This window comes from Pseudorhodobacter antarcticus (assembly GCF_900110135.1).
In the GTDB taxonomy this organism is placed as follows: domain Bacteria; phylum Pseudomonadota; class Alphaproteobacteria; order Rhodobacterales; family Rhodobacteraceae; genus Pseudorhodobacter; species Pseudorhodobacter antarcticus.
Genome location: NZ_FOCO01000021.1, coordinates 1 through 56,845 on the forward strand (window position 1 = coordinate 1; position 56,845 = coordinate 56,845).

General features: G+C 58.9%; 56 protein-coding genes (1 of these 56 cut by a window edge). 32 read left to right on the forward strand and 24 right to left on the reverse strand.

Annotation, left to right across the window (positions count from 1 at the left end):
* Positions 1-268: transposase (locus BMY36_RS11395; RefSeq protein WP_175469292.1), on the reverse strand; the 268-nt coding region annotated here is incomplete at its 3' end.
* Positions 269-472: 204 nt separating this feature from the next.
* On the opposite strand from BMY36_RS11395, the gene BMY36_RS19225 reads away from it, so the two are divergent.
* From BMY36_RS19225 to BMY36_RS11415, 3 genes are all read left to right on the forward strand, one after another.
* The gene (locus BMY36_RS19225) at positions 473-1,951 is read left to right on the forward strand and encodes a flagellar hook-length control protein FliK (protein ID WP_175469293.1); all 1,479 of its coding nucleotides are present in this window, start codon (positions 473-475) and stop codon (positions 1,949-1,951) included.
* A 4-nt stretch (positions 1,952-1,955) separates the two neighbouring features.
* The gene (locus BMY36_RS11410; protein ID WP_139194023.1) at positions 1,956-2,633 is read left to right on the forward strand and encodes a flagellar hook capping FlgD N-terminal domain-containing protein; all 678 of its coding nucleotides are present in this window, start codon (positions 1,956-1,958) and stop codon (positions 2,631-2,633) included.
* 150 nt (positions 2,634-2,783) lie between these two features.
* Positions 2,784-3,524 (forward strand): phosphotransferase, encoded by a 741-nt coding sequence (locus BMY36_RS11415; RefSeq protein ID WP_074818748.1) that lies wholly within the window; start codon positions 2,784-2,786, stop codon positions 3,522-3,524.
* Here the strand turns inward: BMY36_RS11415 and ubiB are convergent.
* Positions 3,507-5,036, reverse strand: coding sequence for a 2-polyprenylphenol 6-hydroxylase (gene ubiB / locus BMY36_RS11420; RefSeq protein WP_050521540.1), 1,530 nt, complete (start codon positions 5,034-5,036; stop codon positions 3,507-3,509). The genes BMY36_RS11415 and ubiB overlap by 18 nt on opposite strands.
* Positions 5,037-5,789 carry a bifunctional demethylmenaquinone methyltransferase/2-methoxy-6-polyprenyl-1,4-benzoquinol methylase UbiE gene (gene ubiE, locus BMY36_RS11425; protein WP_050521539.1) on the reverse strand — a complete coding sequence of 251 codons (753 nt, stop codon included), beginning with the start codon at positions 5,787-5,789 and terminating at the stop codon, positions 5,037-5,039.
* Positions 5,790-5,887: 98 nt separating this feature from the next.
* Between ubiE and mutM the strand changes: the two genes are divergently transcribed.
* The 9 genes from mutM to gyrB all read left to right on the forward strand — a co-directional run bounded on the left by mutM (position 5,888) and on the right by gyrB (position 15,876).
* Positions 5,888-6,739 (forward strand): bifunctional DNA-formamidopyrimidine glycosylase/DNA-(apurinic or apyrimidinic site) lyase, encoded by an 852-nt coding sequence (gene mutM, locus BMY36_RS11430; protein WP_050521538.1) that lies wholly within the window; start codon positions 5,888-5,890, stop codon positions 6,737-6,739.
* A gap of 62 nt (positions 6,740-6,801) precedes the next feature.
* Entirely contained in the window at positions 6,802-7,578 is a 777-nt protein-coding gene (locus BMY36_RS11435; protein ID WP_050521537.1) for an enoyl-CoA hydratase, read from the forward strand.
* A 163-nt stretch (positions 7,579-7,741) separates the two neighbouring features.
* The gene (gene rpsT, locus BMY36_RS11440; RefSeq protein WP_050521536.1) at positions 7,742-8,017 is read left to right on the forward strand and encodes a 30S ribosomal protein S20; all 276 of its coding nucleotides are present in this window, start codon (positions 7,742-7,744) and stop codon (positions 8,015-8,017) included.
* 523 nt (positions 8,018-8,540) lie between these two features.
* Positions 8,541-9,884, forward strand: a complete 1,344-nt coding sequence (gene dnaA / locus BMY36_RS11445; protein WP_050521535.1) for a chromosomal replication initiator protein DnaA — start codon at positions 8,541-8,543, stop codon at positions 9,882-9,884.
* A gap of 124 nt (positions 9,885-10,008) precedes the next feature.
* On the forward strand, positions 10,009-11,127 hold the full coding sequence (gene dnaN / locus BMY36_RS11450; protein WP_050521534.1) for a DNA polymerase III subunit beta: 1,119 nt from the start codon (positions 10,009-10,011) through the stop codon (positions 11,125-11,127).
* A 73-nt stretch (positions 11,128-11,200) separates the two neighbouring features.
* A complete protein-coding gene (gene recF, locus BMY36_RS11455; protein ID WP_050521533.1) occupies positions 11,201-12,292 on the forward strand; it encodes a DNA replication/repair protein RecF in 1,092 nt (363 codons plus the stop codon).
* Positions 12,289-12,714, forward strand: a complete 426-nt coding sequence (locus tag BMY36_RS11460; protein WP_050521532.1) for a VOC family protein — start codon at positions 12,289-12,291, stop codon at positions 12,712-12,714. The genes recF and BMY36_RS11460 overlap by 4 nt, the downstream gene beginning before the upstream one ends.
* 55 nt (positions 12,715-12,769) lie before the next feature.
* Complete coding sequence (locus BMY36_RS11465) at positions 12,770-13,330, forward strand: LysE family translocator (protein WP_331458168.1); 561 nt, start codon at positions 12,770-12,772, stop codon at positions 13,328-13,330.
* Positions 13,331-13,422: 92 nt separating this feature from the next.
* Entirely contained in the window at positions 13,423-15,876 is a 2,454-nt protein-coding gene (gene gyrB, locus BMY36_RS11470; protein WP_050521531.1) for a DNA topoisomerase (ATP-hydrolyzing) subunit B, read from the forward strand.
* 52 nt (positions 15,877-15,928) lie between these two features.
* On the opposite strand, the gene efp is transcribed toward gyrB, so the two are convergent.
* Positions 15,929-16,495, reverse strand: coding sequence for an elongation factor P (gene efp / locus BMY36_RS11475; protein ID WP_050521530.1), 567 nt, complete (start codon positions 16,493-16,495; stop codon positions 15,929-15,931).
* 103 nt (positions 16,496-16,598) lie between these two features.
* Between efp and epmA the strand changes: the two genes are divergently transcribed.
* Genes epmA through BMY36_RS11495 form a run of 4 tightly spaced genes read left to right on the forward strand, consistent with a single transcriptional unit; the run spans position 16,599 to position 19,017 of the window.
* Positions 16,599-17,645: an EF-P lysine aminoacylase EpmA gene (gene epmA, locus BMY36_RS11480; protein WP_050521529.1), complete on the forward strand. Its 1,047-nt coding sequence runs from the start codon at positions 16,599-16,601 to the stop codon at positions 17,643-17,645.
* A gap of 60 nt (positions 17,646-17,705) precedes the next feature.
* On the forward strand, positions 17,706-18,329 hold the full coding sequence (gene pgsA, locus BMY36_RS11485; RefSeq protein WP_050521528.1) for a CDP-diacylglycerol--glycerol-3-phosphate 3-phosphatidyltransferase: 624 nt from the start codon (positions 17,706-17,708) through the stop codon (positions 18,327-18,329).
* Positions 18,326-18,574 (forward strand): molybdopterin converting factor subunit 1, encoded by a 249-nt coding sequence (gene moaD, locus BMY36_RS11490; RefSeq protein WP_139194024.1) that lies wholly within the window; start codon positions 18,326-18,328, stop codon positions 18,572-18,574. Before pgsA ends, moaD begins: the two co-directional genes overlap by 4 nt.
* Positions 18,574-19,017 (forward strand): molybdenum cofactor biosynthesis protein MoaE, encoded by a 444-nt coding sequence (locus tag BMY36_RS11495; RefSeq protein WP_050521527.1) that lies wholly within the window; start codon positions 18,574-18,576, stop codon positions 19,015-19,017. Before moaD ends, BMY36_RS11495 begins: the two co-directional genes overlap by 1 nt.
* Here BMY36_RS11495 and BMY36_RS11500 read toward each other — a convergent pair whose 3' ends face one another.
* From BMY36_RS11500 to BMY36_RS11535, 8 genes are all read right to left on the reverse strand, one after another.
* Positions 19,018-19,359: a DUF2794 domain-containing protein gene (locus tag BMY36_RS11500; RefSeq protein ID WP_050521526.1), complete on the reverse strand. Its 342-nt coding sequence runs from the start codon at positions 19,357-19,359 to the stop codon at positions 19,018-19,020.
* Between the two features lie 36 nt (positions 19,360-19,395).
* Positions 19,396-20,025, reverse strand: a complete 630-nt coding sequence (locus tag BMY36_RS11505; protein WP_050521525.1) for an ABC transporter ATP-binding protein — start codon at positions 20,023-20,025, stop codon at positions 19,396-19,398.
* The gene (locus BMY36_RS11510) at positions 20,022-21,725 is read right to left on the reverse strand and encodes an ABC transporter permease (protein ID WP_050521524.1); all 1,704 of its coding nucleotides are present in this window, start codon (positions 21,723-21,725) and stop codon (positions 20,022-20,024) included. The genes BMY36_RS11505 and BMY36_RS11510 overlap by 4 nt, the downstream gene beginning before the upstream one ends.
* Complete coding sequence (locus BMY36_RS11515) at positions 21,722-22,906, reverse strand: ABC transporter substrate-binding protein (RefSeq protein ID WP_050521523.1); 1,185 nt, start codon at positions 22,904-22,906, stop codon at positions 21,722-21,724. Before BMY36_RS11515 ends, BMY36_RS11510 begins: the two co-directional genes overlap by 4 nt.
* 19 nt (positions 22,907-22,925) lie before the next feature.
* Entirely contained in the window at positions 22,926-23,534 is a 609-nt protein-coding gene (locus BMY36_RS11520; protein WP_050521522.1) for a CDP-alcohol phosphatidyltransferase family protein, read from the reverse strand.
* Between the two features lie 105 nt (positions 23,535-23,639).
* Positions 23,640-24,773 carry a CaiB/BaiF CoA transferase family protein gene (locus BMY36_RS11525; RefSeq protein WP_050521521.1) on the reverse strand — a complete coding sequence of 378 codons (1,134 nt, stop codon included), beginning with the start codon at positions 24,771-24,773 and terminating at the stop codon, positions 23,640-23,642.
* 3 nt (positions 24,774-24,776) lie between these two features.
* Positions 24,777-25,397 (reverse strand): DsbA family protein, encoded by a 621-nt coding sequence (locus tag BMY36_RS11530; protein WP_050521520.1) that lies wholly within the window; start codon positions 25,395-25,397, stop codon positions 24,777-24,779.
* Positions 25,394-25,936 carry a DUF721 domain-containing protein gene (locus BMY36_RS11535; protein ID WP_050521519.1) on the reverse strand — a complete coding sequence of 181 codons (543 nt, stop codon included), beginning with the start codon at positions 25,934-25,936 and terminating at the stop codon, positions 25,394-25,396. The genes BMY36_RS11530 and BMY36_RS11535 overlap by 4 nt, the downstream gene beginning before the upstream one ends.
* 58 nt (positions 25,937-25,994) lie before the next feature.
* Between BMY36_RS11535 and mutY the strand changes: the two genes are divergently transcribed.
* Together mutY and BMY36_RS11545 are read left to right on the forward strand one after the other, a co-directional pair.
* Positions 25,995-27,041 carry an A/G-specific adenine glycosylase gene (gene mutY / locus BMY36_RS11540; RefSeq protein ID WP_231579808.1) on the forward strand — a complete coding sequence of 349 codons (1,047 nt, stop codon included), beginning with the start codon at positions 25,995-25,997 and terminating at the stop codon, positions 27,039-27,041.
* A 47-nt stretch (positions 27,042-27,088) separates the two neighbouring features.
* Positions 27,089-28,228, forward strand: a complete 1,140-nt coding sequence (locus tag BMY36_RS11545) for an alkane 1-monooxygenase (protein ID WP_050521548.1) — start codon at positions 27,089-27,091, stop codon at positions 28,226-28,228.
* A gap of 83 nt (positions 28,229-28,311) precedes the next feature.
* Here BMY36_RS11545 and BMY36_RS11550 read toward each other — a convergent pair whose 3' ends face one another.
* Both BMY36_RS11550 and BMY36_RS11555 read right to left on the reverse strand, forming a co-directional pair.
* Entirely contained in the window at positions 28,312-29,430 is a 1,119-nt protein-coding gene (locus BMY36_RS11550) for a site-specific DNA-methyltransferase (RefSeq protein ID WP_050521518.1), read from the reverse strand.
* A gap of 87 nt (positions 29,431-29,517) precedes the next feature.
* Complete coding sequence (locus BMY36_RS11555) at positions 29,518-30,153, reverse strand: ribonuclease HII (protein WP_050521547.1); 636 nt, start codon at positions 30,151-30,153, stop codon at positions 29,518-29,520.
* A gap of 163 nt (positions 30,154-30,316) precedes the next feature.
* Here BMY36_RS11555 and BMY36_RS11560 point away from each other — a divergent pair, with 163 nt between their 5' ends.
* From BMY36_RS11560 to BMY36_RS11575, 4 genes are all read left to right on the forward strand, one after another.
* A complete protein-coding gene (locus tag BMY36_RS11560) occupies positions 30,317-30,601 on the forward strand; it encodes a hypothetical protein (RefSeq protein ID WP_050521517.1) in 285 nt (94 codons plus the stop codon).
* A complete protein-coding gene (locus tag BMY36_RS11565; RefSeq protein WP_050521516.1) occupies positions 30,573-31,277 on the forward strand; it encodes a winged helix-turn-helix domain-containing protein in 705 nt (234 codons plus the stop codon). The genes BMY36_RS11560 and BMY36_RS11565 overlap by 29 nt, the downstream gene beginning before the upstream one ends.
* A gap of 170 nt (positions 31,278-31,447) precedes the next feature.
* Positions 31,448-32,542 carry a carboxynorspermidine decarboxylase gene (locus BMY36_RS11570; protein ID WP_050521546.1) on the forward strand — a complete coding sequence of 365 codons (1,095 nt, stop codon included), beginning with the start codon at positions 31,448-31,450 and terminating at the stop codon, positions 32,540-32,542.
* Positions 32,543-32,554: 12 nt separating this feature from the next.
* On the forward strand, positions 32,555-33,793 hold the full coding sequence (locus BMY36_RS11575; RefSeq protein WP_050521515.1) for a saccharopine dehydrogenase family protein: 1,239 nt from the start codon (positions 32,555-32,557) through the stop codon (positions 33,791-33,793).
* Here BMY36_RS11575 and BMY36_RS11580 read toward each other — a convergent pair.
* From BMY36_RS11580 to BMY36_RS11595, 4 genes are all read right to left on the reverse strand, one after another.
* On the reverse strand, positions 33,788-36,976 hold the full coding sequence (locus BMY36_RS11580; RefSeq protein ID WP_050521514.1) for a 4Fe-4S dicluster domain-containing protein: 3,189 nt from the start codon (positions 36,974-36,976) through the stop codon (positions 33,788-33,790). The genes BMY36_RS11575 and BMY36_RS11580 overlap by 6 nt on opposite strands.
* A 114-nt stretch (positions 36,977-37,090) precedes the next feature.
* The gene (locus tag BMY36_RS11585; RefSeq protein ID WP_050521513.1) at positions 37,091-38,137 is read right to left on the reverse strand and encodes a substrate-binding domain-containing protein; all 1,047 of its coding nucleotides are present in this window, start codon (positions 38,135-38,137) and stop codon (positions 37,091-37,093) included.
* A gap of 21 nt (positions 38,138-38,158) precedes the next feature.
* Entirely contained in the window at positions 38,159-39,178 is a 1,020-nt protein-coding gene (locus BMY36_RS11590) for an ABC transporter permease (RefSeq protein WP_050521512.1), read from the reverse strand.
* Positions 39,179-39,185: 7 nt separating this feature from the next.
* Positions 39,186-40,679 (reverse strand): sugar ABC transporter ATP-binding protein, encoded by a 1,494-nt coding sequence (locus BMY36_RS11595; RefSeq protein ID WP_050521511.1) that lies wholly within the window; start codon positions 40,677-40,679, stop codon positions 39,186-39,188.
* A 108-nt stretch (positions 40,680-40,787) separates the two neighbouring features.
* Here BMY36_RS11595 and BMY36_RS11600 point away from each other — a divergent pair, with 108 nt between their 5' ends.
* Positions 40,788-41,795, forward strand: coding sequence for a LacI family DNA-binding transcriptional regulator (locus BMY36_RS11600; protein ID WP_082224992.1), 1,008 nt, complete (start codon positions 40,788-40,790; stop codon positions 41,793-41,795).
* Here the strand turns inward: BMY36_RS11600 and BMY36_RS11605 are convergent.
* Together BMY36_RS11605 and BMY36_RS11610 are read right to left on the reverse strand one after the other, a co-directional pair.
* Positions 41,792-42,580, reverse strand: coding sequence for an exodeoxyribonuclease III (locus tag BMY36_RS11605; protein WP_050521509.1), 789 nt, complete (start codon positions 42,578-42,580; stop codon positions 41,792-41,794). The two genes, BMY36_RS11600 and BMY36_RS11605, sit on opposite strands and share 4 nt — an antisense overlap.
* 223 nt (positions 42,581-42,803) lie before the next feature.
* Positions 42,804-43,490, reverse strand: a complete 687-nt coding sequence (locus tag BMY36_RS11610; protein ID WP_050521508.1) for a response regulator transcription factor — start codon at positions 43,488-43,490, stop codon at positions 42,804-42,806.
* A 155-nt stretch (positions 43,491-43,645) separates the two neighbouring features.
* Here BMY36_RS11610 and ribA point away from each other — a divergent pair, with 155 nt between their 5' ends.
* Positions 43,646-44,719 carry a GTP cyclohydrolase II gene (gene ribA, locus BMY36_RS11615; protein WP_050521545.1) on the forward strand — a complete coding sequence of 358 codons (1,074 nt, stop codon included), beginning with the start codon at positions 43,646-43,648 and terminating at the stop codon, positions 44,717-44,719.
* On the forward strand, positions 44,716-45,216 hold the full coding sequence (locus BMY36_RS11620) for a L,D-transpeptidase family protein (protein WP_050521507.1): 501 nt from the start codon (positions 44,716-44,718) through the stop codon (positions 45,214-45,216). The genes ribA and BMY36_RS11620 overlap by 4 nt, the downstream gene beginning before the upstream one ends.
* On the opposite strand, the gene BMY36_RS11625 is transcribed toward BMY36_RS11620, so the two are convergent.
* The 4 genes from BMY36_RS11625 to BMY36_RS11640 all read right to left on the reverse strand — a co-directional run bounded on the left by BMY36_RS11625 (position 45,213) and on the right by BMY36_RS11640 (position 48,261).
* A complete protein-coding gene (locus BMY36_RS11625; protein ID WP_050521506.1) occupies positions 45,213-45,854 on the reverse strand; it encodes a DUF3108 domain-containing protein in 642 nt (213 codons plus the stop codon). The two genes, BMY36_RS11620 and BMY36_RS11625, sit on opposite strands and share 4 nt — an antisense overlap.
* Positions 45,847-46,500 carry a YggS family pyridoxal phosphate-dependent enzyme gene (locus BMY36_RS11630; protein WP_050521505.1) on the reverse strand — a complete coding sequence of 218 codons (654 nt, stop codon included), beginning with the start codon at positions 46,498-46,500 and terminating at the stop codon, positions 45,847-45,849. Before BMY36_RS11630 ends, BMY36_RS11625 begins: the two co-directional genes overlap by 8 nt.
* Before the next feature lie 141 nt (positions 46,501-46,641).
* Positions 46,642-46,929 (reverse strand): porin, encoded by a 288-nt coding sequence (locus BMY36_RS11635; RefSeq protein ID WP_050521504.1) that lies wholly within the window; start codon positions 46,927-46,929, stop codon positions 46,642-46,644.
* A gap of 210 nt (positions 46,930-47,139) precedes the next feature.
* The gene (locus tag BMY36_RS11640; RefSeq protein ID WP_050521503.1) at positions 47,140-48,261 is read right to left on the reverse strand and encodes a porin; all 1,122 of its coding nucleotides are present in this window, start codon (positions 48,259-48,261) and stop codon (positions 47,140-47,142) included.
* 444 nt (positions 48,262-48,705) lie between these two features.
* On the opposite strand from BMY36_RS11640, the gene BMY36_RS11645 reads away from it, so the two are divergent.
* From BMY36_RS11645 to BMY36_RS11675, 7 genes are all read left to right on the forward strand, one after another.
* Positions 48,706-49,227, forward strand: a complete 522-nt coding sequence (locus BMY36_RS11645) for a DUF3576 domain-containing protein (RefSeq protein ID WP_050521502.1) — start codon at positions 48,706-48,708, stop codon at positions 49,225-49,227.
* A 145-nt stretch (positions 49,228-49,372) separates the two neighbouring features.
* Complete coding sequence (gene leuS / locus BMY36_RS11650) at positions 49,373-51,925, forward strand: leucine--tRNA ligase (protein ID WP_050521501.1); 2,553 nt, start codon at positions 49,373-49,375, stop codon at positions 51,923-51,925.
* Complete coding sequence (gene lptE, locus BMY36_RS11655; RefSeq protein ID WP_050521500.1) at positions 51,912-52,394, forward strand: LPS assembly lipoprotein LptE; 483 nt, start codon at positions 51,912-51,914, stop codon at positions 52,392-52,394. The genes leuS and lptE overlap by 14 nt, the downstream gene beginning before the upstream one ends.
* Positions 52,391-53,404 carry a DNA polymerase III subunit delta gene (gene holA, locus BMY36_RS11660; RefSeq protein ID WP_050521499.1) on the forward strand — a complete coding sequence of 338 codons (1,014 nt, stop codon included), beginning with the start codon at positions 52,391-52,393 and terminating at the stop codon, positions 53,402-53,404. Before lptE ends, holA begins: the two co-directional genes overlap by 4 nt.
* Positions 53,401-54,564: an HPP family protein gene (locus tag BMY36_RS11665; RefSeq protein ID WP_050521498.1), complete on the forward strand. Its 1,164-nt coding sequence runs from the start codon at positions 53,401-53,403 to the stop codon at positions 54,562-54,564. Before holA ends, BMY36_RS11665 begins: the two co-directional genes overlap by 4 nt.
* 63 nt (positions 54,565-54,627) lie before the next feature.
* The gene (locus tag BMY36_RS11670; RefSeq protein WP_050521497.1) at positions 54,628-55,980 is read left to right on the forward strand and encodes a mechanosensitive ion channel family protein; all 1,353 of its coding nucleotides are present in this window, start codon (positions 54,628-54,630) and stop codon (positions 55,978-55,980) included.
* On the forward strand, positions 55,977-56,845 hold the 5' portion of the coding sequence (locus BMY36_RS11675) for a TIGR03862 family flavoprotein (RefSeq protein ID WP_050521496.1). It continues 277 nt past the right edge of the window; only the first 869 of its 1,146 coding nucleotides appear in the window; the start codon lies at positions 55,977-55,979; its stop codon lies beyond the right edge, outside the window. Before BMY36_RS11670 ends, BMY36_RS11675 begins: the two co-directional genes overlap by 4 nt.

Consider the following 56,845-nt stretch of genomic DNA (forward strand, 5'->3'; position numbering starts at 1 on the left):
CCGCCCAATCCAAGTCGATCAGGTGCAGGAGGCTCTCGACAAACCCCGTCGTCTGCCGCAGCGCCATGCCGAACAGTACTTTCATCGTCAGACATGTCTGGATCGCAGCGTCACTGTAGTCGGGCTGTCGGCCACGTTTTCCGGTCGGCGCAGCCTCCCAGGTCATGGTGGGATCGAACCAAATCGTCAGCGAGCCACGACGCTTGAGCGCTTCGTTATAGGCGGACCAGTTCCTGGTCTTGTAGGCGAGGGGTGTCGGTTTACTCATACCACACAGCTACCATGCTGGATTCACAAGATGAATCCCTCATGGGATTTGTGCAACAGAGCCACGCAGCCCGACGGTCATAGCAGCCCAGTTGTGCCAATTGACGCTCCTCCGAAAGCAGCGACCGTATGGGATCTTCGCACTACACAAACAGCTAATCTTTCCGGGCCAACCACAATGGACCCCGTCTCTCAAGACGCCTTGATGGATAATGATTTTTGGATGGCAGGATCCATTTCGGCGCAAACCCCTCAAGGGGTCCTAAACGAAAACACCATGGCCACAACCGCAGCAGCCATAGTTTCTAATCAAGCAATCAATGCCACATCTGACCCCATGCGCGCGCCCGACCTGCAAACAAACCGTGAGGCGCATTCCCCTACGAGGAAAGATCTTTCGCAGCAAAGCATTGAAATACAAAGCGCAATCAGTCGGTCGGATGATGGTCCAACCGTCGCTGTTCAAATTGGTGACAATCCAAAAGCAACTGACGTTAAGGTTATCGCCTCACAAAGCGTCGCCTTCAACAATACCCAAGCAATTCAGCACAGCACCAATGCGGGTTTTGGTCCCCACACGATGCCAATTATCATTGCAGGCCTCGACCCCATTTTGATCGCCGTGCAACATTCCGAAACTGGTGTGCTGGCAGATCAGAAATCCGCCCAAAACAAATTCGCATTGGGCATACATGCTGACGCAAAAATGACCATGCGACCAGACTTTCAATCGATTGACTCATCTCAGCCAATTAATCCAACAGCACCACGCCTACAGGCGGCGGCTAGACATTGGGGGAGCGAACTCTCACCCCCACCTGCAGCTGTCAAAGTTGACTTGCCCCTCTCGACAGAATCGCTTCCTGATGGCGCCATCCCGTTGCAGTTGCCGCAGGCCACAGCACCAAATCAAATTGAGATAAAAACAGCTTCTGCAAACGTGCAATCATCTGCCCCCCCATTGGCACAAATTATTTTTGACATCAAAACGACGACACACGTTGGAAAATCAAACTCCGGGCGCAGCGATTACACTTCAATATTGCAAAAAGAACCTCCACTGTTCCCCCACGTTTCTCACATACAAACAAATGGACTGGCCGCATTAGCCGCCACTACGCCGCCCCAACAGGGCATCGCGGGGGCAATGCGTCCGTTGGGGGATTTGGCAAAACATATCCAGCCAGACCTCACATCATTTGATGAAAATCGCCCGATAACCTGGCTTCAATCTGCCGCAACATCTAATCCAACGCTCGCCCCGCCCGCAGGGTCGCAAAGCACGCCTCTTCCGCTGTTAGCACTCGCAACCCAACTAAAGGACCATGTTAAGTTGGGCAAACCAGGCTTGGTAGAGCTTTCCCTCACGCCCCAGGAGCTAGGCCAAATCAAACTCCTCTTAACACCAGACGGCGATAAAATTCGGATTGTGATCCATGCAGAACGTCCTGAAACGATGGATTTGATGCGCCGAAACGCCGAAAGTTTCATAACCGATCTGCGCCAATCCGGCTTCAGCAACCCCTCCCTCAGTTTTGCAAATTGGGGTGACGCCCCAAAAGGGGATCAGCGTCAACAAAATACAGAAAACAGCCAGTCCCAAAGCGCACCCTTTGCTGCGCCCAAATCGATTACGCCCCAGAACATCGTGCCACCACGCAATGGGTTAGACCTGCGGGTGTAACCCATTGCTATTCTCAGAAAGAACAAACATGCAAATAACGACATCGCCTTTTGTCCCTGCTCCCGCGACACAGACCACCGCCCCCAGCAAGATATCTTCAGACTTTGACACATTCCTCAAAATGCTGACGGCCCAAATTCAGAATCAAGATCCCATGAACCCAATTGATTCTGCCGATTACGCGGTCCAGTTGGCTACATTTTCCAGCGTTGAACAGCAGACTTTGACGAATCAAAAGCTCGATGCGCTTGCCGGTCTTATGAATGTTCAAGGCATGGCGCAGTTGGCCTCTTGGGTTGGACAAGAGGCGCGCAGCGCGGCCCCAGTGTTCATGGAAGGCAACGCCGTCACGCTTTCCCCCACCCCTCAAATGGGCGCAGACCGCGCGGTCTTGGTGGTCCAAGACGCCAATGGAAACACCGTCGCGCGTGAGGATATTCCCCAAAATCGCGCGCCCTACTCTTGGACTGGCACCGATATCACGGGAACCCCCCTGCCAAAGGGCACCTACACATTAAGCTTGGAAAGCTACAATCAAGGGCTGCGAATCGGGACAAGCGCCGTCGAAAGCTACGGCCGTATTCACGAAATTCAGACAAGACCAACGGGCCCACGCTTGATTCTCGCTGGTGGCGTATCGCTGTCCGCCGATCAGATCACTGCCCTGCGCAGCCCGATTTGAGGCGGCGCCCCCTTGCCCCAACACCGTTGCGCGATATAGCGTTACGTCGACATGATGACCTTAAATTACACGACTTCCCCCCCACCAAAGGCCTTGATGAACGAGGTCAGCGATATAATGCCCATCACAAAAGACGCATGGCAGCCGTTGATGGGGGGGCGTGTGAACTGCCTGTGGAAAGTAGGGCAAATTGTAGTCAAACAGTATGCCAAAAATGGCAATAGCCCCTTGTTTCCAAATGATCCTAAAGCCGAGGTAACGGCGTTGGCTCTGCTTGCACGCTCCGGCCTTTCCCCCACTCTCTTGGCCCACGGACAAGATTGGATTGCTTACAAACATTTACCCGGCCACACTTGGCAAGCGGACCCGGCAACCGTTGCGACCGCACTGAAAACATTGCACGCTATTGATCCGCTTGCCATGCCGCTGCGCGTTGCCCCGAATGGCAGCGTGCCTCTTTTGGCGCAGGCAATCGCGATTGCCAATTTGTGTTCGGGACCCCTTCCACCGCCACCACCAGACCTGTCCATTCCAGAAACGTCGGCCCGGTTGATCCATGGTGACGCGGTTCCCGGCAATATGATCCATCACAATGGCAAGATCACGTTGATTGATTGGCAATGCCCCGCCCTTGGCGACCCGACGGAAGATATTGCAACTTTCCTGTCGCCCGCGATGCAATGGCTATATCGTGGCTCCGCGCTGACCATTCAGGAAATCAGCGTTTTTCGGTCAAACATGCCCGCCAAAACAATGGCGAGGTACGATCTTTTGGCCCCGCTTTACCATTGGCGTATGGCTGCGCATTGCCTTTGGAAATCAGAACAAGGTGCTACAGATTATGCTATGGCGCTTCAGATGGAACTGGCTGCGCTACAGGCTTTGCCCTAAAAATACTCCCGATAGCGCAAGCGCGGCACCCAAAATAACCCAAACCATCGGAACCCAAAATTTCGGCTTGAGGGATACGGGCTGAGGTTGCGATTGGCGGACCAACTGCGCCTCAACCAGCCGTGGCAATTTGGGTCCGAACCGCGCCAAAACCAGAACTGTTTTCTGCAAATCCCGCAGCAATGCCTTTGGCCCCACGTTATCCTTGATATAACTTTCGACCACAGGCCGCGCATCCAGCCAAATGTTGATCTGCGGGTTCAGACCGCGCGCCACCCCTTCCACCACAACCATCGTGCGCTGCAAAAGGATCAGTTCAGTCCGTGTTTCCATCCCGAAACGTTCAGTAACTTCAAACAAATAGGCCAACAGTCGCGCCATTGAAATCCGTGTGGCATCCATCCCAAAAATCGGTTCACCCACCACGCGCAGCGCGCGCGCAAATTCATCAATATCACGGTCGGCAGGCACATAGCCCGCTTCAAAATGCACCTCCGCCACGCGTCGATAATCGCGGCGAATAAAACCGAACAAAATCTCGGCATAGACACGTCGGGTGTATTCGTCCAGCCGCCCCATAATCCCGAAATCAAAGGCGATAATATCGCCATTCGCCGCAACCTTCAGGTTGCCTTGATGCATATCTGCATGGAAATATCCGTCGCGCAGTGCATGCTGCAAAAATAGTTGCAGCACGCGCGTTGCAAGCTTATTTCGGTCCAGCCCAGCCGCATCAATCGCGACATTGTCCGACATGCTCATGCCCTCAGCCCAGTCCATCGTCAGAACTGTGCGCCCGGAAAAATTCCAAATCGGCTTTGGCACCTGAAAACCGGCGTCGTCAGCGGTATTGGCCGCAAACTCCCCCGCTGCTGCGGATTCCAGCCGCAGGTCCAATTCGCCCTGCACCACGCCGTCAAAATGCGTGACAACATCCATCGGCCGCAGCCGCCGCGCAGCGGGTGACAGAAATTCTATCACCCCAGCCGCAAAATAAAACGCGTCTATATCTTTGCGAAACGCCTTTTCAATGCCCGGCCGCAGCACTTTCACTGCAACGTCAGCCCCGGTGTCTGCCAAGGTCGCACGATGCACTTGCGCGATGGATGCCGCCGCAACAGGGTCTGAAAATGCCGAAAAAACCTGATCAACTGGCATCGCCAATTCGGCGGCAATCATGTCCTTCGCTACTTGGACCGGAAAGGGCGGCAGCTTGTCCTGCAGATATTTTAGCTGCAAGGCCAGTTCATCCCCCACAACATCGGGGCGCGTGCTCAGGATTTGGCCAAACTTGATATAGGCCGGGCCCAGCGCCGTCAGCGCACGGGTCGCGGGCGGCAGCGCCGGATCACCGCGCAGCCCCAACCATTTGAACGGCCAGCCCAGCACCCGCGCAACAAACCGCAAGCGCGGCGGGGCGTCAAACGCCTCCAACACCACACCAATCGCGCCTGTGCGTTCAAACGTGGCCAGCGTGCGCACCAGCCTAATGATGTTATGCGGGCCGCGCACCTACAGCTTCCACCCGGAATGAAGGGCGGCCACACCCATGGTCAGATTGCGATATTTCACTTGGTCAAAACCCGCCTCCCGGATCATGGCCGCAAACATTTCTTGATCCGGAAACTTGCGTATACTTTCGACAAGGTACTGATAGCTGTCTCGATCATTCGCTATCACTTGCCCCATCACCGGGATTACGTTGAACGAATACAGATCATACGCCTTTTGCATCGCAGCATTCGGCAGCTGGCTGAACTCCAGCACCATCAACCGCCCACCGTGCCGCAGCACGCGGTACGCCTCAGCCAGCGCATCGGCCACTCGCGTCACGTTTCTGATGCCAAAGGATATCGTGTATATGTCAAAACTGTTATCGGCAAAGGGCAGCGCCATCGCATCGCCAACCACCCATTCCAGCGCATCCGCCATGCTGCCCGCTTCGGCGCGTTGGCTACCCTCTACCAACATGCTTTCGGTCATATCGCACACGGTGGCCTGCGCGCCCGGCGCGCGTTTCAAAAACCGAAACGCCACATCCCCGGTCCCGCCCGCCACATCCAAAAGCTTTTGCCCCGGACGCGGCGCCAGCCAATCCATCATCGCATCTTTCCAAATGCGGTGGATACCGAATGACATTGCATCATTCATCACATCATATTTACTGGCCACCCGCGTAAACACGCCATGCACCATGCCGGCCTTTTCGACCTCATCGACGGTTTGAAAGCCGAAATGCGTGGTTTTCTGATCAGTCTCGGTCATGGCTTTGCTCACTGCACTCTTGCGATTGGTCGCTCACCTCTCTTTATAGGGGGATGGCGCGGCGCTGCAATGCGCCCATCTGTCCGAAAGGCGATACAATGCCCGAACTGCCCGAAGTTGAAACTGTCCGCCGTGGGCTGGAACCTGCAATGACAGGCCAAACCATCACACATGCGGCGGTGAACCGCCCAGATTTGCGCTGGCCCTTTCCGCCGCGCATGGCAGAACGCCTTACGGGTGCTAAAGTGATCGCGCTGCGGCGGCGGTCCAAATACATTCTTGCCGATCTTTCGACAGGGGAATCGCTGCTGATGCATCTTGGCATGTCTGGCCGCATCCTGATTTCTGGCGTCTTGCAGGGTGATTTTCACCACGACCACCCCGCCCCGGCGAAACACGATCATGTTGTGCTGACCATGGGCAATGGTGCGCGGATAACCTTTAACGATGCCCGCCGATTTGGCGCGATGGACCTTTTGGACACGGGGTTGGGTGACGCCCATCCGCTGCTGGCCAGCATCGGGCCAGAACCCTTTGGCAACGGCTTTAACGAGTCCTACCTAACCCAACGCCTGAAAAACCGCGCCACCCCCATCAAATCGGCATTGTTGGACCAGCAAACCGTCGCAGGTCTTGGAAATATCTATGTTTGCGAAGTGCTTTACCGCGCGGGCCTGCATCCGGCACGCAAAGTCGGCGATTTGCCCGCCACCATTGTCGCGGGCCTTGTGCCCCTGATACGCGATGTGCTGGCCGAGGCGATTGAGGCAGGCGGTTCCTCCCTGCGCGATTACCGTCAGGCCGATGGCGAGCTGGGCTATTTCCAGCACCGCTTTCGCGTTTATGGTCGTGAAGGTGAACCCTGCACCACACCAGAATGCACCGCCGACATTCAGCGCATCGTGCAATCTGGCCGCTCCTCTTTCTTCTGCCCGCAGTGTCAGAGATGACTTGAACCTGCCCGCCGCCCTGTTACAGACTCCCTCGCAAGACAAATCCAAAGGAACCTCAGATGGCCTATGAAACACTGATCGTTGAGATCGAGGATTATATCGCCCTGATCAAGCTGAACCGCCCCGAGGCGCTGAATGCTCTGAATTCCAAAATGCTTGGCGAATTGGCGACTGTTTTGCAGGCCGCCGATGCCAATGACAAAGTTCGCTGCATCGTCATCACCGGGTCAGAAAAGGCATTTGCCGCGGGCGCAGACATCAAGGAAATGGCCGAACAAAGTTTTGTGGATGCCTACACCGCCAACCTTTTTGGCGGTATTTCCGATGCGATTTTGGAAATTCGCAAACCCATCATTGCCGCCGTATCCGGCTATGCGTTGGGTGGCGGCTGCGAACTCGCCATGGCTTGCGATTTCATCATCGCCGCTGATACTGCAAAATTTGGCCAGCCTGAAATCAACCTTGGTGTGATCGCTGGCTTTGGTGGCAGCCAGCGCCTCACCCGCTTTGTTGGCAAATCAAAATCAATGGATATGCACCTGACAGGGCGCAACATGGACGCAGCCGAGGCGGAACGCTGCGGCCTTGTGTCCCGCGTTGTGCCCGCAAAATCCTTGATCGAGGAGGCGATGAAAGCCGCAACCAAGATCACTGAAAAATCCCTCATCACCGCAATGGCCGCAAAAGAAGCGGTAAATCGCAGCTATGAAACGACCCTGCGCGAAGGTTTGTTGTTTGAACGCCGCTTGTTCCACTCGATGTTTGCCACCGAGGATCAAAAAGAGGGCATGGCCGCTTTCTTGGAAAAACGCACCCCGCAGTTTCGCGACCGCTGACAAATAGCCCTTCCCAACCTGTGATTCTTGCCTTATACGCCGCGATTGAAATGCGCGTGGGCCCGCTTAAGGCAAGAATCATTTTCGCTGATATGGGCGGAAGTCTTGGGTCTATTGTGTTTACCGAAACAAAACTGATCCAGACGAATAGGAATTCTGTCCCATGGCCAATACATCCCAATCCAAAAAACGCGCCCGCCAAGCTGACGCCCGCTATGACGTTAACAAAGCTCGCCGTTCGCGCATCCGCACCTACCTGCGCAAAGTTGAAGAGGCGATTGCGTCTGGCGACCAGACAGCCGCAGCTGCAGCCCTGCGCGCCGCACAGCCAGAATTGGCCCGTGGCGTGACCAAAGGCGTTCTGCACAAGAACACAGTGTCGCGCAAAATCTCGCGCCTCGCATCGCGCGTGAATGGTTTGGCCGCACCTGTCGTCTGACCTGTTCCCAACAGGTCATGATCGGTCCATATTTAGCCAACCAGATGAATACACATAGAAAAAGGCGCACTCTTGGTGCGCCTTTTTTCGTTTTAAGACGGCAGAAAACGCCCATGCGTGGCCAATTTGCACAGGCCACCAGATTCGCTTTGATCAAATACATGTCAACAGAGAAGATCGGTTGCTCTGCCCCCAATCGGGTTGCTACGTTCCCTAAGCGATTCACGTCGTCCTGGGGGACAAGATGTAAGCGCGTTCTGAAAGGATAAGGCAGGTTTGCCCCGCGGCTTTTTGCGGTGCTTTATTTTTTTCGGTACGGGTGCATTTGGATACACGGTCTGCCTGTTTGCGGGTCTGTGTTTTCAGGTGTTTCCCGCTACAGCGTTGCTGTGGCGGGCTTGTATTTTTTGTCGTTGGGCACATCCCGCTTTTGCGCGGTTGTGTCTAAGCCTGTCGTCGCGTGTTGCATCACATTCGTTTCGTCCACCCGGGCGAAATGTAAAGCCGATAGACAGGTAGTTGTATGACGAATGAAGGCTGGGCTGAAATCCGGGAAACCTTGCGCGCACGGGTGGGCAAGGACAATTACATCACTTGGATCGAACCGCTGAAATTGTCCGCCCTGTCTGGGGGCGTTGCGAACTTTTCCGTCCCAACCACGTTTTTTGGGGATTGGGTAAAACGCAATTTTGCCGACCAAATTCTACACCAATTGCACCGCTCGGGCGCAGAGGTGGACCGCGTCGAATTTGCCCTTGAACGAAACCCAAACCCAGCGCCCAAACCCACTGAACCTGCGCGCAAACGCGCTACAGACGAAAAAGAAGTGCCGGGCGCGCCCTTGGATACCCGCTTTACCTTTGACAGCTTTGTGGTGGGCAAGCCAAACGAGCTGGCGCATGCCGCTGCACGCCGCGTGGCCGAAGGGGGGCCTGTCACCTTTAACCCGCTGTTTTTATACGGCGGCGTTGGCCTTGGCAAAACCCACCTGATGCATGCGATTGCCCATGAATTGCAGCAGCGCCAACCAGAATTGCGCGTGCTGTACCTGTCAGCCGAACAATTCATGTACCGGTTTGTGCAAGCCCTGCGCGAACGGCAAGTCATGGATTTCAAAGAGCTTTTCCGTTCTGTCGATGTGCTGATGGTTGATGACGTGCAATTCATCGCCGGAAAAGACAGCACACAAGAAGAGTTTTTCCACACGTTCAATGCACTGGTCGATCAAAACAAACAGATCGTCATTTCTGCCGACCGCGCCCCCGGCGAAATCAAAGGCCTAGAGGAGCGTATCAAATCGCGCCTGCAATGTGGTTTGGTCGTTGATCTGCACCCGACCGATTACGAACTGCGCCTTGGCATCTTGCAACAAAAAGCCGAATTTTATCACACCCAGTACCGTGATCTGGTGATCGCGCCGGGCGTGCTGGAATTTTTGGCCCACCGCATTTCCACGAACGTCCGCGTTCTCGAAGGGGCGCTAACCCGCCTTTTCGCCTTTGCCAGCCTTGTGGGCCGCGAAATCACGCTGGACCTGACCCAAGATTGCTTGGCCGACATCCTGCGCGCATCAGATCGCAAAATCACTATTGAGGAAATTCAGCGCAAAGTGGCGGAACATTTCAACATCCGCCTGTCCGATATGATTGGCCCGAAACGCGTGCGTACCATCGCGCGCCCCCGCCAAATCGCGATGTATTTGTCCAAACAGTTGACCAGCCGCAGCTTGCCAGACATTGGCCGCCGTTTTGGCGGGCGCGATCACACGACCATCATGCACGGCGTGCGCAAGATCGAAGAGTTGATGACCGCAGACAGCCAATTATCAGATGATCTGCAAATGCTTAAACGCCTGCTGCAGGGGTAATTCGAAAATAGGGGGCATCACGCCTTTGCCCTTGTGAAAGCCCGAAAAACAGCTAAATTTGACCTCCCTATGGCGTAAGTTGTGGGGGCATGCAGCCAGCACCAAGACGACAAAGGGACGGAACATGAAGATCAGCATCGAACGCGGCACGCTTTTGAAAGCGGTCAGTCAGGCCCAGTCTGTGGTTGAGCGGCGCAATACCATTCCAATCCTTGCCAATGTGCTGATCGAGGCGGAAGGCGACAGCGTCTCCTTCCGCGCCACCGATCTTGATATCGAAGTGGTGGACCGTGCCCCCGCCGTGGTGGAACGCCCGGGTGCAACCACCGTTTCCGCCGTTATGCTGCATGAAATCGTGCGTAAATTGCCGGATGGTGCGCTGGTGAACCTGTCCGAAGATGCCGCCTCTGGCCGTCTGACGGTGACAGCGGGTCGGTCAAATTTCAACCTTGCAACATTGCCCAAGGAAGATTTTCCGGTCATGGCAAGCTCAGAATATTCCTGCAACTTCTCGGCCAAGGCCCCTTTGCTGCGCCGGTTGTTTGACAAGGCCAAATTTGCCATTTCGACCGAAGAAACGCGCTATTATCTGAACGGCGTTTATATGCATGTTGCAACCGGGGATGATGGCCCGGCCCTGCGCTGCGTGGCAACCGATGGGCACCGCTTGGCCCGCATTGACGCCCCATTGCCCGATGGTGCAAGTGAGATGCCAGGCGTGATTGTGCCCCGCAAAACGGTGAATGAATTGCGCAAACTGCTGGATGACGATGACGCGATGATCGCGGTATCCGTTTCGGAAACCAAGGTGCGTTTTGCAACATCGGTAATTTCGCTGACCTCCAAAGTGATTGATGGTACTTTTCCGGACTATACCCGGGTGATTCCAACCGGAAACACAAAACGGCTGGAGGTGGACGCCTCTGAATTTGCCAAGGCAGTTGACCGTGTGGCAACCGTTTCATCCGAACGCTCGCGTGCTGTGAAGTTGTCACTGGATGAAGATCGTCTGGTCTTGTCCGTAAACGCGCCCGATTCCGGGGCTGCCGAGGAAGAATTGGCCGTAGCCTATTCTGACGAGCGGTTGGAAATTGGTTTCAATGCGAAATATCTGCTGGAGATCGCCAGCCAAGTGGACCGTGAAAACGCGGTGTTCATGTTCAACTCCTCCGGTGATCCGACCTTGATGCGTGAGGGGAACGACACCTCTGCCATTTATGTCGTCATGCCGATGCGCGTTTAATCAGCGCCACACTTTACACCAAAGTCGGGGGGCCGGCCCCCCCGAGGTATTTTTACCAAGATGAAAGGCAAGCATGTCCGGTTTGTCGATCATTGATCTTTCCCTTTCGCATTTCCGCAGTCACCGCGCAGCCAGAATTGGGTTTGATGGGCGTCCTGTTGCGCTGATTGGCCCAAACGGGGCGGGAAAAACCAACATTCTTGAAGCGATTTCCCTGTTGTCACCCGGTCGCGGCTTGCGGCGTGCCGGAGCGGAGGAGTTGTCACGCAAGCCCGAAGCCTTGGGTTGGAAGATCACTGCGTGTTTGCACGGGACAAACGCCGACCATGAGGTGGAAACGGGGGCCGAAGCTGGGCAGACGCGCAGTGTGCGAATTGATGGCAAGGCCGCGACGCAGGTGTCGCTGGCCCGCATCACCCGGGTGTTATGGTTGGTGCCCGCGATGGACCGTTTATGGATCGAAGCGGCGGAAGGGCGGCGGCGTTTTTTGGACCGCATGACCCTTAGCTTTGCGCCCGACCACGCTGAAGCGGTTTTGACCTATGAAAAAGCCATGCGCGACCGCAATCGCCTGCTGAAAGATCAGGTGCAAGACGCGCATTGGTATCGTGCCTTGGAAGCGCGGATGGTTGATGCCGCAACACAGATTGAAGGCAATCGCGCGGCCACGCTGCGCCGTCTGTCCACTGCGCAGAATGATGCAGATACCGCCTTTCCCAGTGCCGCCCTGACACTCGTCAATCCAGAACCGACGGATGATCTGGCATCTGCGCTGGTCGAAGGGCGTCGGCGGGATATGGCTGCGGGGCGAACCTTGGTTGGGCCGCACCGTGCCGATCTGTCGGGCATTTATGCCGACAAAGGTGTCGCTGCCGATCAATGTTCGACAGGCGAACAAAAAGCGCTGCTAGTCAGCCTGATCCTGGCAAATGCCCGCGCTTTGGCCCAAGATTTGGGGGCCGCCCCCATCTTGTTGCTGGATGAGGTGGCGGCCCATCTTGACGCCCCGCGCCGCGCCGCACTTTATGACGAAATCTGCGCATTGGGGGCGCAGGCCATCATGACAGGAACCGAAAGTCAATTGTTTGACACCCTTGGTTCGCGGGCGCAGGTCTTTGCACTGACAGAAACTGCCAACCAGTCCCAGATTAAGGAAATCCAATGACCCCTCAGCGCATCACCCTTATCACCCTTGGTGTCGCGGATCTGGGCCTGTCGCGTGCCTTTTATGCCCGTTTAGGCTGGCAAGAACACAGTGAAAGCAGCGAAGCGGTGGCATTTTTCCAGATGCACGGCGCGGCGTTGGGCCTGTTTCCTGTAGCAGAATTGGCAAAGGATCAAGGGCGCGCCGGGGCAGCCCTTGGCACAGGTGCGATCACAATGGCCCAAAACTTTGCGACCGATGCTGATGTGGATGCAGCCTTTGCGGCCGCGATCGCAGCCGGGGCAACGGCAATCAAATCCCCAGAAAAGGTGTTTTGGGGTGGGTATTCCGGCTATTGGGCGGACCTTGATGGCCATGTTTGGGAGGTGGCAATGAACCCGTTTTGGTCGCTGTCTGATGATGGCAGCCTTACTCTGCCATGACCGTTAGCCTCCACGAACTTCTTCTTTATGCCGGGGGCATGCGCTGTTGTGGCTGGTGCCCGGCCCGGTTTGGGTGGCCCTGACCGCGCGTGCGTTGTCGGGCGGGTTTGCTGCAGCATGGCCCTTGGCGATTGGGGTGGCCCTGGGCGATCTGATCTGGCCATTGGCGGCGATCTTTGGGCTGTCGTGGGTCGTATCGGTTTATGGCGGGTTTATGGACGCGCTGGCATGGGCGGCGGTGGGTGTGTTTGTCGTAATGGGCGTGGCCTTAATCCGCAAACCCGCCCCTCCCCTTGGCACCGACAGCCGCATGACTCGCCCCGGCATGTGGGCAGGGTTTGCCGCGGGGGTCGCCGCCGTGATGGGCAACCCCAAAGCAATTTTGTTTTATATGAGCGTGCTACCCGGCTTTTTCGACCTTACCCGCCTCACTGCCACCGACATTGCCGCCATCCTTGCGATTTCTGCTATCGTGCCGGCTGTGGGGAACATAAGCCTTGCGCTGTTTTTGGACCGCGCGCGCCGCCTCCTCGCCTCCCCCCGCCGCCTGCGCCGTTTGAACATAACTTCCGGCGTTTTATTGATCTGCGTCGGGCTGGTGATCGCCCTGACCTGACGCTGCCAACAAACCGCTAAATCTTGTGTGTTGCGCGTGACATTCCCCCCTGAAACGCCTATAAAAAAGGTCAGAATTCAAGGAAAGTCCGTATGACTGAAGAAGCCAACAAGCCCGCAGAATATGGCGCGGATTCCATCAAAGTTCTCAAAGGGTTAGAGGCGGTTCGCAAACGTCCTGGCATGTATATTGGCGATACCGATGATGGGTCGGGCCTGCACCATATGGTGTATGAAGTCGTCGACAACGGCATCGACGAAGCGCTGGCAGGTCACGCCACCGCGGTCACCGTCAAAATCCACGCCGACAGCTCCGTTTCTGTGCGCGACAACGGTCGGGGCATCCCAGTGGATATCCACAAGGAAGAGGGCGTTTCAGCCGCCGAAGTCATCATGACCCAGTTGCATGCGGGCGGTAAATTCAACAACACCGACGATTCCGGCAACGCCTACAAAGTGTCAGGCGGTCTGCACGGCGTTGGTGTGTCCGTGGTCAACGCCCTGTCGGATTGGCTGGAACTGCGCGTCTGGCGCAATGACAAAGAATACTTTGCCCGGTTTGAAAACGGCGATTGCGTGGAACATGTGCGCGAGGTTGGCCCTGCCCCCGGCGAACGTGGCACCGAAGTGCGCTTTATGGCCTCTGCCAAAACCAACCGTGCCGATGGTACGTTTTCCGACCTTGATTACAGCTTCAAAACGCTGGAAAACCGTCTGCGCGAACTGGCTTTCCTAAATTCTGGCGCGCGGATCATCTTGATTGATGAACGCCCCGCCGAACCCTTGCACACCGAATTGTTCTATGAAGGCGGGGTGCGCGAATATGTCAAGTATCTTGACCGCTCCAAAACCTCGATCATGCCGGACCCGATCTATATTATCGGCGAAAAGGGCGGCATCGTGGTCGAAGTGGCGATGTGGTGGAACGACAGCTACTTTGAAAACGTCCTGCCTTTCACCAACAACATCCCCCAGCGCGATGGGGGCACCCATTTGGCTGGCCTGCGCGGCGCACTGACCCGTACCATCAACAATTATGCGCAATCCACCGGGATCGCGAAAAAGGAAAAGATTGATTTTACAGGCGATGATGCGCGTGAAGGGCTAACCTGCGTGTTGTCCGTCAAGGTGCCCGATCCGAAATTTTCCAGCCAAACCAAAGACAAGCTGGTCAGTTCCGAAGTGCGCGCCGCGGTTGAAGGCATGGTGAACGAAAAGCTGTCCGAATGGTTTGAAGAAAACCCCAGCATCGCAAAAATCATCGTAGGCAAGATCATTGAGGCTGCTTTTGCCCGCGAAGCCGCCCGAAAAGCCCGCGATCTGACCCGCCGCAAATCACCTTTGGACATTTCCAATTTGCCCGGCAAACTTGCCGATTGCCAAGAAAAAGACGCCTCCAAGGCGGAGCTGTTTCTGGTCGAGGGGGATTCGGCTGGTGGCTCCGCCAAACAGGGCCGCAGCCGCCAAAACCAAGCCGTTTTGCCGCTGAAAGGTAAAATTCTGAACGTTGAACGCGCACGGTTTGACCGGATGCTGGGGTCCCAGGAAATCGGCACCCTGATCACCGCCATGGGCACCGGAATTGGCCGCGATGAATTTAATCTGAAAAAACTGCGCTACCATAAAATCGTCATCATGACCGACGCGGACGTGGATGGCGCGCACATACGCACGCTTCTGCTCACCTTCTTTTTCCGCCAAATGCCTGATTTGATTGAGGCGGGGCACCTTTATATCGCCCAGCCCCCCCTCTACAAAGTCGCACGCGGCAAGTCTGAGGTGTATCTAAAAGACCAGATGGGCCTAGAGGATTATCTGATCGAACAGGGCGTTGACGGGGCCGTGCTGCGCATGTCCTCGGGCGAAGATATCGCAGGCAGCGACCTGACCCGCGTGATCGAAGGCGCGCGTCAGTTTCGCCGAATTTTGGACGCCTTCCCAACGCATTATCCGCGCAACATCCTTGAACAGGCCGCCCTTGCGGGTGCCTTTGATGCGGGCCGCGCCGATGCCAACCTGCAATCGGTGGCCGATAATGTTGCCAAACGTCTGGATGCCATCGCCACAGAATATGAGCGCGGCTGGACCGGGCGCATCACCCAAGATCACGGCATCCGCCTAGCCCGCGTCCTGCGCGGCGTCGAGGAAATCCGCACCCTCGATGGTGCTGTCCTGCGCTCGGGTGAGGCACGGCGCCTCTCCCAAGTCTCTGCCCCGCACCGCGATGTCTACAACGGCAACGACGCCAATCTGGTGCGCAAAGATCGCAACACCCTGATCAACGGCCCAATTGACCTGCTGAAAGCCATTCTCGCCGAAGGTGAAAAAGGCTTGTCCTTGCAACGTTACAAGGGCTTGGGCGAAATGAACCCCGAACAGCTGTGGGAAACGACCCTCGACCCCGAGGCGCGCACATTGCTGCAAGTGAAGGTAGAGGATTTGGCCGAGGCTGACGACATTTTCACCAAGCTGATGGGCGATGTTGTGGAACCCCGCCGCGAATTTATCCAGCAAAACGCCCTCAGCGTGGAACACCTCGACTTCTAAAACACAAAAGGCCCCGCAAATCAGCGGGGCCTTTTTTTACATACAACAGATCTTAATCCTTGGCGCGTTCCACATAGGAATTGTCCTCGGTGTTGATCACAATCCGTGTGCCAACCCCGATATGCGGCGGCACCATCACGCGTACTTTTTCATCGCAGGTCGCGGGCTTATAGGATGATGACGCGGTTTGTCCCTTCACCACAGGCTCCGTCTCCGTCACTTCAACGGTCAAACGCTGCGGCAGTTCAATCGCGATGCAAACGCCGTTAAACGTTTTCAACGACACTTCCAGCCCGTCTTTCAAAAACACCGCTGTGTCACCAATCACGTCATCTTGCACCGACAATTGGTCAAAGCTCACAGGCTCCATGAAATGGTAACCTTCGCTGTCCGCATACAGAAAGTTATACTTGCGCTCATCCACATGCGCGCGCTCCACCTGCTCGGTCGTGCGCCAGCGTTCGGACACTTTCACACCGTCCAAAATCCCGCGCATGTTCACCGATGTCGTCGGCGTACCCTTCCCGGGATGAAAGTTTTCTGCAGTCAAAACGACATACAGCTTGTCGTTCATCTCAACGACATTACCCTTGCGCAGCGAGGAGGCGATGACTTTCACGCGAATTTCCTTGTAACTGTGGCACCATACGCCTAATGCGCGGACCGATTGCGCTAGGCATTAGCGTATCTTGGCCGAAATCTCCAGATCAAAGGCGCGAAACATGACAAATCCGGTGAACTGGTGGCACCCCACCGCACATGAAGGCCGCCGCCCCGCCCTTTTGGCCCGAAACCGCATCCAAGCGGCCCTGCGCACATGGCTTGCGGCCAACGATTTCATCGAGGTAGACCCAAGCGCTTTGGCCATAAGTCCGGGAAATGAGGCGCATCTGCATGCGTTCCAAACCACCGCAATTGGCAATGATGGTGCGCCCCACGCAATGTTTCTGCACACCTCCCCCGAATTTGCGATGAAAAAACTGCTGGCCGCGGGCGAGGCCCGCATCCACGCGTTCGCCCATGTCTGGCGCAACCGAGAACGCGGCCCTTTGCACAGCCCGGAATTTACCATGTTGGAATGGTACCGCGTGGGTGACGATTACAGCGTGCTGATGGATGATTGCGCCACCTTCCTACAACTCGCGCTGACTGCGGCAGGCAGCGCCCAGCTTCGCTATAAATCCTACACTTGCGACCCCTCCCTGCCCTACGACCGCCTGTCGGTCGCCGATGCCTTTCAGCGCCACGCTAACATCGACCTTCTCTGCACAATCGCACCAAACGGCGACACCGATGCGCCTGCCCTTGCCGCCCAAATGAGTGCACAAAACATCCGCCACGCGCCCGATGATACATGGTCCGACATGCTGTCGCGCATCCTGTCCGAACGGGTCGAACCCCATCTTGGCCACGGCCGCCTCACCATGCTGGACCGCTACCCGGTCCCCGAGGCGGCGCTCGCCCGCCCCTGCCCCGCTGATCCCCGCTGCGCCGAACGGTTTGAGGTGTATGCCTGCGGCGTCGAACTCGCCAACGGCTTTGGCGAACTCACCAACGCGCCCGAACAACGCCGCAGGTTCACTGCGGAAATGGACGAAAAACAGCGCGTCTACGGCCACCGCTATCCGCTGGATGAAGATTTCTTAACCGCCCTGCCCCATATGCCCCACGCTTCCGGCATCGCAATGGGGTTCGACCGCGTCGTGATGCTCGCCACTGCTGCACCCTCTATCGACCATGTGATCTGGGCCCCTGTTCCAAACCCATAAGCCGCCCACGCACGGAAATGCCCCTTCCCCCCGCGCGCGCGCTGCGCTACCAATCAGGGTATGAAGTGGACGTTGCCAAACATTCTTACCGTCCTACGCCTGCTCGCCGCCCCCGGTGTTGCGGTGATGTTTCTTTATTTCCAGCGCCCATACGCCGATTGGTTCGCGCTCACGCTGTTTGTGCTGGCCGCGATCACCGATTTCTTTGACGGTTACCTTGCCCGCCTTTGGAAACAGGAAAGCAAATTCGGCGCGATGCTGGACCCAATCGCAGACAAGGCGATGGTGGTCATCGCGATCATGGTCATCACCGGATATTCCGGGATGAACCCGTGGCTTATCCTGCCCGCCACCGTGATTTTGTTCCGTGAGGTGTTCGTCTCCGGCCTGCGCGAATTTCTGGGGGCCAAGGCAGGCTTGCTCACCGTCACAAAACTCGCGAAATGGAAAACCACCGCGCAAATGGTCGCAATCGCGGTCCTGTTTCTCGGCACCGGCCTTGCCTATCTTGAAGATGGCCGCCCCCCCCGCGCGGGCGAAGGCGAATTGCGCACCATCCTGTCCCCCGCCGCAATGGCAACCCACGCCGGCATGGCACTGATCTGGATTGCAGCGCTGCTAACAGCCGTCACCGGATGGGATTATTTTCGAAAAGCATTGCCGCATCTGAAAGACGATAAATGATTGATATCCTTTACTTCGCATGGGTCCGCGAACGTATCGGCCTGCCGCGCGAACGTCTGGAAACCAACGCCGCAACCGTGGCCGATCTTATCGCCGAACTCAGCGCACACGAAGATCGCTACGCCGCCGCATTCGCCGATCTTTCCGCCCTGCGCGTGGCCGTTGACCAAGAGTTATCCGATTTCAACGCCCCCCTCACCGGCGTGCGCGAAATCGCAATTTTCCCCCCCATGACGGGCGGCTGATGCGTATCATCGTGCAACCTGACCCGTTTGACATGGGGGCAGAGGCGACAGCCTTTACCGCCACCGCAAAAGGCGCAGGTGCCATTGTCACCTTTACGGGAATCACCCGCGACAACGCGGCGGGCGACCTTCAAGCAATGGAAATTGAACATTACCCCGGTATGACCGAACGCGCGCTAAATGACATGGCGCATCAGGCCATGACGCGTTGGCAGTTGATAGACTGCCTTGTGATCCACCGCCACGGCCGCCTTTTGCCCAACGATCCCATCATGATGGTCGCCACCGCAGCGCGCCACCGCGCCGATGCCTTTGCCGCCGCTGAATTTCTAATGGACTACCTAAAATCCCGCGCACCGTTTTGGAAACGCGAAATCACCGCCAGTGGCACCGATTGGGTTGCCCCGCGGGATGAGGATGAGGCCGCGCTAAAGCGTTGGTAATCAGTCCACCGAATGGATTTGCTTGCGTTCCAAAACCCGCAACACCATCGCCAAATCTTGGCCGCGCCGCATCACATGCCCGTCCATCCCCACAACAGCATACATCCCTTGCCGATTGCGCAGTTTCGGGCGCTTTTCAATCCGGTACAGTGGATGTTCCGCCGTGCGCCGAAACACTGAAAAAATCGCCACTTCGCGCAGCGTTGAAATGCCGTAATCGCGCCATTCACCGCTGGCCACCATCCGGCCATACAGCGATAAAATCACCCCCAACTCGCGTCGGTCAAAACTGACCTGCTCGGGGATATTGGCGTGAAACTGGATTGGCGGCTCTGCACTCATGCGGACCAGCTTACCCACCAACCCGCGCAGCGCAAGTCAAAGCTGTACCACCACACCGCCCGCTGCCTCGGCGTCACTGGCATCATGCGTGACCATCAATGCCGGAATCGCCCGCGCGCGCAAATGATCAAACACAAAGGCCCGAATTTCCGCCCGCAGCTCTTTATCCAACCGCGAAAAGGGCTCATCCAACAACAACGCCAACGGCTCCGCCAACAAGGCCCGCATCAACGCCGCCCGCGCCCGCTGCCCGCCCGACAATGTCGCGGGGTCACGGCCCGCAAACCCAGCAAGCCCTGCTTGCTCCAACGCTTCCTCAACCGCCGCGCGCCGCGCCGCGCCCCGCACCCCGCGCGCAAGGCCAAAGGCCAGATTATCGCCCACCGACAAATGCGGAAACAGCATCGCATCTTGAAACAACACGCCAATGCGCCGCGCCTCAGTAGGCAGGGCCAGCATATCACGGCCCGCCAATTCCACCCGCCCCGACACGGCAAACCCATACACCAAATGGCCACCAATCGCGTCGAGCAAGGTCGATTTGCCAATCCCCGACGGGCCCATCAGCGTGGCAACCTCGCCCCCCGCCACCTGCAAACTGACAGGCAGAAACAGCGGCGCACGCCCTTTTGGCCCCACCGATACATCAAACAACCCAAGGCTCATCGCGCCCCTCCCTGCAACCCGCGCCGATTGCGGTACACCAATGCTGGCACCAGCAGCGCAGCGCCATAGGCCAAAAACGGCAGCCCGGCCTGCAACACCGCGTACACCCCCACAATCCTGCGATCGGACCCGCTGGCCAGCGTCACCGCTTCGGTTGTCAATGTCGCCACGCGCCCCGCCCCCATGAACAAAGTCGGCAAATATTGCGCCACCGACACCGCAAACCCAACCGCCCCCGCCACCATCAACGGGCGCACCAGCATCGGCAATTTCACCGCTACCAACCGCCGCCACGGCGATGCCCCCAGCGCCGCCGCCGCACGCAAATGCTGGCGGTCCAGCGCGCGCCACGGGTCCGACAACGCGATCATAACATAGGGAAACACGAACAACATCTGCGCCCAGATCACGGCCAACATTCCGCCGCTGATACCCATCTGCAAAAATAGCACGTTCAATCCGTATAAAAACCCGATTTGCGGCACCAACAGCGGCAGATAAATCATCACCTGCGCCCAGCCTGCCCGTCCCCGCCGCGCGCGGTCCTCGCCCTCCAACCACGCGATGGCCAGCGCCAGTGACGCCAGCATGGTCGCCACTCCAATCACAATTGTGGCCCGCGCCGCATCGCCCCAGCCCGCACCCGGCGTCATCCACGCCCGCATCGACCAGCTTTGCGGCAAGGCCTGCGGAAATGACCAACGCCACGCAAACGACCACACCAACAACGACAGCAGCGCCAAAATCCCCAACGCAAACAACACTGCAACCATCCCGCCAGCCACCCACAGCCCAGGCCCCGCCGAATGTCCGCGCCCACCGCGCCGCAACCACCACAGGCCAACACGCCGCGCCACGCCCTCGGCCACAATCCACAGCCCAATCGCCCCTGCAACCACCCCCACCTGCATCAACGCCGCCGCCGATGCAGGCAAAATCAGCGCAATATCAGGCGCGGAAAACCAACGCACAATCGCAACCGAAAACGTGGGCGGGTTCGACGGCCCAAGGATGATCGCCAAATCCACCACCGACAGCGAAAACGCCAGCACGATAAAAATCGGCAGCCTTATCAACGGGTAAACCTGCGGCAAGATCACCTTGGCCCACACCATTCCGCGTCCATACCCCAACGCGCGCCCCGCCGCCAACTGTCCGCGCACTGGCAATTGCCCCAGCGCAGACCCCATAATCAACAACAAAAACGGCACTTCCTTGATCAGCAATCCAATGATCAGCGCGACACCCCAACCATCGTTTACAGTTGCCAAATCCGGCGGACGGTCCCACCCCGTCACCCCCGGCGACAACATCCGCGCAATCCACCCCGATGGGGTCAACAAAAACGCCAAACCAATTGCCAGCGCGGCGTGGGGGGCCGCCAAAAGTGGTATTAACGCCCGCCCCATCAGCCCCGCCCAGCGCCCATACACCAGCGCCACAAATCCCGCCGCCAGCACCAGCGCCAACACGGTGGACCCAACGCCCGTCACCAAGGTCAGCCGCAAATTGGTCCCGAACCCAGGCAAATCCAGCAAGGCCCGCCACGCATCCAGCGACCAATCCACCGCACTAATCGCAGGCAAAACCCCAAACGCTGCGCGCGCCGTCTGGGCAAATCCCGCAATGATGGGCAACACAAACCCACCCAGCAAGGCAAGGGCCACAACACCCCTCAGCGCGCGGCCATCAGCCTTCATTTGATATAGCGTTCGCCCCAAGCCTCAACCAGCTTGGTCATCCAGCTTGCATGTGGCTCCAACAACGTTGGCCCCAGATCGGCCAACCTTGGCAGCGCGGGCGACGAAGGAAGGTTGGCAAACAGCGCCGCCTCCTCCGCGTTCAACTTTGTTGCGTCCAGCACCGAAAAACTGCCCAACACCTCGATGTTTTGCTGATGCGCCTGTGTCGCGGGTTCCAGCAAAAAGTTCGCCACAACCTCTGCGCCTTCACGGTTCGCCGCATTATACGGAATCGCCACAAATGAGATATTCCCGATCGACCCATCCCGCGGCACAAAAACCCGCGCGGTGTCTGGCAACAACCCTTCGGCAATTGCCCCTGCCGCGGATGCCGGGTCAAACGACACGCCAAAATCCACCTCACCATCGTTCAGCATCTGCTGCTGCACCGATTGGTTTTCCGGGAATGTCGCGCCCTCACGCCACATCAGCGGGCGCAGCGCATCATACCACTGCCACAAAAACCCTGTGGCCTGCGCAAACGCTTCCTCCGTCACCGGGGCCTGCAACGCGGCTTTGTCTGGCGCAAATTCCACCAGCGCCTGTTTCAAAAACGTCGACCCCATGAAGTTGCTCACATCGGGGTGCGTCACCCGTCCCGGATTGGCCTGCGCATAATCCAAGAAACCCGCCATATCCTTTGGCGGCTCTGTCACCACGGCACTGTCATAGGTGAACACAAACCGCGCCAACCGCCACGCAGATTCGTAACCTTCAACTGGCACCGTGAAATCCACCGACGCCGCCGCATCCGGCCCAAGGTCAAGATACCGCGCATTGGGCAGGTCCGTCGCAAACGGCCCGTGCAGCAAGCCTTGTTCCTTCATCGACAGGAAATTCGGCCCGTTAATCCAAATCATATCCACCGACCCGCCGCTGTCCTTGCCCGCCGCCTTCTCCGAAATCACCTGCGTCACGGCCGTGGCGGTGTCGGTCAGCTTCACCTGCTCCACCTTCACGCCGTATTTCGCCTCCGTCTGCTCCCCCACCCAAACGATAAACGCGTTGGTCCGCGCATCCCCGCCCCAAGCGTTCCAATACACGGTCTGGCCGCGCGCCGCGTCCAGCGTTTGCTGCCAGTCGGCCAGCGCAGGGGTGCCAAGGCCGAGACTTAGGGCGGCGATAATTAGGGGGCGCATAATGGCTCCAATCTAAGGGTCAAAGGTCAGAAAAACTGCGCCAGCCCGCATGCCAGCGCAAGAAAGTGGTCAACAAACACGCAGCGGCAAAGGCATAGGCCAGCGGCACAAACCATGCCGGAAACAGACACATCACAACGAACAGCACAATGGTTTCCGTGCCTTCCGTTAGCCCGCCAAGGTAATAAATCCCCTTGGTCGGATAGACCTCCGCCGTCATCCCTCGCTTGGCCGCGATCACCGCAAAGGCCAAAAAACTGGACCCAGTGCCAACAAAGGCGCAAATCAAAACCGCCGCCGCCAGCGCATTTGCAGGGTCCGCCAACGCAAACCCAAGGGGAACGGTGGCATAGAAAAAGAAATCCAGCGCGATATCTAAAAATGCGCCCCGGTCGGTGGCCCCCGCCTTGCGCGCCATAATCCCGTCCAGCCCATCGGCCACCCGATTTGCCAAAATCAACACCAGCGCCAGCCAAAACCACCCCAGCCACAGCGCAGGCAGCGCCAACAGCCCAACCGCAAATCCCGCCAGCGTCATTTGGTCTGCGCCCACACCCCGCGCTGCAAAGGCCCGCGCAGGGACCTCCAGCGCGGCCCGCAGTGGGGGCAAAATCAGGGCATCAATCATTCAAAAGGCCTTTACCGGGACGCCCAAGGCATAGGACAAACTGACCCGGCCTGTCAGCCCCCAACGGTGTTACATCTGCACACAATGGCGTCAGCGCGGGCGGGCTTACCCTTTACCCAACACCGCATCCTGATGTTCACCCAGCTTCGGCGCGGGTCGGTCCAACGCCAACTCCGCCCCCGAAAACGTTATGGGGGACCGCACACCCGGCAACCCATCGGGCGCAATTTGCATGCTCCGCGCAATCACTTGGGGGTCAGCAAACACCTCGGCCAAATCATTGATCGGCCCGGCAGGCACCCCCGCCCCTTCGCATGCCGCCAACAAATCGGCCTTGCTGCGCTGCTTGGTGGCGCGGCCCAACGCCTCGGTCATGGCCACGCGGTTCACCACGCGGTCCGCGTTGGTCGCAAACTCCGCCGCCGTGCCCATCGCCCCCATACCCAACACGTCGCAAAACCGTTGGTACTGCCCATCATTGCCCACGGCAATAATGATAAAACCATCGGCGCAATCAAACACCGCATAGGGCGCAAGGTTCGGGTGCGCGTTGCCCATCATCCTTGGTGCGACCCCTGTGGTCAAATAATTCATCGACTGGTTCGCCATAATGCCAGTCGCCACATCAAACAGCGCCATATCAATTTGCTGCCCCAAGCCCGTGCTGGCCCGCTGATGCACCGCTGCCAAAACAGCCGTTGCCGCATAAACCCCGGTGAAAATATCCGTCACCGCCACGCCCACCTTTTGCGGCTGGCCATCGGGCGCACCTGTGACTGACATCAACCCAGACATGCCCTGAATGATAAAATCATACCCGGCCCGCTGCGCATATGGCCCGGTTTGCCCAAACCCCGTGATCGAACAATAAATCAACGCCGGGTTCACGGCGGCCAAACTGGCATAATCCAACCCGTATTTCGCCAGCCCACCAACCTTGAAATTCTCAATCACCACATCCGCGTCCGCGATCAGCCGCCGCACGGCCTCCTGCCCCTCAGCCGTGCGAAAATCCACCACGACGGACCGCTTACCCCGATTGGTCGCATGGAAATAGGCGGCGGAACGGTCGCCCTCGCGTTCAATAAAAGGGGGGCCCCAGCGGCGGGTATCATCGCCCTCCGGTGCCTCCACCTTTATCACATCGGCCCCCAAATCGGCCAAGGTTTGCCCCGCCCACGGGCCCGCCAAAATGCGGGCCAGCTCAATCACCTTCAAACCAGCAAGCGGGGCGGCCACGGCTTATTTCGCCAGTTCAGCGTCAAGCAACGCTTTCAAATCGGCATAGTTCATGTTGCTGTGCTGCACCCCGTTCAACATAAACGACGGGGTCGATGTGATGTTATCCGCCTTGGTGTCCTCTTGATATTTGTTCACCATCGCTTGCGCCATCGCAGCGTCGTTCAGACAGGCATCCAGCGCATCATTTTCCAGCCCGGCCGTCCGGCCCACGCGGCGCAGGTTTTCCACCACAGTCGCCGGATCATCCGACGCGGCCCATTCTTGTTGGGTGGAATACAAAATCTCTTGGATCCCAAAATACCGCAAATCACCCCCACAGCGCGCCACCATCGCCGCCCACAACCCATAGCGGTCGAAAAACACCTCGCGGTACACGAACTTGATCTTGCCAGTATCAATGTAATCGCGCTTCAAATCCTTGAACACCTGTTGGTGGAATGTCGCGCAATGCGGGCAGGTATAGGATGCATATTCGGTCAACACGACCTTCGCATCGGCCTTGCCCAAAAACATATCCGGCACCACCGGCAACACCGGCGCCTCGGCGGTTTGCGCCCACAGGGGCATCGCGGTGCTTGCCATCGCAACAGCAAGGGCGGCGGTAAAGTCTCTGCGGTTCATAATTTGCCTCTTTGTGATTTGGCACGAGATAAGAAGTTTTGCGTCAAAGATTCAAGGGCATCACGCAACGCATTGTCGTGAACACCCTCCGCCGCGCGCTCCGCTTCGGCCTTGATCGCCGGGTCGGGCGCTGGTTTTGGCGCAGGCGCGTGGGTGAAACTGGGTTGCCCCTCGGCAAATCCAGTCGGCGCAGTCTGCGTCAACATAATCCGCGAAATCGCCGCATATCCGTAACAAGCGTTGACCTTTTCCTTGATCACCGGCAGTTGCATTTGCACCATCGGCGCGTTGGATGATGTGGTCAGCAGCGTCAACGCCGCCCCCATGCCCCCCTTGCCATAGCCGATTTTCACAGGCCGCGTGATGGCCGCCACCTCAACGCCCACAATCTCCGCCCATGCGGTCAAAAGCCGCGTCACCGCGAATCCCCGCGTCTCGCCCGCCGTCCGAATCCGGTCCTTCAACAGGTTCGACGTCGCCTCAAACCCTCGCAACCGCCGGATTTTCGCCTGATATGTCCCGCCCTGCGCCTGCTTCATCTGGTCATTCCCTCAACTCCCGCTATCTTAACGCGGGCAACGAAAGGTGCCAGCACCAATGACCCTAAAAACAGGATTAAACATGCACGGTGAGGCGGCAACCCTGTTGGCATGGTACGACGTTAACGCCCGCACAATGCCGTGGCGCAGCCCCCCCCGCAGTGGCATCCGCCCCGACCCCTACCGCATTTGGTTGTCCGAGGTGATGCTGCAACAAACCACAGTGGCCGCCGTGCGCGCCTATTTTACCCGTTTCACCGCGCGTTGGCCCACAGTCAGCGATCTGGCAGCGGCGCAAGATGCCGATGTCATGGCCGAATGGGCGGGCCTCGGCTACTACGCCCGTGCGCGCAACTTGCTAAAATGTGCGCGCGCCGTCCGTGCGCGCGGCGGGTTTCCCACCGATTACGCAACCCTCCTTACCTTGCCCGGCATCGGCCCCTACACTGCCGCCGCCGTCGCCTCCATCGCGTTTGATCAGCCCGCTACCGTGGTCGATGGCAACGTCGAACGCGTCATGTCCCGCCTGTTCAACGTCCAAACACCTCTGCCACAGGCCAAACCCGAACTCACCACCCTCGCCGCATCCCTCACCCCGCAAACCCGACCCGGCGATTACGCCCAAGCCGTCATGGACCTTGGCGCAACCATCTGCACCCCCCGCAACCCCGCCTGCGGTATCTGCCCTTTGCGCCAATTCTGCGCGGCATGGGATGTGGGCACCCAAACCACCCTGCCCCGCAAATCCCCTAAGCCCGAAAAACCAACCCGCATCGGTGCCCTTTGGCTCGCCCGCCACCCAAACGGCGATTGGCTGGTCGAGGCACGGCCAGAAAAGGGCCTTCTGGGCGGCATGACAGGTTTTCCCGGCATGGGCTGGGACAAATCCACCGCCCATGACGCCCCCCCGATCACGGCCAACTGGGAAAATTTGGGCAAAATCCGCCACACTTTCACGCATTTCCACGCCGATCTAACCGTGCTGGCCGCAACCACCACCGCCGCGCCCAATCACGGGATGTTTCAGCCCGTTAATCCTGAAAACCTGCCCACATTGATGCGAAAGGCCTATGACCTTGCGTCTGGAACCCTTTTGAAGCGTTGACCGACCCATCCCACCCCGCCATCATGCGCAAAACCAAGGGGCCTGATATGACCGTTATTCCCGCTGCCGACGTAATCCGCCCCCACCACGCCCTGCCGTTCTGGCTGTCTCTGGGCCTAATCCCCGTTGCCATCACCTCAGCCCTCTTGGGTGGTTGGACGGTTTTGCTCATCCCCGTCGCCTCCTGGGGCCTGTTCTCCTTGCTCGATGCGATCCTCGGCACCAATCCCGACAACTCCGACCTCGACACCCCCGAAAGCGGGCTCATGTGGTACCGCGCCATCACCATCATCTGGTTTCCAGCCCAATTTGCCCTCCTTTGCTGGCTCCTCTGGTACGTCCCCCGCGCCGACCATCTCGGCACCCTTGAATCCATCCTGATTTTCTTCGGCATGGGCGTGATTTCCGGCACTATTGGCATCAATTACAGCCACGAACTCATGCACCAAAAATCAAAACTCGAACGCTGGCTCGCCGATCTTCTTCTCGCCTCCGTCCTTTATTCCCACTTCCGCTCCGAACATCTGCGTGTCCACCACCTTTACGTCGCCACCCCCCGCGACCCTGTAACCGCCCGTTATAATGAAGGATTTCACCGCTTTCTTCCCCGCGTTCTGCGCCAGTCCATCACCTCAGCTTGGAATGCTGAAAAGGCGATGCTCGCCCGCCGCAACCTGCCCGTAACCCACCCCAGCAACCCATTCTGGCGTTATGCGGCACTCCAAATCGGGATGCTCATTCTGGCATTGGCGTTGGGCGGTTGGATGGGGCTGGCCCTGTTTCTTTATCAGGCCGCCACCGCAATCTGGCAGTTGGAACTGGTGAATTTCATCGAACATTACGGCCTCACCCGCCGACACCTTGGTAATGGAAAATACGAACATGTCATGCCTCGCCACTCGTGGAATGCCGATCATACCGCCTCAAACTGGCTCTTGATAAATTTGCAACGCCACTCCGACCATCACTACAAACCAGACCGCCGCTTTCCCTTGCTGCAAACCTACACTGATGCTGATGCGCCACAGCTGCCCTATGGCTATCCGGTTATGACCACCGCGGCGATGGTGCCACCGCTGTTTCGCCGCATCATGAACCCCCGCGTTCGGGCGTGGCGGCGGAAATACTATCCCGATATTACGGATTGGCACACCTATAACAAAGCGCTCAACCCCGCGCCCCAGTAAACAAAAAAACCCGCCATGCAAACGCACACGGCGGGAAAGTGGTGTCGGGGTAAATCCCCAACACAGGCGGTAAACTTAGGGGGTCAGTTGGGCCGAACGTCGTCCATCTCGGCCCGGATTTGCTGGCGCAGAATGTCGATGGATACCATCTTTCCTTCGCGCTTGAAATGCCAATATGTCCAACCATTACAACTTGGTGCGCCTTCCAGCGCGGCTCCAACCTGATGGATGGACCCCTTAACATCATTGCCAATCAACGTGCCATCGGCGCGCACTTTGGCCTTGAAACGGTTGCCGATGGAATACAATTCCTCACCCGGCCGCAGCATCCCACGTTCCACCACTTGCCCAAACGGCACGCGTGGCTCTGACCGTTTTGACCCGGTGATTTCCAGCGCCGAAGCGTCGAATTTCCGCACCTTGGCAATCCGCTTTTCGGCCACCTTGCGGTACGCCTCCTCACGCTCAATCCCGATGAAATCACGCCCCAACATTTTTGCCACAGCCCCTGTGGTTCCTGTGCCAAAGAACGGATCAAGGATGACATCACCCGGATTTGTTGTGGCAATAAGAACACGGTGCAACAAGCTTTCGGGCTTTTGCGTTGGGTGCGCTTTGTCGCCCGCCTCATCCTTCAGACGCTCGTGACCGGTGCAAATTGGCAACACCCAATCAGACCGCATTTGCACGCCTTCGTTCAACGACTTCAGCGCTTCATAGTTGAACGTGTATTTCGCACCCTCATCCCGGCTGGCCCAGATCAGCGTTTCATGCGCGTTGGTCAGGCGTTTGCCGCGAAAATTCGGCATCGGGTTCGACTTGCGCCACACCACATCGTTCAGCAGCCAATAGCCCTGATCCTGCAACGTTGCGCCAACCCGAAAGATGTTGTGATACGATCCAATAACCCAAATCGCACCATTCGGTTTCAGCAACCGTTTGGCCGCCGCCAACCATCCTTGGGTAAACTGGTCATATTTCGCAAAGCTGGAAAATTGGTCCCAATGATCGTCGACTGCGTCCACCTTGGAATTGTCGGGCCGGTGTAAATCGCCTTTCAACTGCAAGTTATAGGGGGGGTCCGCAAAAATCAGGTCAACCGACCCGGCGGGCAAGCTGTTCATCACATCAATGCAATCGCCCGCAAGGATTTGGTTAAGCGGCAGCATCGCTGCCTCCGGTACTTTCGTTTTAATCGCCATCTTTGCCTCGTGTCCCGCGCATTTTGCGTCGTTTTGTTAAGGACAAAGATGAGTCATTCCTGATTCGCCGTCAAATTCTTTATTGAATCAACTACTTACCGATTTATCTTGATACAAGATATTGTGTACAGGTTTGAACGAACGTCTATGATGCGCGGTGACCCCAAGATTTAGGAGCGCAGACTGATGCTCTTTTGTCGGATATCCCGCGTTGCGCGCCCAGCCATAGCCTGGAAACTCCCGGTCCAGCGCTGTCATGATGCGGTCGCGTGTCACTTTTGCCACAATCGACGCCGCAGCGATCGAAAGGCACAGCGCGTCACCCTTAATTATCGCTTGCCCCGCGCAGGGCATGTCGCGCGGCAACAGATTTCCATCAATCAATGCATAATCGGGCGGCACGGGCAGCCCCTGCAATGCCCGCACCATGGCCAAATGGCTGGCGCGCAAAATGTTCATCGCATCAATTTCTTGCACCGTCGCATGCGCGATGGAAACTTCCGCAGCTTCCATAATCGCATCAAACAACGCTTCACGGCGCTTGGCGGTCAAGGCTTTGCTGTCGGCCAAACCCGCTGGCACCCGGTCCGGCAACAGCCGCACGGCGGCCGCTGTCACGGGCCCTGCCAACGGCCCCCGCCCCACCTCATCCACCCCCGCAACGCAGGCAAAGCCTTGGGCCAAGGCTGCGGTTTCAAATTTGTCATCGGCTGTGGCTTTCATGCGGTTAACAAATCTGAAACCGATTGGAATGAAAAGGGGCCTGATGTCGGCTGGCCGCAGCGATGAAATGCAATAACTGCCGCGACATCGGGGTTTGATATTGAATATCAACGCGGCTTGCAGGCAGATTGGTGGGGTGCTGCGGACCGGAAAGGATCTTGCCATGAAACGATATCTTTTGGCTGCCATGTTCAGCCTGATGCTGGCAGGGGCGGCGCAGGCGGAGTGTTTTGCCGATTATAAGGCCAAGCAAGACAGCCCCTTGCGGCTGCATTATGGGGTGGTTGCGGTGCCGGACGCCGCCTGTTCGGTGCGGGCGGCGGCGGGTGTGATTGCACCGCGGCTGGCGAAACGGGGGTGGACCTTGTTGAATGTTGTTTCGGTTTTCGGGCCGGACGGCCTTGCGGAAAGGAAAGCCAATGCGGGCGCTTACTTCCTCTCCTTCTGAAAGTTTACGGGCGGGCAACCGGGTCGTTGCGGGCGGCATCGCGGCGATTGTGGTGATTTTGCTGGGCACCGCGGTGTTTTTGTTTCTGAATCTGCCCGATGCCAACGCTTTCAATGCGCGGGTGGAACGGATTTTTATGGAGAACGACGGCCTGACCACAGGGGCTGAGATTAAGCTGTTGGAAATTCTGGCCCAATCGGGGACTGCGTTTTCGGGGGTGCTGGCCAGCTACCGCGTTGTGATCTTTGTCTTGCTGGTGTTTGCGACGGCGTTGATGGTGGCGGCGCTAGTTTTTCTGGTTACGATCATCGCTTTGAACAGGCGGATTTCGGCGATTCAGCGGTCGGGGATTCAGGTTTCCAGCCTGCTGATCAGTCGGGAAACGAACGCGGTTTATATCAATGATTTGGAGTTTAAGCTGACTGAGGCGGCGATTGAAACGCTGTCAGTGCTGGCGGAGGCGCGGATGGATGATGATGTGATGACGGGCGCCCAGATTGAAGGGGTGATTTCGGGACGAGATTCGTCGGATTGTGAGGAGGCCGCGGGGGCCACGCGGGTGAAACGGCTGCGGGACGCGCTGGGAAATCAGTTGGTTTCTGAATTGCTGGTCAAAACGATTGCCCGGCGGGGCTATGTTTTGGCGGTGGGCAAGGATGTGATCCGCATGATGTGAGGCTGCGAAATCGCGCGCGATGCGGGACGTAACCCACTGATATAAAACGGGTTCGCGATTTTCATTTACCAAATCTTAACACTCGCATCGCGGGCATCGCAGGCCGCTGGCTTGCACCAAGGGGCCCTGTGGCCTATATCCCCCTTTCTTGCCATGAACCGGGGGCTGCCATGATTCCAACGCCGTATTACTTGATTGATAAGGCACGGCTGGCGGCCAATATGACCGCCATGGACCGCTTGCGCGAGCTGTCGGGCGCGAAATGTTTGCTGGCGCTGAAATGCTTTGCGACCTGGCCCGCGTTTGACGCGATGCGCGACCATATGGACGGCACCACGTCATCCAGCCTGTATGAATTGCGGTTGGGGCGGGAGCGGTTTGGCAAGGAAACTCACGCTTATTCCGTGGCTTGGGCGGCAGATGAGGTGACGGAGGCGGTGACTTACGCCGACAAGATTATCTTTAATTCCATCAGCCAATTGTTGCGGTTTGACGCGGAAACGGCGGGGATTGCACGCGGGTTGCGCTTGAACCCGCAGTTTTCGACATCGCATTTTGATTTGGCGGACCCGGCGCGGCCATTTAGCCGTTTGGGCGAATGGGATTTGGCAAAATTGGAGGCGGTGAAGGATAAAATTTCCGGCGTGATGATTCATTACAACTGCGAAAACGGCGATTTTGACCTGTTTGACCAGCAGTTGACGCGGATTGAAACCGAATTTGGCGCGTTTTTGGCAGGGCTGGAGTGGGTGAGCCTTGGCGGCGGCATCCACTTTACTGGCGATGGCTATCCGCTGGAACGGCTGGCTGCGCGGTTGGCAGCGTTTGCGCAGCGGTTTGGCGTGCAGGCGTATTTGGAACCGGGCGAGGCGGCGATCACTGGGGCGGCGAGTTTGGAAGTGTCGGTGCTGGATATTTTGAACAACGGCAAGGACTTGGCGATTATCGACAGCTCGGTTGAGGCGCATATGCTGGATTTGCTGATCTACCGCGAACCTGCCAAGATGAACGTTTCGGGCGACCACCCCTATATGATTTGCGGGAAATCCTGCCTTGCGGGCGATATTTTTGGCGAGTTTTCATTCCCCGCACCGCTGAAAATTGGCGATCGGTTGAGCATTGCGGACGCGGCGGGTTACACGATGGTTAAGAAAAACTGGTTCAACGGGGTGCGGATGCCCGCAATCGTTTTGCGCGAATTAGACGGGTCGCTGACCGTGGCGCGCACGTTTGATTATGCCGATTTTGAAGGCAATCTGGGCTGAAGGAGGCGGGATATGAAACGCACTGTTTTGATCATTGGCGCGGGCGGCGTGGCACAGGTTGTGGCGCATAAATGCGCGCAAAATAACGATATTTTGGGCGATTTGCATATTGCCAGCCGCACGGTTGCCAAGTGCGAGGCGATTATAGATTCGGTCCGTGCCAAAGGGGCGATGAAGATTGCGGGCGATTTTGGCGTTCACACGTTGGACGCGATGGATGTTGCTGCGGTGGCGGCGTTGATTGGGCAGACGGGCGCGCAGATTGTGATCAATGTCGGCTCGCCGTTTGTGAATATGACGGTGTTGGAGGCCTGTATTCAGACGGGTGCGGCCTGTATCGACACCGCGATTCACGAGGATCCGACGAAGGTGTGCGAGACGCCGCCGTGGTACGGCAATTATGAATGGAAGCGGCGCGAGGCCTGTAAAGCTGCGGGCGTGACGGCGATTTTGGGCGCAGGGTTCGATCCGGGTGTGGTCAACGCGTTTGCGCGCTATGCCGTGGATGCTTGCATGGATACTGTGGAAAGCATTGATATTGTTGATATTAATGCAGGCAGCCACGGGCGCTATTTTTCCACCAACTTTGACCCCGAGATCAATTTTCGCGAATTTACGGGCACGGTTTATGCGTGGCAGGGCGGCGAATGGACCGAAAACCGCATGTTTGAGGTGATGCGTGAGGATGATTTGCCCGTGGTGGGGCGGCATAAGAGCTATCTGTCCGGGCATGATGAGGTGCATTCGCTGGCTGCGCGGTATCCCCACGCCGATGTGCGGTTTTGGATGGGGTTTAGCGACCATTATATTAACGTGTTTACCGTATTGCAGAATTTGGGCTTGTTGTCGGAGCAGCCCGTGGTGACGGCGGAGGGGCTGGAAGTGGTGCCCCTGAAGCTGGTGAAAGCGGTGTTGCCGGACCCATCGAGTTTGGCGCCGGATTATACAGGCAAGACATGTATTGGCGATTTTGTGCGGGGCGTGAAGGACGGCAAGCCTGTCGAGGTGTTTGTGTACAACACGTCCGACCACGCGCAGGCGTTTGCGGAGGTGGGCAGCCAAGGGATTTCCTATACCGCCGGGGTGCCGCCCGTGGCCGCTGCGATGTTGATTGCGAGCGGGGTTTGGGACGTGGGCCACATGGCGAATGTGGAAGATTTGGACCCGAAGCCGTTTTTGGCGCTGCTGAACCGCATTGGCTTGCCGACGCGGATTAAGGATGCTGATGGGGACCGCGCGCTGGTGCTATAGGTCGATGTGCAACGTGCCGTTGGGTTCGGCGGCACGCGAACAGCACAGGATGACGCGGGTTTCGCGTTCGGTTTTTGACAGGACATAATCGCGATGTTCCACCGCTTGGCCCGGTGGAATGGCAACTGCGCACACGCCGCAAATGCCATCGGCGCACTTGGTGGTGATGGGGAACCCATTGGCGGCCAGCACATCAGTGGCGGATTGATTTGCCGGGATGTGTAGGATTTTGTTGGATTTTGTCAGATGCAGGGCGAAGGGGTGGTTGACCCAATCGGGGGTTTCGGGCGTTGCGAAAAATTCGCGGGCCAGCGCAGTTTCGGGCCAATTGTGGGCGGTGGCAGCGGCGAAAACCGCGTCCATGTAGCGGGGGGAGCCGCAGGTGTAGAGTTTGTGGCCGGGCGTGTATTCGGGGATGATTTGGGCAAAGTTGGCGCGGGTGGTGTGGTGAATGTGGGCGTTGTTGGCCCATGGGGCGGCTTGGATTTCGGCGGTGAACCCTGCGGAGTTTGTGGAGTAATGCAGCGCAAAATCGCGGGTTAGCGCGTGCAGGCGGTGCGCCATGGTCAGCATGGGGGTGACGCCGATGCCGCCTGCCATGAGGAGTGAAAAGGGGGCGGATTCGGTTAGCGGGAAGTGGTTGTGCGGCGCGCTGATGAACAGGCGGCGGCCGGGGTGGAAGATGCGGTGCATCAGCGCGGAGCCGCCGCGGCCGTTTGGTTCACGCAAAAGGCCGAGGACGTATTTTGAGGCGTCGGCGGGGTCGCCTGCCAATGAGTATTGGCGCTGGTATTCGGGGGCCACGACCACGTCGATATGCGCGCCGGCGGTGAAGGGGGGCAGATCGGCGCCATCGGCGCGGCGCAGCTCGAACCGGGCGGTGTCGGGGGTGAGGTCATCCCTTTTGGTGATGATGACCGGGAAAACCGGCGGCGCGGCCAGCGGTTTTGGGCCGGGGGCGAGGGTTGTGGTATCGCCGCGCGCCAGTTGCGCCTTGTAATCGGCGGGCAGCAGGAGTTGGCGGTAGCGGGCGATCCCTTCCTCTCGGTTAATCGGCTGGGTCACGGGATAGGGGTGGGGCATGACGTCGGCGGGGTAAACGGCGAGGGTTTGATCTTTGTATTGCAGGTTGATTTGCGGGCTGATGCCGCGCGTGTTGGTAGCGCGGGCGGTGATGTAGCGCCCCGCGCTTGGGTCCAGCTCAATATCCCACCACCATTTTTTCACCGGATTGATGCCGCCGCGACCGAGCTTATCGTCGAGTGCGGCAAGCGCGGGGGCAGTTTGCGGGGCTTTCATCGCGACCCAGCGCACGGCGGATTCGGCGAACAACCCCTCAAGGTTCCACGGGCAGGTTTTCATGCAGCGACCACACATGCCGCCCGCCGCGTTGGTCAGGCGGTAGCGGGTGCATTTTTCGGCGTCGGATTTCCAAATCTCATATCCGTTGTACATCAACTTTGGCCCGGCGGTGATGGCCCCTGATGGACATTCACGCGCGCATTTGTTGCAAGAATTGCAGAAGGTTTGCAGGCCAAAGTCGATGGGCAGGTCGTGGTCCATCGGCATTGTGGTGGTGACGGTGCCCGATTTCAGGCGGGGGCCGAGATAGGGATTGAGGATAACCTCGCCAATCCGGCTCACCTCTCCCAAGCCCGAGAGCAGGAGAAGGGGCGGTTGCAGCACCTCGCCGTCAATCACGGAATGGACGCGGGCATCGAACCCCATACGGCGGATTTGTTCGCCGATCACACCGCCCAGCAGGGAAAAGCGCAGGTAAGCGCGCATGGATTGGGCCACCGAAATCCAGTCATCGCCGGACGCGCCCTCCATCGTCTCATGCCCTTGGTCGAGCAGCAGGTTGACGGCATGGGGGTGGCGGGCGTCGATTGGATCGCCGTTGGAGCCGTGCGAGTACCACGCCCATTCGGGCACGCGGCACAGGCCCACGGCATCGGCGGAGAGGTAATAGCTGGCCGCTTTCAGGTTTTGGGCGTTGGTTTTGGGGTTGGCGGCGTTGGCGGATATTGGGCCGCGCGGGCCACCGAATTGCAGCAGCAACAGCGCACCAAGGGCACGGCGGGCACAGGCGCCGATCGGGCTTTTGACGACATAATAACCGCCCTTGGCCACGTCTTGGACGGATTTTCCCATGTCGCCAAACAGGGCGCGGGCGAAAAATTCGGCGCGTTTGGGGAAACGCGGGATGCGGGGTTCGTCCATATAAGTGGTTGGTTTTTTGACACGTTTTAGGGTTTCAAACGGATAGGGGCCAAGGTGAAAAGGGCGGTTGGCAAAGGGGTGGGCGGTTTTGGCGGAGCGCGCGGAATGGCGACCCACCTGCCAGTCGGGGCCGTGGCTGTGCCAGCCGTTGCGGCCTGCGTTGGGGGCGAGGGGTTGGTCGGGGACCAGTTCCATCGTGGTGGTCACGGCGGCCAGCGCAAAGCGTTTGCCGACATAGGGCGCGGTGCCGGTTTCATCCACCAGCCCCGCGCTGGCAGCAAGGCGCAGCAGGTCAACATCGGACGTGCTGGCGGAATGGGCGCGGGCGGGGTGGCCGAGAAGGCGTAGGTAGCTGGAGATCACCACTGCGGTGTTGTTGGCCAGCAGGGCAGCGCGGTGGGTTTGGGTGCCATCCAACCAATCGGTGCCGGGTTCATCCGTCTCCGGGTCGCGGGTGTATTCCACAAGGAAAACAAGAGCGTGGCTGTGGTGCGGGATGGGGGCATGGGCCATGCGGGCGGCGTCGAGGACATCGGCGTAAATCTGATCTATGCCAGCGGCGTGGGTGGCGGGTTGGCCCTGTTCGAGTTCCGCGCGCAGGGCGTTGATGCCGGGGTTGCGGTGCGGGGTTTTTAAGTGGTGATCGGGGTGCAGGGCCGCGATACCGACCATTGAGGCGTCAAAATAATAGCTGGCGGATTTAAGGTGATCGGAGCGCGCGGCGGGGTTTTCGGGGATTTCGGCGGGGCCATGGGCCAGCGCGCCATCGCGGACCGTATCGAACATGCCCATGAAGCGCGACATGGCGTGGGTAAGGTTTTCGGGGTCTGGGTGTGTGAAATCAAGAGGTTGCGGGGTGGGCAGGTGTGTAAGGTTCACCGGGCCTGCGTGCCGCGCCAGACGTTCCAAAGGAAAGGGACCGAGATGTACGGGGCGATCCTTGATGGAAAACAGGCGCATTTCGGTTCCTTGGTGACCCGTGTTGCGGAAACCTTGGGCAGACGGGGCGCAATGTCAATTGGTGGTGCAAAAGGGCGCCCCAAGGAACGCCCTTTTTTCGTAGTTTGGGTGGGGTTATTTGCCCCAGATTGCTGAATACGCCTCACGGTAGCCGTTTTGTGGATCAAAGCTGTTGCTGTCGCCAGAGGCGGCAAGACCAGCCTCAGTCACCAGCGCGGGCGCGGTGATGTAGCCTGAACACGCCTCACCTTGCACGGCGCGGTTCATTTCATCGACCATTTGCCAGCCTTGCAGGTTCAAAGGTTCGGCCACGGTGATTGCCTGGTATTGCCCGGTGCGGATGCGTTGAAACGCCGCCTCGGACCCATCGCCAGCGGAGCCTGCAAGCGGGTTGGATTTGCCATCAATGCCAGCCGCAGCAAGCGCCGGGCCCATAAAGTCGAAATAGAGGTCGTTGATCGCCAAAGAATGGGTCCATTTGTCACCATATTTTTGCAGCAAGGACGTGGTGAGCGGACCCATGCGCGCGGACGTGTCGGCGATGGGGGTGTCGACGTATTCCAGCACGGTGCCGCCCATGGATTCGATGGTTTCTTTGATGCGGTCGGCCTTGGCAATCGCGATTTCATAGGTGCTGTCGGTGAAGATGATGGCGCCCATGTCTGTGCCCCCCTCCATCGCCCATTTCGCGGCGGTTTCGGACACGGTCATCGCATCGGTGGAGACGTTGGCGAAAATGCCGTTGGGGATGTCGCAGCCAATTTGCGGGCCGGAATGCCACGCGACCATCGGGATGTTGGCGGCTTTGATGCCTTCAATCGCGGCCTGTTGTTCCATCGCGTCAAAGCCGTTGATGATGATGCCTGCGGGTTGCAGGGCCATCGCCTGACCAAATGCCGCCGTGCGCCCTTGGACGGAGCCTGCGCCATCAATCACGCGGACGGTCCAGCCGATTTTGGCGGCTGCTTCCTCTACCCCAGTTGTCACACCAAGGATGCCGCCGTTTTTCAGATCGCCTGCGAGGACGACGATGAGTTTGGCATCGGCGGCCTTTGGGCCTGTGGTGGGGCCGTCAAAAGCGGTTTGGGCAAAGGCGGGTAGGCCGAGGGTGAGGGCGGTTGTGCCTGCGAGAAGGGTGGCGATAAAGGTTCGTTTCAGCATGTTGGATCCTCCCATTACATGTTATTTTTTGGCGCCTTTTTTGCGCTGTGCGTAGCCTGCGATGCCGATTGCGATCAGCAAGGTAAGGCCGTTGAACATCGGCTCGACCCAGAACGAGCCGCCGAATTGTTGGATGCCGGAAATGCCGACGGCAAGGATGACAACGCCGACGATGGTGCCCCAGACGTTGACGCGCCCCGGTTTGATGGTGGTGGAGCCGAGGAACGCACCAACAAGGGCGGGCAGCAGGAATTCAAGGCCGACGCTGGCCTGCCCGATGCGCAGTTTTGAGGCGAGCAGAACGCCTGCGAGAGCGGTGAGGGTGCCCGAGGTGATGAAAGCCCCCATGACGAATTTGCGGGTGGGAATGCCGTTCAGCGCCGCCGCTTTTGGGTTCGCGCCGATGGCGTAAAGGTAGCGACCGATAGGGGTGTATTCAAGAATAAGCCAGAGTGCGACCGTGATGATGAGGACGTAAAACCCGGTGATGGGCAGGCCCAGAACAAAGGTGCCATTGAGGGCATAAAACCCGTCTGGCAGTTGGCCGACAACTTGGCGACCGCCCGTGTGCCACAGGGCGAGGGCGTATAAAACGGTGCCAGTGCCAAGGGTGGCGATGAAGGCATCGATCTTTGCCACCTCCACCAGCAGCCCGTTGAGGGCACCCGTGAACGCGCCGAGGGCGAGGACGACAAGCACGGCGATGGGCCAAGGAAAGCCGTAGAGGGTTTGTAGGCTGATCGCCAAAATGTGCCACAAAACAATGCCATAACCGACGGTCAGGTCGATGCGGCCTGCGACCATGGGGATCATCGCGGCGAGCGACAACAGGGCGATGATGGATTTATCGGAGACAATCGCGCGCAGGTTCAGTTTGGTGGGAAAGGTGTTTGGCAGCAGGATGGAGAAGAGGATGATGAGGCCGAACATGAGGATCACCAGCCCGTAAACCGGGGCCAGCCGCCAGAGCTTCGCACCAAAGGACAGATGCGCAATCTCATCCTTGGTGGGTTCCAGCGCGGCAGATTCGATCGAATTCATAAGGCCCTCATGCAACTTCTGAGGCGGAAGCCGCCTGAATTAATGATTCTGTGGACAGGCCCACGCCGGACAGTTCCGCCACCACTTGGCCGCGCGAAAACACGATGGCGCGGTGGCAAATATTGGCGATTTCTTCAAAATCTGTGGACACCACAAGCACACCCATACCGGAGGCGAGGGCATTGAAGAGGAGGTGGTAAATCTCGGCCTTGGCACCGACATCGACGCCTGCAGTGGGATCCTCGGCGATCAGGAAACGGCGGTTTGTGTCCAGCCAACGGCCCACAACGATCTTTTGTTGGTTGCCGCCCGACAGCGCCTCAATCGCCAAAGTGGGGTCGTTTGGCGACAGGCCCACGCGCGTGCCAAGCGCGCGGGTGGCGATGTTTTCCGCCTTTGCCCCAAGGAAATTTAACAGACCGCGACCCGTGGCGGCGGGGTTCAGGAAGGCGTTTTCGCGAATGGTCAGGGAGGGGGCGATGCTTTCCACCACGCGGTCGCGGGCAACGAATCCGATGCCCGACAGCATGGCGGCGCGGGGGGTGGCAAGGTTGGGTGCGTGGCCTTCAAGGCTGATTTGACCATCATGGGGGCACAGGCCAAAAAGGCTGCGACCGACATCTTCGTGCCCGGCACCGCGCAGACCGACGAGGCCGACGAGTTCGCCACATTTCACGTCGAAACTGACGGGGCCAACGTTCGGGGTTTTCAGGTTTTGGACGGTCAGAATGGCGTCGCCCGCCTGCACATCGGGGCGGTTGATTTCGCGGGCTTTGCGGCCCACGATTAGGCCCACCAATTCTTCGGCGGTGGTGTGTTGAATGTCGCGCATGCCGACCATTTGCCCGTCGCGCAGCACGGCAACGCGGTCTGCGATTTGAAAAATCTCATCAAGGCGATGGCTGACATAGATCATGCCAACACCTTTGGCCTTGAGCGGGCGCAGGGCGGAAAACAGACGATCCACCTCATCCGCGGGGAGGCTGGCGGTGGGTTCATCAAGCACAAGGAAATCACATTCCACGGCAAGGGCACGGGCGATGGCGACCAGCGATTTTTCGGTGCGCGACAGGTTCGACACGCGGGTGGTTGGGGCGAAATCGGCATCAACCAAGGCCAGTGCGCGGCGCGCCACATCTTCGGTGCCGCGCCAGTTTATGCGGCCGCCTTTGCGGGCGTAACCAATGGCGAGGGCGATGTTTTCGGCAACCGACATCCATTCGATCAAACCCAAATCTTGATGGATGAAAGCCACGGCTTGTTTCTGGCTGACCTTGCCTGCGACATGATCATAGCGTTTTCCATCAACGCTGACGGTGCCCGTGTCGGGGGCGTGGATGCCGCCCAACACCTTGATTAAAGTGGATTTTCCAGCCCCATTTTCACCCAGAAGGGCCACGATTTCACCGCGTTCGACGCGCAAGGACACGCCACGCAACGCCTGCGTTCCCCCAAAGCTTTTTACGATGCGGTCAAAGAACAGGCCGTCGGTTGTGGTCATGGATCCCCCCAAGGTTACCGATTTGCGTTATCGGTAACGTGATGATATTTCTTGCATCACAGGATTTTGTCAAGCACTAAGTTACCGATAACCCAAATGGGGGCGCGCATGGCAAAGACGGACAAGACCGGGCTGGAAGGGATCGCCCGCGCGGCGGGAGTTTCCAAAATGACCGTCAGCCGGGTGCTGCGCGGATCGGGCGGATTTTCGAATGAGACCCGTGACCGGGTGCTGGCCGAGGTGAAGCGGACAGGGTATTTGCCCAACCGATTGGCGGCGGCATTTGGGCCTGCGCAATCATCAACGCTGGTGGGCGTGTGCGTGCCCCGGTTCACATCGTCGCTGTTTGGTGCGGTGCTGGAAGCGACGAACACGGCGTTCGCGCGGTTGGGATACCAGACCATGATCGGCAGCCACGACCAGTTGCCGGAGGAGGAGGAGGCGTGGCTGCGCGGGCTGGCATCGTGGCGGCCAGCGGGGGTGATTTTGGCAGGGCGCCACCATTCACCCGGCACACGTGATTTGCTGCGCGCGATGACAGTGCCCGTGGTGGAAATCTGGGATTTGACCACCACGCCGATTGATATTTCGATTGGGTTTTCGCATTACGATACCGGGTTTGAAATGGCGCAGTTTTTGGCCAGTCGCGGGCGTAGGCGCATTGGATATGTGGGCGCGCTGGCGGGGGTAAAGTCGATGGGCCGCGCGCGGTTTGACGGGTTTCGGGCGGGGCTGGCGGCGGCCGGGCAAACGGTGCAGGACATGGAGGTTTTGCACGACCGGCCGGGGTTTTATGCGGGATTTTATGGGGCGGAGGTGCTGCTGGGGCGCAGCCCGCGCCTCGATGCGATCTATTTTCATGATGATGAAATGGCGATTGGGGGCATGGCCTATTGCGCGGCAAAAGGCGTGCAGGTGCCCGAAGATATTGGGATTGCAGGCTGGGGCGGGATGGAGGCGGCGTCAATTTTGCCCAAGCGATTGACCACCACGATTGTTCCGACCGCCAAGCTGGGAAAGGCGGCGGCGGAAGCGTTGGTGAGCCGGTTGCGCGGTGACGCGGTGCCCGATGTGACGCTGATTGCGACGAAATTGGTACCGGGCGGGACCGCTTAAAGGTCAAACGTGGCGAAGACCGGAACGTGGTCGCTGGGCTGTTCCCAACCGCGCACATCGCGCAGGATGCGACTGGAATGGGCGGATTTGGCGATGTCGGATGTGGCCCAGATATGGTCCAAACGGCGGCCTTTATCGGCTGCGTCCCAATCCTTGGCGCGGTAGGACCACCAGCTGTACAAAAGCCCGGTGGGAATGTCGGCGCGGGTGATATCGGCCCAATCGCCCGCATCCATCACTTGGGTTAGATGGTCGACTTCAACGGGGGTGTGGCTGACGATTTTCAGAAGTTGCTTGTGGCCCCACACATCATCTTCGCGCGGGGCGATGTTCAGATCGCCAACAAGGATGGAACGGGCAGGTTTTTCCCAGCGAAACAGGTCACGCATTTCGGTCAAAAAATCCAGCTTTTGGCCGAATTTTTCGTTCAGATCGCGGTCGGGGATATCGCCGCCAGCGGGAACGTAACAATTGTGGATGGTGACGCCGTTTTCAAGGCGGGCGGCAACGTGGCGGGCGTGGCCAAGGTTGGCAAAATCGCGGCTGCCCGCATCCATCAACGGCAGTTTCGACAGGATCGCCACGCCGTTATACCCTTTTTGCCCACGCGCAACCATGTGGCGGTACCCGAGGTCCTGAAACTGCGCCATTGCGATGTTTTCCACCGGGCTTTTACATTCTTGCAGGCACAAAATATCGGGGGATTGTTCGGTCATAAGCCGCGCCACAAGGGATTCGCGCAAACGGACCGAGTTGATATTCCAGGTGGCGAGGGTAAAGGGCATGGCGGCCTCCGTTCAGGGTTGGCGGCACCTTAGGGGATAATGCGGGGCAGCATAAGCCCTGGTGCGGGCAAAAAAAGACCGGGCACAAAGGCCCGGCCAAGGTCCAACAGGGAGGTGCGCGCCATAACCCCGACGCGACAAGGGGAACTGTCATGCGACCTGCATACCACAGGATGCCGGAATAATCTTGGTGTATCTGACGATTCCGGCAGTAGTATGGCAGTCAAGCAACAAGTCGGTAGCCACCTGATTCCGTGACCAGCAAACGCGCGTTGGATGGATCGGGTTCGATCTTTTGGCGCAGGCGGTAAATGTGGGTTTCCAGCGTGTGAGTTGTGACGCCGGCGTTATACCCCCACACCTCATGCAGCAGCACATCGCGGGCCACCACGCTGGACGACGCGCGGTAAAGGTATTTCAGGATATTGGTTTCTTTTTCGGTCAGGCGGATTTTCTTTTCTTTGTCATCCAGCAACATCTTTTGCGCGGGCTTGAAGGTATAGGGGCCAAGCTGGAACACTGCATCTTCGGACTGTTCATGCTGGCGCAATTGCGCGCGGATGCGGGCCAAAAGTACCGGAAATTTGAACGGTTTTGTGATGTAGTCATTGGCACCTGCATCAAGGCCAAGAATGGTATCGGCGTCGGTGTCATGGCCGGTCAGCATCAAAATTGGGCTTTTGACGCCGACTTTGCGCATCCGGCGGCACAGTTCGCGACCGTCGGTATCCGGCAGCCCCACGTCAAGGATGACAAGGTCATAGAGCTGGGCCTTGGCCTTTTCCATGCCGTCCGCGCCGTTTGCCGCCTCGAACACGTCGAAATCTTCGGTCATGACGAGTTGTTCGCTTAACGCCTCGCGCAGGTCGTCGTCATCGTCTACCAATAGGATCTTGCGCAATTGTGCCATTGTGGGTCTCCTTTGTGTTGGTACTGAAATGCGCTTGGCGCACGGTTTCGGCAAGATATGCGTCAAACTTCTCACGGTGACGTGTCGGAAATGGGGGGTATGTTTCAATTGCCGCGGGGTTTGGGTACAGGTGGGGGCGTAATTTGGGGGCGGATATGACGCTGGGCCTGTCGATCATTGAACAACTGACCCGCGCGCGGGGCGATTTGCGCATGGGGGTTCCGGTGATGCTGGCGGGCGACGGGGCGCTGTTGGTGGTCGCGGTAGAGGCGTTGAGCGCGCAGCGGTTGGCGGATTTACGCGGATTTGGGCCGTTGGAGGTGGCGCTGACCGCGCGGCGGGCGCAGACGTTGAAGGTGGCCGCCTATGACGGGGATTTGGTGCGGCTGGCGGTGCCAGAGGATGCGGGCATGGACTGGTTGCGCGCGCTGGCGGACCCGGCGGATGATCTGCGCTATCCGATGAAAGGGCCGTTTGTTAGCCTGCGGGACGGGGCGGCGGATTTGCACCGCGCGGCGTTGTTGCTGGCGAAATCTGCGCCGTTGCTGCCTGCAATTTTGGCCGTGCGGGTGCCGGATGTGGCGCTGGCGGGTATCACGCGGCTGTCGGTGTCCGCGATTTTGCCTGAACTGGGGCGTGCTTCGCCGCTGCATGCGGTCAGTGCGGCGCGCTTGCCCATGGCGGTGGCGGGCATGGGACGTGTGCATGTTTTGCGCCCCGAAGATGGCGGGCCAGAGCATTATGCGATTGAGGTGGGCCGCCCGGACCGCAGCGCGCCTGTGCTGGCGCGGCTTCATTCGGCGTGTTTTACGGGCGATGTTTTGGGCAGTTTGAAATGCGATTGCGGGCCGCAATTGCAGGCGGCATTGGCGAAAATGGGGGCGGAGGGTGCGGGGATTTTGCTGTACCTGAACCAAGAGGGGCGCGGGATTGGGCTTGCCAATAAAATGCGCGCCTATTCGCTGCAAGACCAAGGGTTTGACACGGTGGAGGCGAACCACCGACTGGGGTTTGAAGATGATGAGCGCGATTTTCGCCTTGGCGCGGATATTTTGCGCGGTCTTGGGTTTGGCGCGGTGCGATTGCTGACCAACAATCCGGCCAAGATCGCGATGATGCAAGCGATGGGGGTTGAGGTGGTGGAGCGCGTGCCGCTGCGGGTGGGGCAAACGGCGCAAAATGCTGCGTATTTGGCCACCAAAGTTGCAAAATCGGGGCATTTGGAATGAGCGCGCGGGATTTGGTTTTAACGCCTTCGGGCCTGCGGTTTGGCGGGCGGCGGTTTGCCTGCACGATTGGGCGCGGCGGCGTGGTTGCGGATAAGCGGGAGGGGGATGGCGGCACACCTGCGGGCGTTCACCCGATTGTGGGGATGTTTTACCGACCCGACCGTTTGCGCGGGCTGGCCCTGCCGCCTTGGGCGCAGCCGATTTTGCCGGGCGATCTGTGGTCTGATGATGGGACCGACCCCGAGTATAACCAGTTGGTGCGCGCCCCGCATGAGTTTGGGCATGAAATGATGCGCCGCGCGGACCCGCTGTATGATCTGGTGATGATCACGGATTGGAACTGGCCCGATGCAGTGGCGGGGCGCGGGTCGGCGATTTTTCTGCATCAATGGCGGCGGGTGGGGTTTCCCACGGCGGGGTGCGTGGCGGTGTCGCGCGCCGATTTGCACTGGATTGCGGCGCAGGTGGACCTTGGGGCGCGACTGATCGTGCGTTAGTCGCGGCGAAATTCAACCGCGAACAGGCCGGAGCGCAGCGTGAGAAGGCTGGGGCCGGTGGCGAATAATGTGGTGTCGAAGGTCAGTTTTAGCGTGATATTTTTGATGTAGAGGGGCGAGAGGTGCCCCTGCCCCTGCACGACTTTGTAATCGAACGCGCAGGTGGTGACGGGGCCGTTGATTTCCGTGCCCGTTGGGGTGATTTCGATCACGCGGCGACCGTCATAAATTTTGAACGCATCGGGGCAGGTGTTTTGGCCCAACAAGCGGTGAAAGCCTGCGACGGGGTTGAGGGTGTTTGCGGGCACGCTTGCCGGGTTTGACAAAGCGGTGCGTTCGCTTTCCGGCGAGATATCGACATCGGTGACGCGGGTATCGGGGGATTGGCGGATTTCGATTTGGCGGCTTTTGCGGCTGGATTGGCTGTCGCTACGGTACTGCGTGCCGCTGGCGGTGGTGCGGGATTCGCCGTTAAAACTGCCGTTGAACACGCCAAGGGGGGTGTTGGTGAACGCAGAGGTGAGGCGGGATTCGGATTGGGTGAGGGTGCCCAAAACTTGGCCCCCGGTGGTGACGATGTACCTGGTTTCGGCCTGTGCAGGAAGGGTTAGCATAAGGAAGGCCGCGATTTTAAGCATAGACGCGCGCGCCGAAAATGGCGGAACCGACGCGAATATGGGTGGCGCCTGCGGTAATGGCCGATTCAAAATCGCTGCTCATGCCCATGGACAGGCCAGATAGGTCGTTGCGGGCGGCGATTTGGGCGAGGGTTTCGAAATGGGGGGTGGCGATTTCATCTTCGGGGGGAATGCACATAAGGCCGCGGATGGGCAGATCAAGGGCGCGGGCGGTGGCGATGAAATCGTCGGCACCCTGGGGCAGGACGCCTGCCTTTTGCGGCTCGCTGCCCGTGTTGATTTGGATGAACAGGTCCGGGCATTGGCCGCGACTTTGGGCAAGGGTGGCGAGTTTGGTGGCAAGGCTGGCGCGATCAAGCGTGTGGATGGCATCAAAAAGATCCATCGCTTGTTTTGCCTTGTTGGATTGCAGGGGGCCGATCATGTGGACTTGGACGGGGCCGAATTCGGCGCGCAGATCGGGCCATTTCTGGGCGGTTTCCTGAACATAGTTTTCGCCATAAATTTTGTGGCCACCGCTGAGGACGGCGCGGAGGCGGTCAATCGGTTGGATTTTGGACACGGCGATGAGAGTGACGGTTTGGGGGTCGCGATTGGCGGCGGTGCAGGCGGCGTGGAGGCGGGTTTGGATGATTTCAAGCGTCATGCGGGGCCTTTGATGCGGGTGCGGTATCGCGCGCGATGCGGCGCGCAAGCTGTTGATATCATTTGAATCTGTATTTTTTGTTAACCGAATTTTAACCCGGCATCGCGATAAATTGCGCGATGGATCGCGGTGGATCGCGGGTTAGTTGTTGCCCCCTTGGATGAAGAAATATCCAGAGGCGGGGCGGGTGCCGGGGCCTGCGTTGGCGTTCATTTCCAGCACGGCGCCAAATTCCACACCGCCATCGGTGACGCGCGACGCTTGGATTTTGACATCCAGATCTGTGGCCACTTGGGGGGAGGTGGTGGTGGTGCTGGAGGTGAGGCCCATCGCCGCATCACCGCTGAGGCGGATTTCGGCGGTTGCGGGCGTGGGGATGGCGGGCGTGGCGGCCAGCAAAACCAAGAGAGGGAGCAAAGTGGGGCGCATCGGTTTTCCCATGTGTCACTGGTTCCCATAGGGTTTTATGCCCGGATGGGTTTTGGTGATGATGCCGCAAAAGGGCGTGAGAAACAAGATGGGGGTGTTTTGGGTGCGGGACCGACCGAGGAGCGATTACGGGCGCGCGGGAGGTGGGGTGCATAAAAAAAGAGCGGGCTTGCGCCCGCTCCCTTCTATGCTTGGCTTTTGATCCTTGGATCAGAAGTTGAAGCGTACGCCAACACCAGCAACGGTGTCTTTTGCATAGTTGCGGTGAATGTCAGCAGCCAAACGTGTGCCGCCGCCCATTGCATAGTCCAGACCCAAGCCGAACGATGTGTCGGTCAGGTTTGCAACGGCATCGTCTGTCGCGACATAGCCTTTGAAGGTGTACGCGTCCATGGTGTAGTTACCATAGATTGTTGTACGCTTCTGGGTCGACTTTGCAACTGTGCCAAGCGCTGCTGTTTTGTCTTGGAAGTGCAGCAAACCAATGTTTGCATTTGGCATTACAGCGTATTCAGCGCCCAAGAACAGCGAAGTGTTGCCGTCTACGGTACCAGCGTTGTCAGCATATGCTGCTGCAACGGTGAACTGACCGAAAACGTAGTCAGCGGAGATCGAGACTTCGGTCTTTGCTGTGCGGGAAGATGCATCAACAGTCTGGTTCGGGTTGATCATGGACACGCGGACGTTGCCGGTGCCGAATGCATACGAACCAAACACGCCCATGCGGTTTCCTGCAGCGTAAGGTGTCGACGCGTATGCGGAGAAGCCACCGATCGGATCGCCGAAGCCACGGTCAGTGTAACCGATTTCCGAGTTGTACATCAACTTTACGGAGTCGATTGCAGTGTTGGTGTTGCCAACTTCCATACGAGCGCCAGCGAACGAAGCGTAGAACTGTGCTGCGTTCATGGTTGCCGAGGCAGAATTAGTGCTCTGCTGGATGCGGACACGAGCACCAAACTTGACGCCGGAATCGGTTTCTGTGGAACCGTCAATGTTAACGCGCATGCGAGCGTTGACCTGTGTGTCGGTTGCGTTGGCGGCAGCGGCGGCAGCGGCGGCGTCACCACCAGCGCCATCAGCAGCTGTTTTGGCCGCAGTTTTAGCAGCAGCATCAGCCACAGCGCTAGTATCGCCATTAGCAATTGAAACGGCGCGAGCGTTAGCTCCAGCATCAGCGCCAAAAGCTGCGCGCGCAGCTTTGCCTGCAGCAGCACCATTGCCTTGGTTGTAGTCAGCACCAAAACGACCGTAGCCGGAAAATGTGACGTCTGCAGCAGCAACGCCTGCGGTTGCGATAAGTGCGGTAGTCGCGATCAGAATATTTTTCATCGTTTCCCTCGTGTGTTTTGTCAAATGTGATGCCCAATTCGAGGAAATCCGAATTGGGTATGACGCTGTATTCAACCCAAACGGCTTTCATTGCAACGACGAGCGCGGGTTGGCGTGCAAACACGTGCTGTGTGGTGCGACAATGCCACAGTAAGCGCCCTGCCCCGGGGGGTAAGGGGCGTAAATACCGCCAAATGCGCCAAAGTGCAGAGATTATGGCGCGGCCTGCACCGTGGCGCAGGGCTGTGGTGGCCGTGCGGCGCAGGTGGGGCGGGGGTGCGGCGATTCTGGTGTATTGGTGTGATGTGGGGGATTTGGGGGGGCGTGATTGTGGGGGCTGCCTATAAGAGGGGTGTATAGAGGGGTGTATAGGGGTGTTCAAAAGCCCTTGTTCCGAAGGGGGCGCTAAGTTAGACAAACGGGAACAGTTCCGGGAGTTCCCTAATGAGCCTTTTTCTTCTTCGTGCCGCCGCTATGGGTGCTGCCTTATCTTTTGTCGCTGGTTGTGGTGGCTTGCGCGGGATTGGCAGCGGGGATTCCGGGTTCTTTGGGGGTGGCGCGGACCCAGCCGCCAGCGCGCAATCGCCGGGGCCAAACGAGTCGCGCGAAACGGATGCGGGCAACACGATCTGGAGCCTGTTCAGCAATTCCGCCGATCCGAACACGACCGTTGAGGTGAACAAGTACATCTGGAACGCGAGTTTGGACATTTTGAACTTTTTGCCGATTGAAACGGTTGACCCGTTTACGGGTGTGATTGTGACCGGGTTTGGTACGCCGCCCGGTGGGGGCCGCGCGTACCGCGCCACCGTTTATGTGCAAGACCCAGCGCTGGATGCGCGGTCGCTGCGCCTGTCGTTGCAAACGCGCGGGGGTGGTGCGGTGAGCCGTGAGACGCATCGCGCGGTTGAGGATGCAATTTTGACACGGGCGCGTCAGTTGCGGGTGCGCGACAGCAAGCTGTAAGGGTTAGTGGGTTGGCAAGCGGGGGCCAGCCCCCGCACCCCCGAGGTATTTTTACCAAGATGAATTGGCAGGGTCTCTGGACCTTTCGCGGGCTTGTGGGTTAACTGCAGTTGATTTTTGACCCTGTGTAAGAAGGCCAGCCCCCATGCCCTATGAACCATCCGTAATTGAGCAGCATTGGCAGGGCGTTTGGGACGCGGCTGGGGTGTTTACGGCGCGGCGCGATGCGGCAAAGCCCAAGTATTATGTGTTGGAGATGTTCCCCTATCCATCGGGACGCATCCACATGGGGCATGTGCGCAACTATACTATGGGCGATGTGGTGGCGCGGTATAAGGCGGCGGCGGGGTTTTCGGTGCTCCATCCGATGGGGTGGGATGCGTTTGGGATGCCAGCCGAGAACGCGGCGATGGAGCGCGGCGGGCACCCGAAGGATTGGACCTATAGCAATATCGCGGACATGCGCGGGCAGATGAAGCCGCTGGGATTGTCGATTGATTGGAGCCGCGAATTTGCGACCTGTGATGTCGAATATTACGGGCAGCAGCAGGCGATGTTTATCGACATGATGGAAAAGGGGTTGGTGTACCGCAAGAACGCGGTGGTGAACTGGGACCCGGTGGATATGACCGTTTTGGCCAATGAGCAGGTGATTGACGGCAAAGGTTGGCGGTCGGGCGCTGTGGTCGAGCGGCGCGAGTTGACGCAGTGGTTTTTCCGTATTTCTGAATATTCGGGGGAGTTGTTGGCGGCCTTGGATGGGTTGACCGATTGGCCCGAAAAGGTGCGCTTGATGCAAGCGAACTGGATTGGGAAATCGCGGGGGTTGCAGTTTGCATTTTCCACCGCTGGCGCGCCGGAGGGGTTTGACCGGCTGGAGGTTTACACGACGCGGCCGGATACGTTGTTGGGGGCGTCGTTTGCGGCGATTTCCCCGGACCATCCGTTGGCGCGGCATTTGGAGCGACATGACGAAGGTGTGGCGGCGTTTGTGGCGGAGTGTCGCAAGATTGGCACGTCCGAGGAGGCGCTGGAGAAGGCGGAAAAGCGCGGTTTGGATACCGGGGTTCGCGTGCGTCATCCGTTTGATACCGCGGTGGAATTGCCGGTGTATATCGCGAATTTCGTGTTGATGGAGTATGGCACAGGCGCGATTTTTGGCTGCCCGGCGCATGATCAGCGCGATTTTGATTTTGCGACCAAGTATGGGTTGGCGATTCCGCCTGTGTTTGTGGGCGTAGATGCCGAGGAAGCGCCCTTGGCGGAGGCGTTTGTGCCGCTGAAATCGGAACCCGTGCGCTATATCCGGGGGTTTGCGGGGGCGGAGGTGCAGACGGGGGCGGAGGCCGTAGATCTGGCGATTGCGTTTTGTGAGGAGCGCGGGGTGGGGCGTGGCGTCACCAATTACCGCCTGCGCGATTGGGGCGTTAGCCGCCAGCGGTATTGGGGCTGCCCTATCCCTGTGGTGCATTGTGAGGCGTGCGGTGTGGTGCCGGAGGCGAAGGCGAATTTGCCGGTAGAGCTGCCTTATGATGTGACGTTTGACATTCCGGGCAATCCGCTGGACCGGCACCCAACTTGGCGCGATTGCACTTGCCCCAAATGCGGGGCAGCGGCGCGGCGTGAGACGGATACGATGGACACGTTTGTGGATTCCAGCTGGTATTATGCGCGGTTCACCAGCCCCCATGCTGCCACGCCGACTGACTTGGCCGAGGCGGAGTATTGGATGAACGTTGACCAATATATCGGCGGGGTGGAACATGCGATTTTGCACCTTTTGTATTCGCGGTTCTTTGCCCGCGCGATGCAGAAAACCGGGCATTTGCCTGCAAAGGCGATTGAGCCGTTCAACGCGCTGTTCACGCAAGGGATGGTGACGCATGAAACCTATGCGACACGCGGCGCAGATGGGCGTGAAGTGTGGCAGATGCCCGAAGATGTGGTGAAAACCGATGCGGGGGCGGCGTTGCGCGATGGCACCCCTGTGACGGTGGGGCCGATTATCAAAATGTCAAAATCGAAGAAAAACGTCGTGGATCCGATGAGCATTATTGCGACTTACGGTGCCGATACGGCGCGGTGGTTTGTAATGTCGGACAGCCCGCCCGAGCGGGATGTGGAATGGACGGCGAGCGGGGCGGAGGCCACGGCGAAATTCCTTGGCCGGGTTTGGACGTTGAGCGAACGGGTGGCGGCGATGCCGGACGCTGCGGGCACGGGCGATGATGATTTGCTGCGCGCCATGCACCGGGCCACGCAGGATGTGACACGCGGGATTGAAGGGTTTGCGTTCAACAAGGCCATTGCCAAGCTGTATGAATTTACCAACACCCTGTCGAAATCCAGCGCGGGCAAAGTGGCGATGGCGCAGGCGATGCGCACCTTGGCGCAGTTGATGCAGCCGATGGTGCCGCATTTGGCCGAAGGTGTTTGGGCCATGCAGGGGGGTGCTGGTTTGGTGACGCAAGCGCCGTGGCCTGTGGCCGATCCGGCCATGTTGGTGCAAGACAGTGTGACCCTGCCCATCCAGATCAACGGCAAGCGGCGGGCGGAAATTACGGTTCCCGCCGATATGCCTGCATCAGAGGTTGAAAAGCTGGTGCTGGCAGAGGATGCTGTGGTGAAGTTCCTTGCAGGCCAACCTGTGAAGAAATTGATCGTGGTTCCGGGGCGGATTGTGAATGTGGTTATCTAAAGCACTGACTGTGGGGCTTTTGGCGCTGGCGGGCTGCGGGTTTACGCCCGCCTATGGCCCGCAAGGCGGCGGCAGCGTGCTGCAAAATTCAATTCTGGCGGAGGAACCGCGCGACAAACCCGCGTTTGATTTTGTCGAACGGATTGAAGAACGGCTGGGCCCATCGGATGCGCCGCGTTTCGCGCTGAACTATTCCATCGCGGTGGCGGCGGTGAATATGGGGATTACAGCGGCGAACGCGACCACGCGCATCAACCTGACGGGCTCGGTGACGTGGCAGTTGATGGATGTGGCCACGGGCGCGCAATTGACGGCGGGGCGGGCACAAAACTTTACCTCTTATTCCGTGGTCGGCTCCACTGTGGCCAGTCTGTCAGCGCAGGAAGATGCGGCGGTGCGGTTGGTGCGGATATTGGCCGACCAGATTGTGAGCCAGTTGTTGGCCACATCCGGGCAATGGGTGCCATGAACCTGAAAGGGCAACAGGCCGCCAAATATCTGGCAGCGCCGGATGCAGGGCGCGCGGGGTTGCTGATTTTTGGGGCCGATGCGATGCGCGTGGCGTTGAAGCGGCAAGAGGCAATCCTGGCCCTGATTGGCCCGCAGGGTGAGGGCGAAATGCGCCTTGTGCGGTTGCCTGCGGGGGATTTGCGGCGGGACGGGGCCGCGCTGTCGGATGCGATGCGGTCGGTTGGGTTTTTTCCGGGGCCGCGCGTGGTGTTTGTGGAGGATGCCACGGATGGGTTGGCCGAGGTTATGGCCGATGCGCTGCGCGAATGGCGGCCCGGTGATGCCAATTTGGTCGTCGCGGCGGGCAATTTGACCGCCAAATCACCATTAAAAAAGGTGTTTGACGATTCGGGCGCGGGGGTTTGCATAGGGCTTTATGACGAGCCGCCAACCCGTGAGGAGATTGAGGCCGAGCTGAAACGGGCCGGCCTGCGCGCGATTGCGCCCGAGGCGATGGCCGATCTGGGGATTTTAGCGCGGGCGCTGGACCCCGGCGATTTTCGCCAGACGTTGGAAAAGATTGCGCTGTATCATTGGGGTGTGGATGCGCCGCTGATGCCTGCCGATGTCGCCGCCTGTGCCCCCGCCACGATTGAGGCGGAGGTTGATGATGTAATCCATGCCGTTGCCGAGCGTGACCAGCGCCAAGTGGGTGCCTTGATGCGGCGGCTGGAGGGGCAAGGCGTTAGCCCCGTCACGCTGTGCATCGGCGCAATGCGACATTTTAAGGCGCTGCATGGGGCGGCCATTGATGGGGGCGGCGCGCAGAACGGGTTGCAGCGGATGCGGGTTTTTGGCCCGCGCCGCGACCGGATGCTGCGCCAATTGCAAGGCTGGCGTGTGCCCGTGCTGGAATGGGCGCTGGCGGAGTTGTTGGAAACGGACCTAACCCTGCGGTCCACCAGCCGCGCACCTGCGATGGCGGTGATGGAACGCGCGTTGATCCGGTTGGCGATGGCGCCCAAGTGACGCGCCTGCGCCGGATTGTCCGCGCGCTGGGGCCTGCAGTTGGGCCTGTGCATCTGCGCGAGATGCTGCGGGCCTGCATTGGCGCGGGAATTGGCCTGACGCTGTGTACGTTTTTGGTGCGCTGGACCACGATCCCTGCATCTGCGATCGGGCTGGACCCCACCCTTTTGCTGATAGCCCCGCTGGGGGCGACGGCGATGCTGGCCTTTGCCGTGCCAAGCAGCCCTTTGGCGCAGCCTTGGCCGGCTTTGGTGGGCAATACGGTGTCGGCGCTGGTCGGTGTGGCGGTGGTGGTGTTGGTGGCCGAGCCGTGGTTGGCCATGGGCCTGTCGGTGACGCTGGCGATGATGGCAATGATGGTTTTGCGCGCCACGCATCCGCCCGCCGCCGGGGTCGCCTTGGGGGTTGTGTTGACCGCTGAAACGGTGCGCGAGGTGGGATTTTCCTATGCGTTCAGCCCGGTCATGTTGGACACGGGGCTGCTGTTGATCGTGGCCATGCTATACAACCGCTTGACCGGGCGCATGTATCCATTCCGCCAACCGGTGGAGCATGTGCCCCGCGCGGTTGCCACAAAAGGGCTGCGCCCGGGGGTGGAGGGTGCGGAACTAACGGCGATTTTGCAAAACCTGCGGTTGGATGCCAACATCGGCGCGGGCGATCTGGCGCGGTTGATCGAGGCCGCGCATGGGATTGCGGCGCAGCATTTGTTTGATGGGGTGGCCGCGGGGCAGTTGATGGCGCGCGGCGTGATCAGCGCGCATCCGCAAATGCCCGTCAGCCAAATCGCCGCGCTGTTTCGCCAGCACAAGGTCCGCACCCTGCCCGTGGTGGGGTTTGATGGCGTGTTTCAGGGTTTGGTGAGCGAGGCGGATTTGGTCCGCACTTGGCATGACGCGGAAGGGCACGCGGCAACGGGCGTGGTGTCGCGCTTGCTGCGGGCCAGCCGCGAAGGGGTAGAGCCGGTGGCCGCTGAAATGATGACGCGCGAGGTTGCAACAGCGCAGGAAGCAACACCGCTGGGAACGCTGATTGATTTGTTGGCCGATGGGGCGCAACAGGCGGTGCCTGTGTTGGATGCGGGGCGGCTGATCGGGTTGGTGACGCGGGCGGATTTGATCGCGGCGCTGGCGCGGGCGCATCATCCGGAGGGGGCGTGACCCTTGTGGCGGGCTGCGTTTGTTGGCAAGGGTTAAGGGATTGCCCGAAAGGATAAGTGCGCGATGGACCTGAGCAACCTGCCCGAATTTCTGCAAAACCTGCTGCGCGTGATTGCCCCGGTCACCGAAACCGCGATGGAATGGCTGGTTAGCCCCGCCGCGTGGTCGCAGTTTGCGCTGTTGGCGGTGGCGTTTGTGCTGGCGGTTTTGCTGGCGCGGCGGTTGCGGCCGCTGATTGCAAAGGTGCTGACCCCGGCAGAGGGCGCGCGGGGGGCGCAGGCGCGGCTGTTTTTGCTGGGCATGATGCCGTTGGTGATGCCGCTGCTGGCATATGCCCTAACGGCTGTGGGTGAGGAGTTGACGCGGTCGCTGTTTGGGTCTGGCGCTGTGATTGCGTTCGGCAAGCGGGTGTTTTTGTTCATCGCGGTGCGCGCCTTTGTGCGCGAGGTGTTGAAAGACACGTTTTTGCGCGCGCTGGGGCGCTATGTGCTGATTCCGGTCGCGGCGCTTTATGCGTTGGGCGCGCTGGACCCGATTATGCTGCGCCTGTCGGAAACCATGATCGAATTGGGCAATATTCGGTTTTCGGTGCTGTCGCTGATACGCGGCGCGATTGCGGGCAGTTTGCTGTTTTGGCTGGGCGGTTGGTCGAACCGGCAAAGCGCGGAATATATCCAGCGCCAACAGGAATTGCGGCCTGCGACGCGGCAATTGGCGGTTAAAGCGGCGGAAATCGCGATCTTTGGCGCGGCATTTTTGCTGTTGATGTCGATCATGGGGATTGATCTGACGGCGATTGCGGTGCTGGGCGGTGCGCTGGGTGTGGGCATTGGTTTGGGCTTGCAACAAATCGCGGCGAATTTTGTGTCGGGTGTGATTTTGCTGGTCGAAGGGCAAACCACCGTTGGCGATTATGTGAAACTGGACGGCGGCGAGGCGGGCACGATTGTGAAAATGACCGCGCGCGCCTGCGTTTTGGAGACGTTTGACGGCAAGTGGATTGTAGTACCAAACGACCATTTCATCACCACGCGGGTGGTGAATTATTCCGACCAAGGGTCCGCCAATCGGTATGAAGCGCTGTTTTCGGTCAGCTATGACACCGACATCAACCGGGTGCCCGCGATGATTGAAGCGGCGGTCGGCGCGCTGCCGTTCGTGTTGACCAAGCCCGATGGGGCCGATTGCGAATTGCGCGGATTTGGCGACAGCGGCATTGATTTTGCGGTGGAATATTGGGTGTCTGGCATTGATGACGGCCGCAACAAATACCAAAGCAAGGTGCTGTTCGCGATTTGGAACGCGCTGAAGGATAACGGGGTGGAAATCCCCTATCCGCACCGCGTGGTGGAGATTAGGGGCCAAATGCCGGGTCAGGTGCCGGGCCAAGTATCGGGCCAGGTATCGCGGTTGTGACAGATGCACTCGTGATTGGGGCCGGGCCTGCGGGGTTGATGGCTGCCGAGGCGTTGGCGGCGGCAGGGCGGCGGGTTTTGGTGGTGGAGGGCAAGCCAAGCCCCGCGCGCAAATTCCTGATGGCGGGCAAATCGGGGTTGAACATTACCCATGCGGGGCCGCGGTTTATGGGCGCCTATCCGCAAGGGTGGCTGGCCCCCGTTTTGGCAGGGTTTGGACCGGAGGCGGTGCAAGATTGGTGCCGCGTTTTGGGGCAAGAGGTGTTTACGGGCACATCGGGGCGGGTGTTTCCGGTGGCGATGAAAGCGTCGCCTTTGTTGCGCGCGTGGTTGGCGCGGTTGGCGGGCGCGGGGGTGGAATTGCGGACCCGCTGGCGCTGGGTGGGGTTTGAAGGGGATGGTTTCGCCTTTGACACGGGCGACGGGCGGCAAGTGTTGCAGCCCGCCGTGACCGTGCTGGCATTGGGCGGGGCGAGTTGGGCACGGCTGGGGTCCGATGCGGCGTGGGTGCCGTATTTGACTGAGCGGGGCGTGGCGATTGCGCCGTTTCAACCTGCAAATATGGGGTTTTGCGTGGATTGGTCGCCGCATATGGCTGTGCATTTTGGGGCGCCTGTGAAAGGTGCCGCCTTGTGTATTTCAGGGCGGCGCGAGCGGGGGGAGTTTGTGATTTCCGCACGCGGGATAGAGGGTGGCGGGATTTATGCGATCAGCCGCGATTTGCGCGATGGGGCGCAGGCCACGCTAGATTTGATGCCGGATGTGGGTTTGGACGCGCTGCGGGTGCGCTTGGCGCAAGCGCGCAAAGGCGACAGCGTGACGGGGCGGTTGCGCAAGCTGGGGCTGCCTGCGGTTGCGGTGGCGCT

Bases quoted from the DNA above. Each gene is read 5' to 3' on its own strand.
- BMY36_RS11550 (WP_050521518.1), bottom strand. From the start codon at position 29,430: ATGGCGATTAAAACGAAAGTACCGGAGGCAGCGATGCTGCCGCTTAAC.
- BMY36_RS11605 (WP_050521509.1), bottom strand. From the start codon at position 42,580: ATGCCCTTTACCCTCGCCACCTGGAATATCAACTCGGTCCGTTTGCGC.
- BMY36_RS11580 (WP_050521514.1), bottom strand. From the start codon at position 36,976: ATGCGCCTGTTTTCCATCAAGGATCGCCCCGTACATCTCGGTCCCTTT.
- BMY36_RS11500 (WP_050521526.1), bottom strand. From the start codon at position 19,359: ATGAGTGCAGAGCCGCCAATCCAGTTTCACGCCAATATCCCCGAGCAG.
- BMY36_RS11600 (WP_082224992.1), top strand. From the start codon at position 40,788: ATGGCAAAGACGGACAAGACCGGGCTGGAAGGGATCGCCCGCGCGGCG.
- BMY36_RS11570 (WP_050521546.1), top strand. From the start codon at position 31,448: ATGATTCCAACGCCGTATTACTTGATTGATAAGGCACGGCTGGCGGCC.
- BMY36_RS11510 (WP_050521524.1), bottom strand. From the start codon at position 21,725: ATGAAGGCTGATGGCCGCGCGCTGAGGGGTGTTGTGGCCCTTGCCTTG.
- lptE (WP_050521500.1), top strand. From the start codon at position 51,912: ATGTGGTTATCTAAAGCACTGACTGTGGGGCTTTTGGCGCTGGCGGGC.
- BMY36_RS11630 (WP_050521505.1), bottom strand. From the start codon at position 46,500: ATGACGCTTGAAATCATCCAAACCCGCCTCCACGCCGCCTGCACCGCC.
- BMY36_RS11520 (WP_050521522.1), bottom strand. From the start codon at position 23,534: ATGATTGATGCCCTGATTTTGCCCCCACTGCGGGCCGCGCTGGAGGTC.
- rpsT (WP_050521536.1), top strand. From the start codon at position 7,742: ATGGCCAATACATCCCAATCCAAAAAACGCGCCCGCCAAGCTGACGCC.
- BMY36_RS11535 (WP_050521519.1), bottom strand. From the start codon at position 25,936: ATGAAGCAGGCGCAGGGCGGGACATATCAGGCGAAAATCCGGCGGTTG.
- BMY36_RS11505 (WP_050521525.1), bottom strand. From the start codon at position 20,025: ATGAGCCTTGGGTTGTTTGATGTATCGGTGGGGCCAAAAGGGCGTGCG.
- BMY36_RS11495 (WP_050521527.1), top strand. From the start codon at position 18,574: ATGCGTATCATCGTGCAACCTGACCCGTTTGACATGGGGGCAGAGGCG.
- dnaA (WP_050521535.1), top strand. From the start codon at position 8,541: ATGACGAATGAAGGCTGGGCTGAAATCCGGGAAACCTTGCGCGCACGG.
- BMY36_RS11590 (WP_050521512.1), bottom strand. From the start codon at position 39,178: ATGAATTCGATCGAATCTGCCGCGCTGGAACCCACCAAGGATGAGATT.
- BMY36_RS11620 (WP_050521507.1), top strand. From the start codon at position 44,716: ATGAGCGCGCGGGATTTGGTTTTAACGCCTTCGGGCCTGCGGTTTGGC.
- BMY36_RS11635 (WP_050521504.1), bottom strand. From the start codon at position 46,929: ATGCGCCCCACTTTGCTCCCTCTCTTGGTTTTGCTGGCCGCCACGCCC.
- ribA (WP_050521545.1), top strand. From the start codon at position 43,646: ATGACGCTGGGCCTGTCGATCATTGAACAACTGACCCGCGCGCGGGGC.
- BMY36_RS11565 (WP_050521516.1), top strand. From the start codon at position 30,573: ATGCGGGCGCTTACTTCCTCTCCTTCTGAAAGTTTACGGGCGGGCAAC.
- ubiE (WP_050521539.1), bottom strand. From the start codon at position 5,789: ATGACCGAGACTGATCAGAAAACCACGCATTTCGGCTTTCAAACCGTC.
- epmA (WP_050521529.1), top strand. From the start codon at position 16,599: ATGACAAATCCGGTGAACTGGTGGCACCCCACCGCACATGAAGGCCGC.
- recF (WP_050521533.1), top strand. From the start codon at position 11,201: ATGTCCGGTTTGTCGATCATTGATCTTTCCCTTTCGCATTTCCGCAGT.
- BMY36_RS11560 (WP_050521517.1), top strand. From the start codon at position 30,317: ATGAAACGATATCTTTTGGCTGCCATGTTCAGCCTGATGCTGGCAGGG.
- BMY36_RS11545 (WP_050521548.1), top strand. From the start codon at position 27,089: ATGACCGTTATTCCCGCTGCCGACGTAATCCGCCCCCACCACGCCCTG.
- BMY36_RS19225 (WP_175469293.1), top strand. From the start codon at position 473: ATGGATAATGATTTTTGGATGGCAGGATCCATTTCGGCGCAAACCCCT.
- BMY36_RS11530 (WP_050521520.1), bottom strand. From the start codon at position 25,397: ATGAACCGCAGAGACTTTACCGCCGCCCTTGCTGTTGCGATGGCAAGC.
- mutY (WP_231579808.1), top strand. From the start codon at position 25,995: ATGACCCTAAAAACAGGATTAAACATGCACGGTGAGGCGGCAACCCTG.
- BMY36_RS11515 (WP_050521523.1), bottom strand. From the start codon at position 22,906: ATGCGCCCCCTAATTATCGCCGCCCTAAGTCTCGGCCTTGGCACCCCT.
- BMY36_RS11555 (WP_050521547.1), bottom strand. From the start codon at position 30,153: ATGAAAGCCACAGCCGATGACAAATTTGAAACCGCAGCCTTGGCCCAA.
- BMY36_RS11670 (WP_050521497.1), top strand. From the start codon at position 54,628: ATGGACCTGAGCAACCTGCCCGAATTTCTGCAAAACCTGCTGCGCGTG.
- BMY36_RS11575 (WP_050521515.1), top strand. From the start codon at position 32,555: ATGAAACGCACTGTTTTGATCATTGGCGCGGGCGGCGTGGCACAGGTT.
- BMY36_RS11595 (WP_050521511.1), bottom strand. From the start codon at position 40,679: ATGACCACAACCGACGGCCTGTTCTTTGACCGCATCGTAAAAAGCTTT.
- BMY36_RS11640 (WP_050521503.1), bottom strand. From the start codon at position 48,261: ATGAAAAATATTCTGATCGCGACTACCGCACTTATCGCAACCGCAGGC.
- dnaN (WP_050521534.1), top strand. From the start codon at position 10,009: ATGAAGATCAGCATCGAACGCGGCACGCTTTTGAAAGCGGTCAGTCAG.
- BMY36_RS11585 (WP_050521513.1), bottom strand. From the start codon at position 38,137: ATGCTGAAACGAACCTTTATCGCCACCCTTCTCGCAGGCACAACCGCC.
- BMY36_RS11625 (WP_050521506.1), bottom strand. From the start codon at position 45,854: ATGCTTAAAATCGCGGCCTTCCTTATGCTAACCCTTCCTGCACAGGCC.
- leuS (WP_050521501.1), top strand. From the start codon at position 49,373: ATGCCCTATGAACCATCCGTAATTGAGCAGCATTGGCAGGGCGTTTGG.
- holA (WP_050521499.1), top strand. From the start codon at position 52,391: ATGAACCTGAAAGGGCAACAGGCCGCCAAATATCTGGCAGCGCCGGAT.
- BMY36_RS11460 (WP_050521532.1), top strand. From the start codon at position 12,289: ATGACCCCTCAGCGCATCACCCTTATCACCCTTGGTGTCGCGGATCTG.
- BMY36_RS11645 (WP_050521502.1), top strand. From the start codon at position 48,706: ATGAGCCTTTTTCTTCTTCGTGCCGCCGCTATGGGTGCTGCCTTATCT.
- mutM (WP_050521538.1), top strand. From the start codon at position 5,888: ATGCCCGAACTGCCCGAAGTTGAAACTGTCCGCCGTGGGCTGGAACCT.
- BMY36_RS11610 (WP_050521508.1), bottom strand. From the start codon at position 43,490: ATGGCACAATTGCGCAAGATCCTATTGGTAGACGATGACGACGACCTG.
- BMY36_RS11435 (WP_050521537.1), top strand. From the start codon at position 6,802: ATGGCCTATGAAACACTGATCGTTGAGATCGAGGATTATATCGCCCTG.
- pgsA (WP_050521528.1), top strand. From the start codon at position 17,706: ATGAAGTGGACGTTGCCAAACATTCTTACCGTCCTACGCCTGCTCGCC.
- moaD (WP_139194024.1), top strand. From the start codon at position 18,326: ATGATTGATATCCTTTACTTCGCATGGGTCCGCGAACGTATCGGCCTG.
- gyrB (WP_050521531.1), top strand. From the start codon at position 13,423: ATGACTGAAGAAGCCAACAAGCCCGCAGAATATGGCGCGGATTCCATC.
- BMY36_RS11415 (WP_074818748.1), top strand. From the start codon at position 2,784: ATGGGGGGGCGTGTGAACTGCCTGTGGAAAGTAGGGCAAATTGTAGTC.